Genomic DNA, 57,671 nt, shown 5'->3' with positions numbered 1-57,671 from the left:
GCATCTGCGGGGCGATGCGCGCGCCGACCTTCATGCACGCCAGCGCGAGGGGCAGCGTCTCCCTGCGGTTGGGGAGCTGGATGGCGACGAAGTCGCCCGGCCGCACGCCCAGCCGGACCAGGCCGTGCGCGATGCGGTCGGTCATCGCGGCCAGCTCGGCGTACGTGACGACGTCGGTGACACCGTCGGCGACGCGCCGGCTGATCAGTGCTGCCTTGTCGGGAGACGCAGTTGTGTTGCGGCGTAAGTCGTCCAGAAAGGTCTCGTCGCGCCACCAACCGTTGCGCCGGTATTCCTGGCTCGTGTCCGGCACGGTCACCGCCTTTCGTCGTTCTCGTTCTACTCGATTGCTAAGAAGTGGGAAATACTGTGTTTTCCCCGGCGGGGGTGACCAGGTAGAACAGCCCCGGCAGATGCACCGCGACGCCCTCGTACACCTCCGCGCAGACGGCCACGCCGGGCCGGGCGAACGTGCCGGGCGGCGGCTCGGCCACCCTGATCACCGAGCGGCGCGCGTCCAGCAGCCTGGCCGCCACGGAGATGTCGCCGACCAGGGCGTCCCCGGGGGCGACCCACCGGTTGCGGCTGACCTTCATGCCGTTGCCCTCGGCCAGCTCGGCCAGCAGCCCGCCCCGGCCGATCAGCCGGTGGTAGTAGTCGCGCGGGTTGACGATCATCGCGTGCGGGGTCGCGCCCGACTGCTCGACCTCGTCGCAGGCCGACAGCACGCCGTGGACGTAGTCGTCGTACGGCAGGCGGGCGATCTCCGGATGGCCGAGCAGGGCGGTGGTCAGGGCCAGGTTCTCGGCCGTGGCCAGCCGTACCAGCAGGCGGTAGTCGAGGAAGGTGGCCAGGGCGTCCGGGTCCGCGGCCAGGCCGTCGGGGATCTGCACCCACGCCTGGATCGGATGCACCTTGGCCTCCGACATGCCGAACCTGAAGGCCGCCTCGCGCCGCACGTCCGAGTCGCGAACCGTCCGCCGCTCCTCCTCGCCGGGCGGCGACTCCGTCCAGAACCGGGCCCGGTCGCCCTCGACGGGGACGACCCTGAGCAGGTTGCGCACGGTCAGGCGGGGCCGGTCCTTGGTCGGCTCGTGCGCCTCGGTGATGGTGTAGTCGAAGGTCACTTCCGCGTGGCCGGGGTCCTCGGCGTAGGCCCGCGCGAACAGCCGGCCCGGTGACTCTGACATGGATACTCCCTATTCGTCCTGGACGAGGCGCTGGTAGAAGGGGAGATGGTGGTCGTAGAAGGCCCGCAGGGCGGGATGGTTGTCCACGGTCGCGGCGTAGACGTTGCGGCGGTCCTCGAACCCGGCGCTGCCGCTCGCGTCCAGGTGCCAGCGGCGGGTCCGTCCCCACTCCGGGCGGTCACCGGCGGCCCAGGTGAGCGAGCCGGGCAGGAAGGGCAGGCCGGTGTAGGCGCAGAACTCCTCGACGACCGCCGCCGGCTCGCGGATCAGCCGTTCGGTGCGGATCACCAGCGGCCGCCGGCCGGTGGCCTCCCGGACCAGCTCGTGCAGCAGGAACAGCCGCTCGTAGCCGATCTCGTCGCAGGTCACCGCCGGCTTGATCGCGTAGTGCGAGGCGATGGTCGGCCGCGGGTCGCGCACGATGAACGTGTGGACGACCCCCGCCAGGTCCTCCGGATGCTTGAACAGGTGCGGGTACTCGTAGTCGAGCACCTCTTTGACGAACACCGGCCGCGCCCGCGCCAGCTCGGCCAGCCGCACCAGCAGGTCCTTCTCCGAGCGGGCCGTCACCTGGCCGCCGTCCGGCGACGGCAGCGTCAGCGAGCCCTCCTCGGTCAGCGCCAGGAACGGCTCGTGCAGCACGGCCACGTCGCCCCGCTCGATCATCATGCGCAGGAACGCGGTCGAGGCCGAGCGCGAGTGCGCCCACATGGCGACCAGCGGCCGGCTCACCCCGACCACCACGCCGGCACCCGGTCCCAGCGGTGCCGCCGCAGCTCGCTCAGCAGGCCGGGGTCGAGCGGCCGCCCGTCGGAGACGCCGAGGTTGGCCCGCACGTGCGCCGGCCTGCGCATCCCCGGGATCACCGTGCTGACCGCCGGGTGGTGCAGCACGAACCGCAGCGCGACCTCCGGCAGCGAGAGCCCCTCCGGGAGCGCCGCCTTGAGCCGTTCGGCCCGCTCGACACTCGGCCCCAGGTTCTCCGGCCCGAAGTACGTGCTGCGCCAGTCCTCCGGCGGCCACGTGCTGTCCGCGGTCAGTGTGCCGGTGAGGGTGCCCTCGTCGAACGGCACGCGGGCGATGATGCCCACGCCCTCGCGCAGCGCCCGGTCGAACAGCTCGTCCTCGGGCGCCTGGTCGAAGATGTTGTAGATCACCTGGATGACGTCGATCAGGCCGGTGTCGAGCGCGGCGAGGCAGTTGGCCGGCTCCCACCGGTTGACGCTGATGCCGACCGCGTCGATCAGGCCCTCGCTCTTGAGGTCCCTGATCGCCTCCTGCCACCGCTCGTCACGGGCCCAGCGGTCCTCCCAGGTGTGGAACTGCATGAGGTCGATGCGCGAGACGCCCAGGTTGTCCAGGCTGCGGTGGGTGTACTCGCGGATGTGCTCGCCTGGGTAGGCGTCGTCGAGGGTGTCGTCCGGTCCAGGGGGCCATTCGCGGTTCTTCGGCGGGATCTTCGTGGCCACGTACAGCCGGTGGCCGGAGTGGCGGCGCAACAGCGCGCCGAGCAGCTGCTCGCTGACGCCGCGGCCGTAGACCCAGGCGGTGTCGAAGAAGGTGCAGCCCAGTTCGACGGCCTCGTCGAGGCACCGGGGGGCGACGTCGTAGTCCCAGCCGGTGAAGCCGCCGGGGCCGCCGCCGATGCCCCACATGCCGTATCCGACCTCGCTGACCTCCCAGCCGAGGTTTCCCATCTTGCGGTAGCGCATTCCAGACCTTTCCTGATCAACCGGTGGGCACCCGCTGCCCGGCCGTGGCCGCCAGCCGGGCGTGGTAGGCGGCGATCGGGCCGTCGAGGGTGCCCTCGCCGAGCCGCCATCGCTGTTCGAGCCTGTGGCACTCGTCCTTGCGGAACAGCGCGGGGTTGTCGGTGAGCAGCCCGCCGAACGCCCGGCGCAGCTCCTCCTCGTCCCCGGCGACGGGCAGCAGCGAGGCGAGCGTGATCAGCTCGCGGTCCCCGCTCGCCCGGCCGGTCTCGCGGACGAGCCGCGCGAAGTCGCCGCACGGGATCGGCGTGACCGGCACGCCCGCCCGCGCCGGCACGTCGTCGATGCTGACGCTCTCGGCGCGGAAGACGTGCAGCGTACGGCCCCAGACCTCGGGGTCGGCCACGGCCGCCCCGACCCGCGCGGCGACGTAGTCGACCGGGGTGTAGTCGGTGCGCGTGGCGACGTCGGGACGCACGCCGAGCCGCAGGAACGCCGACAGCAGCAGGTGGGTGAAGGCGACCGGGTTCGGATAGCCGTTGTCGGCGCTCGGCATGATCTCGCCCAGCCGCAGCACGGTCACCAGCGCGCCCCGGCGCCGGGCCTCGGCCAGGTAGCGCTCGGCGATCCACTTGGACCGGCTGTAGCCGCCGCCCGGCGGCCTGGCCAGCGCCGGGTCGCAGTCCTCCGGGACGCGCTCGCCCCTGTGGAGCGCCTCCGTCTGCAGGGCGCCCAGCGTCGAGACGTAGTGCAGCGGCACCGGATGGTGGGCCATCGCCAGCCGCACCAGCTCGATCGTGCCGCGCACGTTGGCCTGACGGTGGGCGCGGTAGTCGAACAGGAAGTTCACCATCGCGCCGTTGTGCAGCACCAGGTCGCAGGCTCGGGCCAGATGCTCCCAGGTGGAGCCGTCCAGCCCGAGGCCGGGTAAGGCCAGGTCGCCCGCGTAGCCCTCCAGCCGGTCGGCGAAGCGCGGCTCCCACAACCCCCGCTCGGCGAGCGCCGCCACGACCCGGGCCGTGGCCGCCTCGTCGTCGGCGGCCCGCGCCAGGCAGCACACCCGCAGCCCGCCGCGGCCCAGCAACTCGTGCACCAGGCGGCTGCCGACGAACCCGGTGGCCCCGGTGACCAGCACCGTACGCAGCCGCTCCGGCCTGGACGCCCGCCGGACGGGCTCCCCGTCGGGCACCACGGAGTCGCGCGCCATCAGCACCGACTCCTCCTCGATGGCCTCGTGGTCCTGCCGCCGCCGCTCGATCAGCAGGGCCAGCGCGCCGGCCGTCGGGTGGTCGTACAGGTCCTTGACGTCCACGCGCACGCCGGTCTCGGCGGTGATCATGTGGACCACGGACAGGGCCTGGATGGAGTCGCCGCCCGACTCGGCGAAGTGCGTCTCGGCGGTCAGGCCCGGCCAGCCCAGCGCCGAGCGCATCGCCCGCAGCACCTGGTCGCCCAGGCACGCGGTCGGCGCGCTCTCGGCCAGCAGCGCGGTGTCCTCGGCCAGCCGGCCGTCGAGGATCTCCTGGAGCCGGCCGCGGTCCACCTTGCCGTTGTCGTGCAGCGGCATCTCGGCCAGCGGGAAGAAGTAGCGGGGGACGCTGGTCCGCGGCAGCGTGCGGCGCAGCTCGGCGGCCAGCGCGGCCTCGGTCAGGCCCCGGCCGGCGGCGAACAGCGCCAGCGCCTTGACGCCCGCCTGCTCGGCCACCAGGACCTCGGCCTGCAGCACGCCGGGGCAGCGCTGGGCCGCCGCGGCGATCTCGCCCAGCTCGATGCGCACGCCGTGGATCTTGACCTGGAAGTCCTTGCGGCCGGCGAAGAACAGGCGGCCGTCGTCGTCCAGGTGGCCGAGGTCGCCCGTGAGGTAGAGGCGCTCGCCCGGGATCTCCTCCGGGAACGGGTTGCCGACGAACGCCCTGGCCGTCCCGGCCGGGTCGCCCAGATAGCCCGCGCCCAGGCAGACGCCGCCGATCGCGATCTCGCCGGTCGTGCCGGGCGGGACCGGGCGCAGGTCGTCGTCCACCACGACCGCGTAGCAGTTGTCGATCGGGCGGCCCAGCGGGACCGCGTCGCCGTCGGCCGCCGACACCCGGTGGAAGACCATCCCGATCGACGCCTCGGTCGGGCCGTAGCCGTTGGTCAGGTCGAGGCCGGGCAGCAGGGCCATCAGGCGGTGCACCGCGCGCGGGCTGACCGCCTCGCTGCCGACGACGAGCCGGCGCAGGGACGACAGCGCGCGCAGGGCGGCGGCGTCGCCGTCCACGATGGCGACCAGGGCGTTGAAGACGCTGGAGACGAAGTCGGCGGTGGTGATGCCGTACCGGGCGATCAGGTCGATGGTGTGCCGGAGGTTGAGGAAGTCGCCCTGCACGGGCAGCACGGTGCGCCCGCCGGTGGTCAGCGGCCAGAACAGCTGCCACAGCGCGGAGTCGGAGGTGTGCCTGCTGTTCTGCAGCACGACGTCGTCGCCGGTCGCGGCGAAGTAGCGGGTCATGAAGCGCAGCCGGTTGGCCAGGCCGCCGTGCCGGTTCATCGCGCACTTGGGCGTGCCGGTGGTGCCGGAGGTGAAGTAGCCGTACGCCAGGTCGTCCGGGCCCAGGTCGACCGCCGGGCGTTCGGAGGTCGGGACGATCGTGTCGATCCCGACGGTGACCGCCCGATCGGCCGCGCCCGGCGGCAACGGCTCGCCGCCCGCGCACAGGATCGGCCCGTCCGGCAGCACGTCCAGCGTGTCGCGCACCCGCTCGACCGGCCACGACGGGTCGAGCGGCACGAACGCCGCGCCCAGCTTCATCAGCGCCAGGTACGCGACCGGTAGCTCCAGCGAGTTGACCAGCAGGGCCGCGACCACGTCGCCCTTGCCCACGCCGTGCCCGGCCAGCGTCGCCGCCAGGCCGTTGACCAGGTCGTCCAGTTGCCTGTAGGTGAGGGTCCTGCCGTCATAGGTGACCGCCGGCCGCTCGGGGCACCGGTCGGTCTGCTCCTCGATCAACGCCGGGACGGGACGGAACGGGCCGAAGTCGACCGCCCGGCCGGTGAAGCCGCGGGTGTTGCCGGTCATCTCCACCTCTCTGTCAGGAATGTACGAACGGCGACCGGCCCCCTTGCCCCACACGCCCCCGTCGCCTTCCTCATAGGCGTTCCAAGTCGTTCCAGAGCCGGCCCGGCGCGTACGCCGGGTCGGCGGCCCCGTCGATCGCCGCGGCGGCGGCGATCCGGCCCGCCTCGGGCGACGTCTGGACCCCGTAGCCGCCCAGGGCGGCCAGCCAGACGAATCCCGGCACGTCGGGTGCCGGCCCGATCACCGGCGTCCCGTCGGCCACCTCGCTGCGCAGCCCCGCCCAGGCGTGCCGGACGCTGCGGATCTCCAGCGTCGTGGCCTCCTGGACGCGCCGCACGCCGACGGCGACGTCCAGGTCGTCGGGGCGGGCGTCACAGGGCGGGACGGGCGTGGCGTCGGCGGGGGAGACCAGCAGCCGCCCGGACTCGGGCTTGAAGTAGAACGTGTCCGCCACGTCGGTGACCATCGGCCAGGGCCGGGCGTCCGTCCCCTCGGGCAGGTCCACCAGGAACGCGGTCCTGCGCAGCGGGCGCAGCCCCACCGGCCGCACCCCGGCCAGCCCGGCGACCTCGTCGGCCCACGCCCCGGCCGCGTTGACCACGGTCGGCGCGGCGTGCTCGCCCGCGTCGGTGACCGCCCGCCAGACGCCGCCGGTGCGCGACAGCGCCCGGACCCGGGCGGAGGTGACCACCTGGCCGCCCCGGGCCCTGATGCCGCGCAGGAAGCCCTGGTGGAGGGCGTCGACATCGATGTCCATCGCGCCGGGCTTGAGCATCGCCCTGCTGAACCGGCCAGGACGCAGGATCGGGCAGTGTGCCGGGGCCTCGGCGGGGTCGATCTCCACGGCCGGTGTCGGGGCCCGCCGCCCTTCGTGCAGCACCTCGTCGAACAGCTTCTCGCCGCCGTGCGGGCACAGCGCGAGCACGCCGCGCGGGCTCAGCAGCGGGACGTCGGCGAAACCCGGCGGTGGCGCGGCGAGGAAGTGCCTGCTCGCCGCCGTGAGAGCCCGGACGGCCCGGTTGCCGAAGTACTCCGAGAAGAGCGCCGCCGACCGTCCGGTCGAGTGGTGGCCGGTGACCTGCTCGGCTTCGAGCAGGGTCACGGTGCCTGACCCGGCGAGGAGGAACCCCGCGCAGGCGCCCGCGACGCCGCCCCCGACAATGAGAAAATCTCTCACGTCCGTAAACTGATCACATTTCACCGTGTTTCGGCAAACAGTTTGTACGTCCTGACAGAAATGACTTGTCCGAAATAGGTAGTAAGTCAGGTGGTAAATGCTGTAATTCAAGCATTTATATAAACGATCTTGCGATTACCCGCCTGTCACAGGCTCGGCGGCGGTGTCCGGGCGTCCCGGCGGCGTCAACCCCTATGTCAGAAACGGCGCAGGCGTGCGCTCCGAGTGTCAGATCCGGTCGCTGAGCGCGCGCAGCAGGCGTCCGAAACCCGGCGCCGCCAGGCGCGACGGGACGGCGGCCGGGTGTGAAGCGGCCCATCGGTGGTAGCCGAGGCTCGGGAAGCCGACGACTTTGGGGGCAACATGGCCGAGCGCCTGACCGACGAGGACATCGACACCGCCCTGGTGGCGCTGGAGGGCTGGCGGCGGGACGGCGACGCCCTGGTGAAGGATGTGCCGATCACGCCGGACAACTACGGCTGGCTGAGCGAGGCGGTGCACAACGAGGGCGCCACGCTGGGGCACCAGGCCGGGATCGAGCGCACGGCGGAGGGCATCCGCTTCCGGCTCTCGACCGGTGAGGCCGGTGGGGTCACCGAGCGCGACGTCGAGCTCGCCGCCCACATCGACCAGGTCCTCGACGGCGGCGCCCGCGACCGCGGCTGACCTTCCGGCGGCCCGCGTCGCGACGGAGTTCGCCGCGCGGCACCCCTCCGTGACCGGTCCGATGTGCAGGACGCACAGGTTGTGTAGGGGGCACATCCTGTGTAGGGTGCATTCGGACAATAGGGGGATAAATGGTGCATTCCGCGCCCAGCCCGCGCTCCGGCGGCGGGATCGTCAGCGTGCTCGCGGTGGCCGGCATCGTCGGCTCGCTCATGCAGACGCTGGTGGTGCCGCTCATCGGCGAGCTGCCGCGGCTGCTGCACGCCGGTGCCGCCGACACGTCATGGGTGATCACCGTGACGCTGCTGGTCGGCGCGGTCGCCACCCCCGTGATCGGTAAGCTCGGCGACCTCTACGGCAAGCGCACCATGATGCTCGTCTGCTCGTTGCCGCTCATCGCCGGGTCGGTGGTGTGCGCGCTGTCCGGCTCCCTGATCCCCATGATCGCCGGACGCGGCCTCCAGGGGCTGGGCGTCGGCATGATCCCGCTCGGCGTCAGCGCGTTGCGCGACCTGCTGCCGCCCCAGCGCGTCGGCCCGGCCATCGCGCTGATGAGCTCGTCCATGGGCATCGGTGGCGCGCTCGGGCTGCCGATCTCGGCCGCGGTCGCCGAGTACGCCGACTGGCGGGTGCTGTTCTGGGGCTCGGCCGCGCTGAGCGTGCTGGTCGCGGTGCTGATCTGGCTGCTGGTCCCGGCCACGCCCACCGCCGCCGTCCGGGGCCGGCTCGACCTGGTCGGCGCGCTCGGCCTGGGCGCGGCGCTGGTCTGCCTGCTGCTCGGCGTGTCGAAGGGCGGCGACTGGGGCTGGTCGAGCGGCACCACCCTCGGGCTGCTCGGCGGCGCGGTGGTGCTGGCCCTGCTGTGGGCGCTGTGGGAGCTGCGCGTCCGCGACCCCCTCGTGGACCTGCGCACCACCGCCCGCCCCCAGGTGCTGCTCACCAACGCGGCCTCGATCCTCGTCGGCTTCGCCATGTACGCCCAGTCGCTGGTCCTCATGCAGATCCTGCAGCTGCCCGCGGCGCTCGGCTACGGCCTGGGCCAGTCGATGCTGGCCGCCGGGCTCTGGATGGCGCCGTCCGGGCTGATGATGATGGCGGTCTCCTCGCTCGGCGCCCGGCTGTCGGCCGCCCGCGGGCCCAAGACCAGCCTGTTCGTCGGCGCGCTGGTCATCGCGGCCGGTTACGGCGCCGCGCTCGGCCTGATGGGCTGGAGCTGGGGCCTGATGATCGCCGGTTGCGTCGGCAGCGCCGGGGTCGGCCTGGCGTACGGCGCGATGCCCGCCCTCATCATGGGCGCGGTGCCGAGGAGCGAGACCGCCTCCGCCAACAGCTTCAACACCCTGATGCGCTCCATCGGCACCTCGGTCTGCGCCGCCGTGGTCGGCGTCGTCCTGGCCCAGCTCACCGTGACGGTCGGCGGCCACACGCTGCCCTCGGAGACCGGCTTCCGCACCGCCCTGCTGATCGGCTGCGGCGTGGCGCTGGCCGCCGCACTGGTCACCCTGACGCTGCCCAAGCCCACGCCCGCCGCCGCGCCGGCCCCGGCGCCCGCCGAGACCCCCGCGCCCGTCCCCGTTCCCGCCCCTGATCCGGTGGCCGGTCCGGTTCCGGCGGCCCTCGACGCCGCCCGGTCCGCCGCCCTCGGCCCCTGGGAGGACGCGTTCCGCTCGCCCGACCCCGCCCCGGAGGGCCGCCACCACCCGCGGCCGGCCCAGCCGGTGGAGACCGGCGTGCTCTCCCTGGAGGAGCGGGACGAGCTGCTCTGGTTGCGCCGCGAGAACGCCGAGCTCCGCCGTGAGCTGGACGTGCTCATGCGGGGCGCCGGCGTGTGGCTCAAGAACCTGGCCGACGACAAGGCGGGCTGACCTGCAGATCCACATGTCCGGCAAATAATGATTTGAACGAGCGAGTACTCACTCATTACGCTCGTCCGCATGACCAGAAGGCGACGGGTGCCCGCCATGGCGCCCGAAGACCGCCGTGCCGCCCTCATCGAGGCCACCATCCCCCTGCTGCGCGCGCACGGCACCGCCGTCAGCACCCGCCAGATCGCCGAGGCCGCGGGCGTGGCCGAGGGCACGATCTTCGGCGTCTTCCCCGACAAGGCCACGCTGCTGCGCGCGGCGCTGATGACCGTGTTCGACGCCCGCCCGGCCGAGGACGCGCTCACCGCCATCGGCACGACGTCCGAGCTGCGGGTCCGGCTGCGTGAGGCGGTGGCGCTGCTGCGGGCCGGCATGACCGCCAACGCCAACCTCTTCACCGCGCCCCGCGAGCTGATGGCCGAGGACACCGAGTTCCGCGAGCGCCTGATGGATCATCGTGCCCGCATCACCGCCGCCCTCGCCGCTCTCGTCGAGCCCGACCGCGACCACCTGCGCCGCTCGCCCATGGCCACGGCGCAACTGCTGATCATGCTCGTCACGGTCAGCGTCCACCGCGGGTTCGGCCTGTCGGCCGACTTCGGCGACATGGACGACGAGGAGACCGTCTCGGTCCTGCTCGACGGGCTGCTGTTGCCCTCCGCCCGCACCCCCACCACAGAAAGCGTCCGTTGATGCTGCTACGCCTGCTGCGGGTCCAGCTCAGGCCGTACGGGAAGGAGATCACCCTCGTGGTCCTCTTCCAGTTCGTGCAGACACTGGCCACGCTCTATCTCCCCACACTCAACGCCGACATCATCGACCACGGCGTCATCACCGGCGACACCGGCTACATCATGCGCGTCGGGCTGGTGATGCTCGGCGTGACGTTCGTCCAGATCGTCTGCTCGATCGTGGCCGTCTACTACGGCGCCAGGACGTCGATGGCCCTGGGCCGCGACCTGCGCGCCGCGATCTTCCACCGCGTGCAGGGCTTCTCCGCGCAGGAGGTGAACAGGTTCGGGGCGCCGTCGCTGATCACCCGGACCACCAACGACGTGCAGCAGGTGCAGCTGCTCGTGCTGATGACGTTCACGATGATGGTGGCCGCGCCGATCATGTGCGTCGGCGGCATCGTGCTGGCGCTGCGCCAGGACACCACGCTGTCGTCGCTGCTGCTCGTCGTGCTGCCGGTGATGATCGTCATCGTCGGCCTGGTCGTCTGGCGGATGCGCCCGCTGTTCCGCACCATGCAGGAGCGCATCGACCGGATCAACCAGGTGCTGCGCGAGCAGATCACCGGCATCCGGGTCATCCGGGCGTTCGTCCGCGACCGGCACGAGCGCGAGCGCTTCGGCGTGGCCAACGACCGGCTCACCGACGTCTCGCTGCGGGTCGGCCGGCTGATGGCGCTGATGTTCCCCTCGGTCATGCTGGTCGTGAACGTCTCCAGCGTCGCCGTCATCTGGTTCGGCGGCCACCGCATCGCCGACGGCACCATGCAGGTCGGCGCGCTGACCGCGGTCATCTCCTACCTGATGCAGATCCTGATGTCGGTGATGATGGCCATGTTCATGTTCATGATGATCCCGCGCGCCGAGGTGTGCGCCGAGCGCATCGAGGACGTGCTCGGCACCGACCCGTCCGTCCACCCGCCCGCGGACCCCGTCACCCCCGACGGCCACCGGGGCGAGCTGGAGCTGCGGTCCGTCGACTTCCGCTACCCGGGCGCCGAGGACCCGGTGGTGTGCGGGGTCAGCTTCGCCGCGCGGCCGGGCCGGACCACCGCGATCATCGGCAGCACCGGCAGCGGCAAGACCACGCTGCTCAACCTCGTCCCGCGGCTGTTCGACGCGACCGCCGGCGACGTGCTGGTGGACGGTGTCAACGTGCGCGACCTCGACCCGGCGGCGCTGTCCCGCGCGGTCGGCCTGGTCCCGCAGTCGCCCTACCTGTTCTCCGGCACCGTGGCCTCCAATCTGCGCTACGGCCGGCCCGGCGCCACCGACGAGGAGCTGTGGCGGGCCCTGGAGATCGCCCAGGCCCGCGAGTTCGTCGAGGCGATGCCCGGCGGCCTGGACGAGCCGATCTCCCAGGGCGGCACGAACGTCTCCGGCGGCCAGCGCCAGCGCCTGGCCATCGCCAGGACCCTCGTGCACCGGCCCGAGATCTACCTGTTCGACGACTCCTTCTCCGCCCTCGACTACGCCACCGACGCCCGCCTGCGGGCCGCCCTGGCCGAGGAGATCACCGACGCCACGATCGTCATCGTCGCCCAGCGGGTGAACACGATCCGCGACGCCGACCTCATCCTCGTGCTCGAGGAGGGGCGGGTGGTGGGCAGCGGCGACCACGCCGAGCTCATGGAGACCTGCCCGACCTACCGCGAGATCGTGCTGTCCCAGCTCACCGAACAGGAGGCCGCGGCATGACCGCCCAGGCTCCCGCGCGCCGCCCGCAGCCCGGCTTCGGACCGGCCAGGATGATGTCCGGGCCCGCCGAGAAGGCGCTCGACTTCCGCGGCACGCTTCGCAAGCTGCTGCGCCTGCTGCGGCCAGAACGCGCGATGCTCGGCGTCGTGCTGGCGCTCGGCACGGCCAGCGTCGCGCTCACCGTCACCGGGCCCAAGATCCTCGGCCACGCCACCGACCTGATCTTCTCCGGCATCATCGGCGCCCGGCTGCCCGCCGGGCTCACCAAGGAGCAGGCCGTGGCGGGCCTGCGCGCCAGGGGCGAGGACAACTTCGCCGGCATGGTGGCCTCGATGAACGTCGTGCCCGGCCAGGGCATCGACTTCACCGGCCTGGCCCACGTCCTGGGCTGGGTGCTGGCCATCTACGTGGTGGCGGCGCTGCTCGGCATCGCGCAGTTCCGGCTCACGACGACCATCGTCCAGCGGGCGGCGTCGCGGCTGCGCGAGCGGATCGAGGCCAAGCTGGCGCGGCTGCCGCTCAGCTACTTCGACGGCCAGCCGCGCGGCGAGATCCTCAGCCGCGCCACCAACGACACCGACAACATCGCCCAGACCCTCCAGCAGACCATGAGCCAGCTCATCTCCTCGGTGCTGACCGTCGTGGGCGTGCTGGTGGTGATGTTCTGGATCTCGCCGATCCTGGCGCTCATCGCCCTGGTCACGGTGCCCGTGTCGGTCTACGTCACCGCCGTCGTCGGCAAGCGGTCGCAGCCGCAGTTCGTCAAGCAGTGGTCGTCCACCGGCAAGCTCAACGGCCACATCGAGGAGATGTACGGCGGCCACACCCTGGTCAAGGTCTTCGGCCGCCAGCAGGAGGCCGCCGCCACCTTCGAGGAGCACAACCAGGCCCTGTACGCCTCCAGCTTCCGCGCCCAGTTCATCTCCGGCGTCATCCAGCCGGCGATGATGTTCATCGGCAACGTCAACTACGTGCTGGTCGCCGTCGTGGGCGGGTTCAAGGTGGCGTCGGGCTCGATCTCGCTGGGCGACGTGCAGGCGTTCATCCAGTACTCCCGGCAGTTCAGCCAGCCGCTGACCCAGGTGGCCGGCATGGCGAACCTCGTCCAGTCGGGCATCGCCTCGGCCGAGCGGGTCTTCGAGCTGCTGGAGGCGCCCGAGCAGTCGGCCGAGCCGGCCGAGCCCGCCCGTCCCGCCGAGCTGCGCGGGCGCGTGGCGTTCGAGAACGTCTCCTTCCGCTACGCCCCCGACCGGCCGCTGATCGAGGACCTGTCGCTGACCGTGGAGCCCGGCCAGACCGTGGCCATCGTCGGCCCCACGGGAGCGGGCAAGACGACCCTGGTCAACCTCATCATGCGCTTCTACGAGGTGACCGGCGGCCGCATCACCCTCGACGGCGTCGACACGGCCGAGATGTCCAGGGAGGAGCTGCGCGCCGACATCGGCATGGTGCTCCAGGACACCTGGCTGTTCGGCGGCACGATCGCCGAGAACATCGGCTACGGGGCCGAGGGCGCCACCCGTGAGCGCATCGAGGCCGCCGCCCGCGCCGCCCACGTCGACCGCATCGCCCACACGCTGCCCGACGGCTACGACACGGTGATCGACGAGGAGGGCGCCACGGTCAGCGCGGGTGAGAAGCAGCTCATCACGATCGCCCGCGCGTTCCTGTCCGAGCCGGCGATCCTCATCCTGGACGAGGCCACCAGCTCGGTCGACACCCGTACCGAGGTGCTCATCCAGCGGGCGATGAGCTCGCTGCGCGAGGGCCGGACCAGCTTCGTGATCGCCCACCGCCTGTCCACGATCCGCGACGCCAGCCTCATTCTGGTCATGGAGGAGGGCCGTATCGTCGAGCAGGGCACCCATGAAGCCCTCCTGGCGGCGGACGGCGCCTATGCCCGCCTCTACTCCGCCCAGTTCGCCCAGGCCGCCGTCGAGGTGGACTGACCGCCATTCTCCCGGGCCTTCGCTTTTGCCGTCATTGACGGCCGGACTATCTCCTGGTCAGCGGCGTTCTGACCAAAAAGCGGAGTGCCCGGGAGGCCATTCCCGGGCACGTGCTCTCGGTCGTTTTTCGCGGTACACGACCCGCCACGGTGAAGGGCGGACCTCTCAGGAACGTTCCGGCTCGTAGTGCAGGCCCACCACGCCGCAGTCGAACGCGCGCGCGCCGACCAGGCGCAGCCGGTGGTGACCCTCGCCCGCCGGGAACAGCGGCAGCCCGGCCCCGATCGCGACCGGGTTGACGAACAGGTGCAGCTCGTCGATCAGCCCCCGCGAGATCAGCTGCCGGCCGATCGAGGCGCCGCCGGCCACCATCACGTCGCCGCCGGGCTTCGCCTTCAGCTCCTCGACGGTCTCGGCCGGGTCGCCGCCCGCCACGACGGCGTTCTTCCAGGGCGACTCGGCCAGGCTGCGGGAGATGACGACCTTCGGCGTGTTGATCATCTTGTCGATGCCCTCCTCGGTCTCGCCCGCCGGCCGCGACTCCCAGGCCGGGATGAAGCCCTCGGCCAGCTTGCGGCCCAGCACGATGGTGTCGACCGGTTCCCACAGCGCCGCGACGTGGGCGTTGATGTCGTCGGTCCAGGGGAACGTGACCCAGTCCATCTCGCCGTCGGGGCCGCCCACGAAGCCGTCCGTGGTGATCTGGAGCTGCAGCTTGACCTTGCGCATTTGATGTGTCCTTCCGGTTCCGCTCGGTGTGGTTCCCAGCGTGCCGGAGCTTGCTTACGGTCTGCTTCCGCCGGGCTTAAGGTCGCCGGACGGCTCGCCGCCTGGCCGACCACCACGACGCCCCCCACAGGATCACGCCGATCACCAGCAGGATCCCGGCGATCTCGTACTGGCCCGCCGGGCGCCCGGAGGACCACGGCAGCACCAGGTAGAGGCAGGTGACCGTGCCCACCACGGGCAGCACGCGGCCCGCGTTGAAGTGCTCGGTGCCGGTGACGTCCCGGCGCAGCACGAGGACCGCCACGTTGACCGCCGCGAAGACGGCGAGCAGCAGCAGCGAGGTCGTGCCGCCCAGCAGCGCCACGACCGGGCTGTCGGGGACCAGCGAGACGAACGTGATGAGCCCGATGGCGATCACCGTGGTGAACAGGATCGCGGCGTGCGGCGTGCGCCGGGTGGCGTGCACCGCCGACAGGAACGGCGGCAGCACGCCCTGCTTGCTCATGCCGTACAGCAGCCGGCTGGCCATCAGCATGTTGATCAGTGCCGAGTTCGCGACCGCGAACATCGAGATGAACGGCAGCAGTGAGGCGATCGGCACGCCCGGAGCCGCCGTCTGCACCACCGTGACCAGCGGCGTCTCGCTGGCGGCGAGCTGCCCGACCGGGACCACGGCGACCGCGCAGATCGACACGAGCACGTAGATCACCCCGGTGATGCCGATGCCCGCGAACATCATGCGCGGGAAGATCCGGGTCGGGTCCTTGGTCTCCTCGGCCATGTTGACGGAGTCCTCGAAGCCGACCATGGCGAAGAAGGCCAGCGACGTCGCGGCGCTGACGGCCAGGAACACGCCCTTGTCGGCGGGCGTCTCGAAGGCGACGACGCGGGAGAAGTCGGCGTGGCCGCCGGAGATGAAGTACCCGCTGAGCACGATGACCATCAGCAGCCCCGACAGCTCGACCACGGTGAGCACGACATTGAGCTTGACGCTCTCGCCGACGCCGCGCAGGTTGACGGCCAGGATCAGCAGCATGAACCCCACGGCGATCAGCAGGATGACGCCGTTGCCCGCGTCGAGGCCGAACCCGGTGGCGAGGTTGGCGGCGAAGGCCCGCGAGGCCGCCGACGCCGACGTGATGCCCGAGCACATCACCGCGAAGCACACCAGGAACGTCAGCGCGTGCTTGCCGAACGCCTTGTGCACGTAGAGGGCGGCGCCCGCGGCCTCCGGATACTTGGTGACCAGCTCCAGGTAGGAGCAGGCGGTGATCAGCGCGACGACGAAGGCGATCGTGAAGGGCAGCCAGGCCGCGCCGCCCACCTCGCCGGCGACCTGGCCGGTCAGGGCGTAGATGCCGGTGCCGAGGATGTCGCCGACGATGAACAGCAGCAACAGGCCGGGGCCCATCACCCGCTTCAGGCTGGGTTGGCCGCTGCCGGCCTCGGGCGGGCTGGGGGGACTGATCTGAGCCATGGGGGTGGTCCTTCTCGTCCGTGAGGATGACGGCTACGTCATGTGCGCGACGGCGAGCCCCGGCCGGTCGCCGCGCGCCGCCGCGACCACGTGATCTCGACCGTCATCCTGACACTGTACGATCCCCGCTTGTCATCCGTGAACAGGTCGTCACGCTGAGCATCCGTCCCGGCACGCGAACGGCGCGACGGCCGTCCGGCCGCCGCGCCACCGGTGTGCGGGGGTGAGTGGTTGCAAGTCGGGAGCAATCCCCGCGCAAGGGGCGGGGCCTAGCGTCGGGGCGTGTCCAGACGACTGGTTCTCGGCGGTGCCGTCCTCGCGGCGACCGCCACGCTGACGCTCGGCCTTCCCGCCGCCCCCGCTCTCGCCGCCGCGCCCGCGCCCGGCAAGGTGGCGGGCAAGCTGTTCCGCGCGTGGCTGGCCGGCGACCGCGCCGCCGCGGCCGGGGTCGCCACCCCCGCCGCGGTGCGCACGATCTTCGGCTACGCCTACCGCGCGCCCGACCGATTCGACGGCTGCTCGCGCGGCGTGTGCCGGTACGTGCACACCAGCGTGCGCGTGCCCGGCGGCCTCAACGGCATCGCGATGGCCGTGACCGGCTCCAAGGTCACCAAGGTCTACCTGTCCCGGCACGTCGTGCGGCCGTCCGCCGCGGCCGGGCACCTGTTCACCGCCTGGGAGCGCGGCGACCGGTACGCCGCCCTGGAGGTCGGCGCGCAGGACGCGGTGCGGACGCTGTTCCGGGTCAGGTACGACCCGCACGGCGTCACCCACCACTTCCAGGGTTGCGCCAAGGAGCCGAAGGGCTACGCGTGCGCCTGGTCCTACGAGGGCGGCGCGATGTTCATGCACGTCCGCGGCTCCGAGGCGAAGGGCTACGACGTCCGGTCGATCAGTTACACGGCCGACTGACGGTCAGCCGCCGGCCAGGTCGTTCGCGGCCACGTAGCCGAAGGTCATGGCCGGTCCGATGGTCGAGCCCGAGCCCGCGTAGCTGTGGCCCATGACGGCGCCGCTGGCGTTGCCGGCGGCGTACAGGCCGGGGATCACCGAGCCGTCGGCGCGCAGGACGCGGGCGCGGGCGTCGGTGCGCAGGCCGCCCTTGGTGCCCAGGTCGCCGGGGACGATCCTGAAGGCGTAGAACGGCGGCAGCCAGAGCGGCGCCAGGCACGGGTTCGGCCGCACGTACGGGTCGGCGTAGTAGTGGTCGTAGGCGCTGTCGCCGCGGTGGAAGTCGGCGTCCCGCCCGGCCAGGGCGAACCCGTTGAAGCGGGTGACCGTGGCGCGCAGGGCGGCCTCCGGCAACCCGATCTTGCGGGCGAGCTGCTCGATCGTCGGGGCCTTGAACAGGGCGCCGCTGTCGTACCAGGAGTCGGGGAAGGGCAGCAGCGGGGCGATGTCCTTGAACAGGTACTTGTTGCGGTACTGCTGGTCGATGATCAGCCAGGCGGGGATGTGCGGGTCGGACGGGGTGTTGCGGTCGTACATGACGTGCACGACGTCGCTGTAGGGCGCGGCCTCGTTGACGAAGCGCCGGCCGGCGCCGTTGACGATGACGCAGCCCGGCAGGGTCCGCTCGGCCAGGCAGAAGTACGGCTCGCCGGGCAGCGGGATCACCGGCCCCCACCAGGCGTCGTCCATCAGGTCCAGCGCGCCGCCGGCCTGCTCACCGGCCTCGATGCCGTCGCCGGTGTTCTCCTTGGCGCCGACCGTCCAGCTCGTCCCGATGGGCTGGCGCTGGAACTCGGCCCGCATCGCCGCGCTGTGCTCGAACCCGCCCGATCCGACGATCACCCCGCGCCGGGCCCTGACCACCCCGGCCGGGGTGACGACGCCGGCGACCCGGCCGCCCTCGACGTGCAGGCCGAGCAGCGGGGTGTTCAGCCACACCGGCACCCCGGCGGCCAGCAGCCCGGCGCGCAGCCCGGCGGCCAGCGCCTGGCCCATCGTCAGCGGCTTCTCGCCGCGTAATGCCGCCTGCGTGCCGCGCAGCAGGCACGCCGCCGACACCTCCGTGCCCTTCGGGTTGACCAGGGCGAGCGTCAGCCACTTGTAGTCGGCGCTGAAGACGACCATGCCCGCCGGGGTCGCCATGTACGGCGGGTTGAGCCGGGCCAGCTCCGGGCCGAGGAGGTTGCCGTCGAACTGGTCGGGCTCGATGGAACGCCCGCCCGGCATCCCGCCGGGGAACTCCGGGTAGTAGTCGGAGTACCCCTCCATGAACCGGAAGCGCAGCGGGCTGTTGCGCGTCACGAACGAGATCATCTGCGGCCCCGCGTTCAGGAACGCCTGCTGCCGCGCGGCCGGGACGGTGTCGCCCACCACGCGGGCCAGGTACGCGGCGGCCTTGGCGGGCGTGTCCGGCACCCCGGCGGCCAGGATCACCTCGTTGCACGGGATCCAGATGCCCGCCCCCGACCGCGCCGCCGACCCGCCGAACGTCGGCGCCTTCTCCAGCACGACGGTGCTCAGGCCGCGCTTGGCGGCGGTGAGGGCGGCGGTCATCCCGGCGGCCCCCGAGCCGACCACCACCACGTCGTAGTCGGCCTCGGCGTAGGCCGGGTCCTGGCCGAGCGCCGCGCCGGTGACCAGGATCCCGCCCGCGATGAGCAGGGTACGGCGGCTGCGTCCGCGGGGGGTGAGGTCGTCGGAGGCCGGTGAGGCTGGTCGCATCGATGATCCCTTCGACAGGGGAGAGCCGGTCGCCCCCCTCGCCGAAACGAGCATGCGCTTGGTTGGTTACCCTGTCAACGGGCCCGCCGGACGGCCAGATCCTTGACGTGGCCCGCCGTGCCGGTCGCCGTCAGGGCGGTGGCGAACAGGATGAGCTGGTTGAGCACCTTCAGGAACAGCAGCATGCCCGCCGCGCCCGCGACCACCCGGTAGGCGGGGTTGGCGGCGGTGAGGTTGACGTAGACCTGGCCGATCGTCTTGAGGATCTCCAGCCCGGCGGTGATGACCAGCGCCGGGGCGGTCACGCGGCGCAGCGGCACCCGCAACCGGGGCGGCGCGGTCAGCAGCGCCATGGCCAGCAGCGTGTTCACGCCGAGGCCGAGCACGATCCCGGCCGCGGTGAGCACCCACTGGGCCGGCAGGGCCGCCACGCCCACGGTGAGCACGGCCAGCCACGTCAGCAGCCGTTCGGCGGCGAAGGCGACGGCGAGCGACAGGGCGAGCAGCAGCCCGAGCCCGGCCATCACGCCCAGGTCGATGAGCTGGCGCAGGAAGAAGCGCCCCGGATACTCCTCCAGCCCCCAGATCGCCCGGGTGGCCGAGCGCAGGGTGTCCATCCAGAACAGCCCGGTCACCGGCAGCGCGACGAACGCCACCGCGCCGGCCGTGCCCCCGGCCTCCCGTAACGCCTGGACGTCGAGGCGCGGGAAGTTCTCGCTCAGGTAGTGCTGGACCGTGGCGAGGACCGTCGGGTCGTCCATGACGTGGCCGAGGATGCCGAACGCCAGCAGGGCCAGGGCGAAGGTGGCGAAGAAGGAGTAGTAGGTGAGGGCCGCCGACAACCGGCCGCCGTCGGCCTTGTCGTAGCGCAGCACGGCGCGGGACAGGTGGTCGAGCCAGCCGTGCCGGTCGCGGGCCCGCCGCCAGGCCGCCGCCGGGCCCTTGTCCGGTCCGGTGGCGTTCATGGCGCGGGGTTCCCTTCGCTGACGTCCCGGTGGCCGTACGCCGCCGGGTGCTCACCGTACCGCCATGAGTGGATCAACAGGGGAGTGGCCCGCGGAGCCCGCCTGGCACCTGCCCGGCGGCGCGGTCGAGCCGGGCGGGACGGCGGCGGAGGCGGCCTGCCGGGAGGTCCGCGAGGAGACCGGGTTCGTGCTCGCCGCCGCGGACCTGGCCGGGCCGGTGGCCGTCAACGCGGGGGAGTGGTCGGTGCGTGGACACCGGTTCCACACCGTGCACACGTACTTCTTCGCCCGGGTCCCGGGCACGGAGCTGCCCGAGCCCGCTGACGACGGGCTCGGGCACCGCTGGTGGACGGCGGGCGGCCGCGGCCGACGCGGTCAGCGGAGGTTGAACGCGCGGAGGGTGGTCTGCCGGAGGCGGTTGCCCGCCGCGTCCCACGCCTCCACCTTCAGGCTCACCGCGCCCTTGGTGGCGCGGTAGGCCGGGTACTTCGCGCCGGCGGTGTAGACACCGTCCCGGCCCCGCCTGAGGTCGGCGGGCTGCCAGGTGGCGCCGTCGTCGGTGCTGGTCCACAGCCGCACGCCCGCGATCGCCGGCATCCTCGCCGCCGACGGCCCGTGGTAGGCCTCCAGCTCGAAGGTGTGCCTGCGCCCGGCCGCGACCGTGTTGCCGGCGGACAGGGTGTCACCGAGGTCGTAGCTGACGTAGACCGCGGGGGTGGTGCGGCACTGCTCGACCAGCCCGTCGACGAACCAGGCGTAGCAGTTGGCGCCCGGCCTGAGCTGCTCCTTGGCCGGCGGGGCGGTGAACGTCCACTCGATGTCGGACAGGGCGTTCCTGGCCGTCAGCCGGTAGCTGCCCGGCTCCTTGGGCAGCGGGTAACGCGGCAGCGTGTCGAAGCCCGGCAGGGGGGCGTTCGGCAGCTCCTTGCCGTCGCGGTACAGGTGCAGCTCGTACTGCGGCACCAGGTCGCCGAACGAGACGCCGTCGTCACGCCGGTCCCCGACCCCGTTGACCATGGACGGCGTCACCCACAGGTTGCCGTCGTGCACGCAGATCGCGCACGGCACGCCGATCACGAGCTGCTTGGGCGGGGGCGCGTCCGCGGGGCCGCCGAGCGCGTACAGCTTGTCGGAGGCCGTCGAGGCGCCCGGCGTGCTCGGGGTGGCGAACCACTTCTGGACGGTGGTGCCCGGCCGGTCGAACACCTCGTGCCGGTAGCGGGTCTCCTGGACCTCCTCGCCGGGCGCGGACGCGACGAGCGCGGACAGGCCCGCCTCGCTCACGACCTCGGGGTCGAGCGGCCAGATCCACTGCGTCCTGCGCTCGGGCAGCGGGACCGACCACTGCAGGATGTTGGTGTTGGTCGTTGTGTAGGAGATGTCGTCGGTCCGCCACGAGGCCCGCCAGTTCATGTACTTCGTGTACGGCCCGGCGTGCACGTCGAGGTCGACCCGGTGGAGCTGGCGCTCGGTCACCTTGTACCGCATCGAGTCAGGGACGCGCCCGTCGGCGGACGGCCGGAACACGTACGAGTACGGCGTGTTGGGCGTGCCCTCGACCCGGACGGTCACCCTGCCCCGGCCGGCCTCCTCGCGGATCTTCAGGCCCTCGGCGTTGGAGACGTAGGCGACGGGGATGTTGACCGGCTGGAACGGGCCGCTGAACGGCTTCTGCGAGATGGGCAGCGGGATCGGGCAGGCGGCGGCCTTCTCGTTGAAGGCCAGGACGCCGGCGGCGCCCGCGTCCCTGATCGGGCCCACCCGCTCGATCTGCAGGCCGCACGCCACCCCGAAGATGCCCTCGGCGGGCTCGGCGTCGATCAGCACGAGCGCGCCGCGCAGGTCCTTGCCCGCGAGGTCCTCGGGACGGCCCTTGCCTGCGTCGACCACCCGCAGGTCCTTGGTGCCCTCGAACGGGACGTACCCGGGGTGGATCTCGCCGGAGTCGATCGTGCGGACCCGGGTGACCGGGTGCAGGGTCGTGCGCTTCGGCGTGCGCATGGTCATGGTGACCTCGGGCACGCCCAGCTCCCACTGGCCGGCGAAGCGGAAGCCGCCCTTGGTGACCTTCTTCGTCGGCAGCGCCCACACCTTCTCCCAGCCGCCGAGCGGGCGGCCCGACAGCAGCGTGCCGCCGAAGACCTTGCCGTTGGGCAGGGAGCGCTGGAAGAAGACGTCGTAGGTGTTGTTCAGCGGCTGCGCGGTCTTCGGCGCGCTGAAGCTGACCTCGGTGGCCTTGCGGGCGTCGAGGGTGATCTCCATGTCGCCGGTGACGGTCAGCTCGGGCTCGAACAGCCACGCCCGGTTGGCGCGGTCGTCGGCGTCCACCCAGTCGAGCACCTGCAGCAGGCTGACGGTGCCGGCCGGGACGCGGCTCACGACCAGGCCCACGTCGTCGATGCGGTTGGGGCCGAGCTCGCCCTTGTTGCCGTCGACGTCCAGGACGCTCATGGCCGACGGGGTGCGCGGCTTGCCGTCCCGGTCGACGGTGTGGATGGTCAGGTCGTACTTGGGGACGTCCCGCACCGCGCCGAGCGGCGTGCTGAGCCGGACGCCGTCCGCCTCGGCCGTCACGGCCCCGCTGTAGGTGCCGACGGGCAGCTCGGCCGGGTCGAGGGTGACGGTGGTGGCGGCGGTGCCGCCGGCGGGGACGGTCAGCGCCGCGTCGGCGAGTACCGGCTTCGCGGCGCCCATCGTCGCCTTCAGCGTGAGCGTGACGGGCCGGTCGCCCAGGTTGCGGTAGGAGATCTCGCCGGTCTTCGGGGCGCTGCCGGTCTCCAGCAGGCCGAAGTCCACGCCGCCGCTCGTCGCGAACACCTGCTGCCTGGTCGCGCGGTCCAGGTCCACCCGGCCGGCGCCCTGCTCGTAGACGGTGAAGCCGTCGTCCTTGGAGGTGGACATCAGGGCGGCCTTGAGCTGCTGGGCCGTCCAGTCCGGGTGCTGCTGCGCCATGATCGCGACCGCGCCGGCCACGTGCGGCGTGGCCATGGAGGTGCCGGAGGCGCCGGTGTAGTGGTCGTCCACCGGGGAGCCCATGGCGGTGCCGGCCGCCCGCGCGGCCACGATGTCCACGCCGGGCGCGGCGATGTCGGGCTTGAGCCCGCCGCCGGGGCGCGGCCCGCGGCTGGAGAACGCGGCGAGCCGGTCGCTCTTGTCCACCGCGGCCACGGTCAGCGCCGCGTCGGCCGCGCCGGGCATGCTGATCGTCTCGGCCTCGTACAGGTTGCCCGCGGCGACCACGAACAGGGTGCCGGTCTCGGCGGTCAGGTCGTTCACGGCCTGGCTGAGCGGGTCGGTGCCGTCGCTGGGCGGGCCGCCGAGGCTCATGCTGACGGCCTTGGCGCCGCTGCGCGCGGCCCACTCCATGCCCTCGATGATCCACGACTCCTGGCCGGAGCCGGTGTTGTCGAGCACCTTGCCGACGACGAGCTGCGCGCCCGGGGCGACGCCCTTGAACCTGCCGCCCGAGGCCGCGCCGGTGCCGGCGATGGTCGAGGCGACGTGGGTGCCGTGCCCGTGCCCGTCCTGGACGGGCTGGTCGGGGACGAACGACTTGCTGTCGGCGATCCTCCCGGCCAGGTCGGGGTGGCCGGTGTCGGCGCCGGTGTCCAGGACGGCGATCTTCACGCCGGCCCCGTCCTGGCCGCGTTCCCACGCCTTCGGGGCGCCGATCTGCGGGACGCTCACGTCCAGGTCGGCCTTGACCTTGGCGTCCAGCCACAGCTTGGCGATGCCGCCGCGCAGCGTGCCGGGCGACTTGGCCAGGCCCTCGCCGGCGGGCCGCCCGCCGCGCACGGCGTCCCAGAACGCGCCCGCCTCGGCCTTGGTGACGTCGAGGGCGGAGGCGTGGATGCTCTCCAGCGTCCGGGTGGGCTCGCTGGCGGGGACGGCGGCGGCCGAGCGCCTGACCGCGGCCTCGGCCTGGTCGCCCGGGTACTGCACGATGACCGGCAGCCGCTTGGCCACGTCGTCGGAGTAGCCGTTCTCGGCCAGGTACTTGACGTCGAACAGCCGCCTGTCCACCAGCCCCGCCTGGACGGCGGAGACCGCGTCGTCCGGCAGCACGAAGACGCCGTCCGGGGTGAACTGGGTGAACAGGTTGATCCGGCGGCCGTCCTGGCGCGTGCCGGGGGCCGGCTCGACGCGGTACCGGCCGGCGGCGGACCTCGTGAGCTGGACCTTGTCACCCGTGATCAGCGTGACGACGACCTTCTGGGCGCGCACCCCGGACAGGGTGACGTCCTTGGCGGCCTGCGCGGGGGCGGCGGGTGCGGCGGGTGCGGCGGGTGCGGCGGGTGCGGCGGGGGTGCCGGAGGCGCCGGGGGCGGGGGTGTCCGGCGTCGCGGCGGTCGCCGGTCCGGCGGTCAGCACGCCGGCGAGCGCGGTGACCGCGGTCAGCAGGACGCCTGTCCGGCGCGCCAGCGGGGGGCGGGGCAGTGCCATGGTGGCCTTTCTGGCGGGGAGGGGTTCGGACGGCGGCGGTGGGCTCATGGCCCGGAAGGGAAGGAACCGTCCGTGAGGGTGCGGACGGGCTCGTGGCCGTCCTGAAGGGGTCAGACGGGTTCGAAGCCGTCCGGCGGGCGGGGAGGCTCCGGGGTCTCCTCGTGCGGAGAGGGGACGTCGGGGGCCGGGTCGTCCGGGTCCGGCCGGTCGGGGTCTTGGATGGTGTCGGACATGCCGAAAGTTTCGCGGCAGACGTATGGGGTGGGGTATGGGGTGCCCCATGGGGAAAAATCCCCATTTTGTGAGTCAGTCGCTGGGGAGGAGGTGACGGGCCAGCTCCGTCCGCGACCGCGCCCCCACCTTGCGCATGGCCGCGCTCACGTGCTTGTCCACCGTCTTCGGCGACAGGAACAGCTCCCTGGCGATCTCCTGGTTGGTCAGCCCCTCGGCCGCCAGCCGGGCCACCTGCTCCTGCCGGGCCGACAGGGCGTGGTCGTTCCCCGCCTGCGGGGGCGCGCTCTGCGCCACCGGGCGGACGCCCCACCTGCGGCCCAGCCCGGTCGCGCGGTCGAGGTCCCAGCGCGCCCCGAGGTCGGCGTACACCGTGACGGCCCGGCCGAGCCGGGCGGCGGCCTCGGGGTCGTCGAGGGCGAACAGGCAGGCGGCGGCCTGCTCGCTCGCCTGCGCGGCCTCGTACCGCGCCGGGACCGTCTCGAAGTCGTCGGCGGCGGCGGTGAACTCGGCCGCGGCCCGCGCCCACTGCTCACCGGCGGCCGCCAGCAGGCCACGGGCCTGCGCGAGGGCGGGCCCGGCCAGCGGCGCGTCGCGCCCGGCCAGCCGGGCGGCGTGCCGCGCGACGACGTCGGCGGCCTGCTCAGGACGGCCCGCCACGAGCAGCGCCTCGGTCAGCGCGGGCAGCGCGCGGACCGCCACGGGCCACAACTCGCTCGCCTCCCAGTGGCGGCCCGCCTCGACGGCCGCCTCGATCGCCGGCTCCGGCTCGCCCCGCGCGGCGCTCAACCGGAGCGACATCGCCAGCGGCAGCACCAGGTCGTCGTACTGCCCCCGGGTACGGGCCTCGGCGGCGGCGTCGAGCAGCGACGGCAGCGCGGCCTCCTGACGGCCCTGCACCGCGGCCAGGCAGGCGGTCACGATGTCGACGAGGATGCGCTCGTGCGGCTCGTCGCCGAAGTGGTCGCGCAGCTCCTGGAGCCTGGCCGGCAGCCCCTGCCAGGAGCCCTCGAAGTAGTCGGCCGCGGCCAGGTTCACCAGGCAGCGCAGTTCCAGCCGTTCGCGCAGGTCGGGCTCGGCGCCGTCCTCGACCGCCGCGGTCAGCAGCCGGCGGCCCCGCCGGTGGTGCCCGCTGAACAGGGCCGCGCCCCCGATGGAGCGGTAGGCGTTGACCTCGCGGCGCAGCAGCCGCCGCCCGCCGGTCTCCCGCAGCAGGTCGTCGGCGAGCACGGCCCAGCGCGGGTCGCCCATCACCACGAAGATCATTGCGATCTTGCCGAGCACCAGCATCCGCATGGCCGGGTCGGCGACCGCGGGCAGGGTCGCGAGCGCCCGCTCCAGCCACGACCTGCTCTCCTCCGGCGGCAGGCCGCTGGGCGGGCGGCCGACCCCGGCCATGGCCCACGCCGCCAGGCCCGGCTCGCCGGCCAGGTCGTCGGCGGCCCGCGCGAAGGCCTCGCCGATGCGGGCGCCGTCGGTGCGGGTGCGCTCCAGGTGCAGCGCGAGCAGCAGGCGCAGGTGGCCGCGGAACGGTGGCGGCACGTCCTGCTCCAGCGCGCCGGTGACCAGGTCGGCGACCGGCGGCGGGCGCAGCAGCTCCAGCGCGGCCCAGCCCAGCTTCACCGTCAGCTCGGCCCGCCGGGCGGCGGGCAGGTCGGTGCCGCGCAGGACGTCCTCCAGCAGGCGGGCGGCCTCGGCGTCGTCGCCCAGCCGGGACGCCTGCTCGGCCGCCTCGATCGCGGCCTGCACCCACTGCCCGGCCCGGCCGGCCTGGCGCAGGTGGTGGGCCAGGCGGCCCAGCGGCACCGGGCGCAGCTCGCGTACGGTGTCGGCGGCGGCGGCGTGCAGGGCCTGCCGGCGGCCGAGCGGGATCGCCTCGTAGACCGCCTGCGCCGCCAGCACGTGCCGGAACCCGACCAGGCCGCCGGTGTCGGCGAACAGCCCGGAGCCGAGCACCTCGTCGATCGCCCCGACGTCGGGGCCCGACAGCAGGGCGACGGGCACCGGGAGCTGCAGCACGGCGGCGCGCTCGGCCACCTCCTTGGCGCCGGGGGAGAGCCGGGCCACCCGTTCCTGCACCGAGGCGCGCACGCCGCTCGGCACGTCGAGCTCCTCCAGCGCCCGCCGCGCCCAGCCGCCCTCCCACCGGATCAGCGTGCCGCGGTCGCGCAGCAGCGCCAGCAGCTCCTGCACGGCCAGCGGCAGGCCGGAGGCCCGCCCGCACAGGTGCTCGGCGAACTCGGCCGTCACCTCCTCGGCGCCGAGGATCGCCGAGGCCATCACCCGGGTCTGGGCGGCGTCGAGCGGCGGCAGCACCAGGTGCTCGGCCGTGATCGTGTCGGGGGCGCGGGCCGTGATCGCCCGTACCGCCCCGGACGCCTCCTCGCTCCGGTACGTCAGCACCACCCGCAACGTGCCGGGCAACACCGACATCAGGTACGTCAGGAACTCCACCGTCTGCCCGTCGGCCCAGTGGAGGTCCTCCACCGCCAGGACGGCGGGGCCGAGCGCGGTCAGCACCTCGGCGAGCCCGCGGAAGACCCGGTGCCGCTCGGCCGCCCGGTCGTCGAGCGGCGGCGGCGTCTCCGGCAGCACCCCGGCCAGCTCGGGCAGCAGCTCGCGCAGCGCTCCCGCGACCGGCGACAGCGCCGCCCCGGCCAGCTCGGACGCCCGCCCGCGTAACGCCTCGACGACGGGCCCCAGCGGGAACGGCTCCCTGATCTGCACACAGGCCCCGCTCAGCACCCGCAGGCCCGCCACCGCGGGACCGCCGAGCAACTCGGCCGTCAGCCTGGACTTGCCGATGCCGGCCTCGCCCTCGACGACGGCCACGGCGGGCGCCTCGGCGACCAGCGCGACGAGCCGGGCGAGCTCCTTCTCCCGCCCAACCAGAACAGGAGACACCACCCGCCCAGCACGCACCCGCTCATTCAACTGCACACGAAGTCACAGATCAACGTCACAGCCCCGCGGCACGTTCGGACCGAGGGACGGGAGGAGGCGACGGCGGCCCCTGTGCTCCCGGTCCCAGGGTGTGGGGGAGAGGTGACGGCGGTCCTTGGCTCCCGTCTTGGAGGGGTCGCCGCGGGCGGGGTCAGGCGGGGGTGATGGCGTCGTAGTCGATCAGGAGGTGGCGGGGGCCGCGGAGCACCGGGCTGGGGCGGTACGGCGGCGGGTCGGCGACCAGCCGCGGATTGCGCACCCGGCGCACCAGCTCACTCAGCACGACCTGCGCCTCCAACCGGGCCAGCGGCGCGCCGAAGCAGTAGTGGACGCCGCCGCCGAACCCCAGGTGCTCGTTGGGCCGGCGGCACGGGTCGAACCGGTCGGGCTCGCGCACGTGGGCCGGGTCGCGGCTGCCCGCCGCCAGCGCCAGCACCACGGGCGAGCCGGCCGGGATGGTCACGTCGCCGACGACCACGTCGTCGAGGGTGACCCGGGAGGAGACGAGCTGCACGGGCGGCTCGAAGCGCAGCAGCTCCTCGACCGTGGTGATGACGAGGTCGGGGTCGGCGCGCAGGCGTTCCAGCAGGATGGGGTCGCGCAGCACGGTGAGCATGCCATTGGCGATGAGGTTGATCGTGGTCTCGTGCCCGGCGATGAGCAGCAGCAGGGACGTGGCGACGACCTCCTCCGGCGTCATGCGGCCGTCCGGGCCCTCGTAGGTGACGAACCCGGACAACATGTCGTCGCCCGGCTCCCGCCGCCGCGCCTCGGCCAGCCCGGCGAGGTAGCGTTCCAGGTTCTGCGACACCGCCTGGCGCTCGCGGGCCCGCTCGGCGCGGTCCTCCTCGCCCGGCCCGAGCGTCTCGACGATCTGGTCCGCCCAGGCGTGGAACTGCTGCTCGTCCTCGGCCGGCACGCCGAGCAGCCGGCAGATGACGGCGATCGGCAGCGGGTAGGCGACCTCGTCCACGACGTCGGCCCGGTTCTTGCCGGCCAGGGCGTCGATCAGCTCGGTGGTGGTGGCCAGCATCATCGGGCGCAGCCCGTCCACCACGTCCGGCGAGTGCGGCGGGCCGAAGTGGCGCATGGTCAGGCGGCGCAGCCGGTCGTGCTCCGGCGGGTCGAGCCTGATGAAGGCGGGCGCGTGCTCGGGCTCCTCCGGCGCGTTCGCCAGGTTGCGCCGGTCGGAGCTGAGCCGCGGGTCGTGCAGCAGCTCGACGATCTCCCGGTACGTGCTGACGACGTACGAGCCGTCCGCCAGCCGCGTCACCGGGTTGCGGCGCAGCTCCCCGAGGAACGGGTAGGGGTCGGCGCGGCCGGCCGGGTCGAGGATGCGCTGGAAGGCGGCGTCCGAGGTCATGTCCTGCACTCCTGTCTGGGTTCTTCCCGGGTCAGCTCTGCGGCGCGTGCAGCAGCGAGGCGCGCCGCTCGGCCGGGTCGTGGCCGGTCACCACGACCGTCGCCCCCTCGGCCGCGACCAGCCGCTCGGGCACCCGGGCCGGTACGGGCCGCGCCTCCCCCCGCATGTCCATGTGCCGGAAGGCGGGCGGGAAGGGCGTGGCCCGCTCGATCAGCCGCTGGTAGAACTCCAGCCACATGCCCTGGTCGAAGGTGACCGCGGCGGTGATCCGGCCCTTGTAGCCGTAGACGGCGACGAAGCGGCCCTCGTCCGTCGAGCCCTGGGTGACGACGAGCTCGTCGGCGAAGGTGGGCACGCCCACCGACTTGATGTTGACCCCGAACTGGCTGGACCAGAACACCGGCACCGACAGGTGCGGCCAGCGGTGGGTCTGGTCGCTGACCATGTTGTGGGCCGCGATCTCGGCCTGGGTGACGGCGTTCCCCCAGTGCTCCAGCGTCATGAACTGGTACTGGTACAGCGGGTGCGGGAAGCGGGCGATGTCGCCGGCGACGAAGACGTCGTCGGTCACCAGGCCGTTGGTGTCCACGGCGCGGCAGCCGGCGTCGCAGGCCACGCCCCACACGCCGGCGGCCAGCCCCGAGTCGAGCAGCCATTCGACGTTGCGCACCGAGCCGAGCGCTACGACGGCGACCTCGGCCTCGACGGTGCTGCCGTCCGACAGACGGGCGCCGCGCAGCCGCCCGTGCCCGTCGCCCTCCAGCGAGGTGACCGTGGTGCCGCACCGCAGGTCCACGCCGTGCTCGCGGTGGAGCCGGGCGGCGACGTCGCCGATCACGCCGCCGAGGGCGTTGACGAGCGGGGCCGGGCCGCGTTCGACGACCGTCACGGGCAGGTCCAGCTCGCGGCAGACCGAGGCGATCTCGCTGCCGGTGAACCCGGCGCCCAGGATGAGCACCCGGTTGGGGCGGGCGGCCAGCGCCTCCCGCAGCCCGGCGGCGTCCCGCATCGAGCGCAGCGTGTGGACGCCCTCCAACCGGGCCTCCTCCTCGTGCGGCCAGGGCCGGGCGCGGGTGCCGGTGGCCAGCAGCACCCGGTCGAAGCCGACCTCCCGGCCGTCGGCCAGCAGGACGCGCTTGCCGGCCACGTCCAGGCCGGTCGCCCGGGTGCCCCACAACCATTCGGCCTCGACCTCGCGCAGGTGGGGCAGCATGACGTGGTCGGGCGCCACCTGCCCCATGAGCACCTGCTTGGACAGCGGCGGCCGGTCGTACGGCTCGGCGGGCTCGTCGCCGATCACCGTCAGCGATCCGGTGAAGCCCTCCCGCCTGAGCACGCCGGCGGCCCGCGCCCCGGCCAGGGACGCGCCGACGATGACGATGCGCCCGTCGGTCATCCCGCGCGCCGGCGGGCCGGGCGGCTCGGGCGTGAGCCGGGTGGCCGTCCAGTCGAGGTGGATGGCCTGGACGGGGCAGGCCGCCGCCGCGCGCAGCACGTGCTCGCGCCGCTCGTCGCCGGGGTCGAGGTCGTACAGGAGGGACTCCTCGCGCATGGTGAAGACGTCGGGCGCGAGGAAGGCACACTGCCCGTACCCCTGGCAACGCGTCAGATCGACGACGACTTTCACCGGCCATCCCCCCGTCGAGCGAGCCGCGCGCCCGCTCCCCGGTCGGCGCGCCCGGCCCGGACTGGCCTACCCCCGCCGTCCGCGCCCGTAGCCTGCGCGCGGCGATCCTGCCCTGCTCTTTAGGCGGTACGGACGGTCTTTAGGCGGTACGGACGGAAATCACGCCCCTCCCGGACGGCCCCGCTCGCCGAGGAGACCCGGCGCCGTAACCGGGCCGTCGAGCAGTCGGTAGGCATTTGTCAGTGATCGCCGATAACGTTCCGCGCAACGTGGCGGCGGGAGATCCGCGCCGCGACACATTCCCATGGCTTGACGGCATGGCTTCATGCCATGGCTGCACGACGAGAGGCGGCGGCAATTGGGTTGGCTGGCGGCGGGCGACGCGTACGAGGTCGCCCTGATAGAAGGCCGGGTCACGGCCAGGGCCACGTCCGGCCGCTCGGCCGGGCGGCAGCTGAAGACGCTGCCGAAGGCGGTGCGCGAGCACCCCGAGGCGGACCGGCTGCGCCGCTTCGCCGAATGGCTCGACCGGCACGCCGCGTCCTGCGTGGCGCACGTGGACGCCTGGATGGTGTCCTCGCTGCCGGTGCCGACCGAGCTGATCGCCCGGGTGTGGCCGGACGAGGCGTGGCGGACGGCGCTGCGTGACGTGGCGGTCGTCGGCGACGAGCCCGACGAGGTGGGCTTCCTGCGCGACGCGACCACCTCCGGCGAGCTGCGCATGGTCAACCTCGACGGCGAGACCGTCAGGCTCGCCCCGCGCACGGTGACGCTGCCGCACCCGGTGCTCCTGCCCGACCTCGACGACCTGCGCGAGTTCGCCGCCGAGCTGGGCATCACGCAGAAGGTCGAGCAGATCCACCGGGCCATCTGGCGCAAGCCCGCCGACCAGGGCGAAGGGGTGCGCCAGGTGAAGGACTTCGCGGGCGGCACGTACGCCTCCAGGTTCGGCGTGGCGGCCCGCGCCACCCAGCTCGGCTACCGCGTCTCCGGCGGCTTCGCCACCTGCCAGGTGCGCGACGCCGGCCGGCTCACCGAGGCCGCCGTCTGGATCGGCGAGCCCTACTGGGACAGCGAGACGTCCACGGGCGATCTCACCTGGCGCGACCAGGACGGCCGGACGCTCACGCTGCGCGAGGTCGGCCCGGTCGCCTGGTCGGAAGGCATGAGGATGGCCGCCGCGCTGCACGCCGGTCGGCAGGTCGAAGAGGGGAAGAGCGCATGACCGGCAACATCTCGGAGAACGCCGAGGCGCGGGAGCTGCTCGACGCCGGCGCGGTGCTGCCGGCCGGCACCGAGGGCGCGGGGGAGCGGGCCGTGCCGCTGGTCGCCCGCGCCTACCGGCACCCCGGCCTCGACGACCGGGTGATCGTGCGCCTGGTCACCGAGGAGCTGAGCGCCGCCGAGGACGCGGTGGGCGGCTTCCTCGGCCTGGTGCCCGAGGGCGAGTCCGCGGTGGTCGGCCTGGGCCTGCGGCGCTCGCTCGGCTTCCCCGAATGGGTGCTGGTCCACCACCCGCGGGACGGGCACCACGCCCTGGCCGTCGTGCCGGAGCTGGAGCGCGTCGCCCGGCAGGCCAGGACCAAGCCCAAGATGGCGCTCGACGCCTACCAGCGCCTGGCCGGGCAGCTCGCCGCGTCCGTCCCGCACTTCCTGCCGACCTTCTACGAGCAGGCCGCCCGCGTGTTCGCCGCGGCCGACAACGCCCAGTACGCCGGGCAGCTCTTCTCCGCCGCCCGCCGGGCCGAGGCCCAGCACGGCCTCGCCGTGGACGACGACCGGCTCGACGCGGTGTTCCTGGAGTTCGCGCTGGCCGGGGCGCTGCCGGTCAAGGTGCTGTCCGGGTACGCCAAGGAGCTGACCGCCCGCCTGCCCGCCGGGGAGGCGCTGACCAGGTACGCGCGGCTGTGCGTACGCAGGACCGCCGGCGGCCTGGCCCCCTCGGCGCAGATGGCCGCCGACATCCGCAGGCTCGCCAGGGCCGCCGGCGTGGACGCCGAGGCGGCCGAGCAGGACTACCTGGCCGAGGTGCTGGCGCTGCCGGCCGCCATGCAGGCCCCGACCGGCTGGTGGAAGTCCCACGCCCCGGCCGTCGCGGCGCTGGCCAGGCAGCGGCCCGAGCTGCGGGGCACGCTGCTGAACGTCATCCCCGACAGCCACGACCGGGAGCTGCCGGGCATCTGGCTCGAGATCCTGGAGAGCGCGGGCGCGACCGCCGGCCTGCACACCGACGTGCCCGAGGCGGAGCGCTCGGCCGACGGCGCCGCCGGCTGGCTGCGCAGGTTCCTCGCCGCGCGGCAACGGGCCTGGGGCGTCGCGCCGCACCTGCCCGCGCTGCACGCCCTGATCGAGCGCATGGCCGACCGGCTGCGCGCCGAGCTGGCCGCGACCGGCGCGACGATCGCGGTCGACGACGACGCCGACCTGATCGACCTGCTGCTGGCCCGCGGCATCCCCGTGGCCGACCCCGGCGACGGCGCCCGGCTGCGGCTGGCGCACTGGGCGGGGCACGACGACCGGCGCGACCTGCTCGCCCTGGCCGCCGACGGCCGCTTCCACACCGCCTTCCGGCGCGGCGCCGACCACCTCGACGCCGACGACGAGGGCAGGGCGACCGTCCGGGCCCTGGCCGCCTCCCCGGGCGGGCGTCCGCTGCTGGCCGAGTGGGTACGCCTGGTCGCCCGCCGTTCGGCCGCCGCCGGCCTGCCCAACCTGCCCGACGCCCTGCGCCGCCTGTCCTGGTTGCCCGGCGAGGCCCTGGCCCTGGCCGAGGGCGAGGTGCGCCGGGCGGTGACCGACGCCGACGTGGCCGGGGTGCTGGCCCGCGCCCTGCGGTCCGGCATCATCGACGAGCTGGGCTGGCCCGCCTTCGAGCAGGCCGCCACCCAGCTCGTGCCGGAGAAGGACATCGACGACCTCGTCGTCTGCGACGCCTGGCCCAACCTGGTCGTCGCGGGCACCGCGCAGGCCCGGGTGCTCTCGGCCGACGGCGTCCTGCTCACCCACGACCTGCGCGTCCCCAGGGACGACACCTGGAGCGATCCCGGCTTCCACTACGTGGACGGCGAGCTGCTCGTCTACTGGGACTCCCGCGACCGCGCCAACGGCCTGCGCGGCTACTGGCACACCTCCGCCGACCGGGTGCGCGACCTGGACGGGAAGGACCGGAGCCGGGGCACGCGGCTGGACTACTACCAGGGCGACGACCCGGTCAGCCTGGCCGTGCCCGGCGGCGGCCGGACCACCGGGTACGGCGTGCTGCACGCCGGTGACACGGCCGTCCCCGACGAGCGGCACCTGCTCACCGACGGCACGTCGTTCTGGACGTGGAGCTGGTCGGAGCACGACAGCGGCTGGTACGAGTTCGACCCCGCCGGCGGCGGCGTCGGCAGGAAGTCGCTGCCCGGCTTCCTCGCCGACACCCCGTACGTCCGGCCCGCCGAGGGCTGGCTGCTGCCCGCACCCTCCGACGAGCCCACTCCGGTCGGCGCCCCCGTGAACGGCCTGTACGGCCTGCGCGTGGTCAGGCTGCCCGACGGCTCCCACCGCGCGGAGGACCTGTCCGGGATCTCGGTGACGCTGCCGCCGGACGCCGGCGTGCCGGTGCGGGTGCTGACGTTCCCGGGCACCGAGCGGGCCTGCGCCGTCGTGCGCACCAGCTACCGGATCAGCCTCGTGGACGGTGACGGCGTCGTCCTGGCCGAGTACCGGACCGACTTCAAGCCGGGCGCCTTCGGCGCGGGCACGCCCATCCTGCCGCCCGAGCGCTACTGGTACTGCCTGCGCCCGCGCGACCTCGATGGCTCGGCGGCGCTGCGCCGCGCGGACCGCGAGACCGCCGCGGCCCTGCTCGAAGCGGCCGCGCCAAACGGCGCCGACCTGGCGGCGGCCGTCCGCGCGCTGCTGCCGGGCATCACCCACGAGGCACTGGTGCAGGGCGTGGCCGGGATCGTCGGCTTCGCCGCCACCCAGCAGGACGCGGTGCGCGCCGTCGTGGCCAACCTCAACCGCGCGCTGGCCGGCGACCCGGCCGCGGAGCGGGGCCCGTCCGGTCCCACCGACCTGCTGCTGGACGAGGCCATCAACGGCATCGGCGACGGCCGCGGCTACCACCGTCACAACGCCGACGCCGCCTTCCAGCAGATCCGCGCGGTGGGCCGGGCCGTGACCGCCGGGCAGGACCGTCCGCAGGTGGCCAACCACCTCCGCCTGCCCGGACTGCCGGCCTCCGGCCTGCGCTGGGAGCGCCTGCTCGACCACTGCGCCGCGGTGGCGTACCGGTGCGCGGCGCCCACCACCCCGGCCGAGCACCGGGACGCGCTGGGCGTGCTGCTGGGCGAGCTGCGCGACGGCGGCCTGCCGGTCGCGGCCGGCTCGTCCCGCTGGCGCCGCATGACGGTGACGCTCAGGCGCGAGCACCTGACAGGCGCGGACGGCGCCCCGGCGGAGGGCTCGCTCTCGGGCGTGCTGCCGCTGGGCGGCGGCGCGTTCGTCGCCTTCCTCGACCTGCTGGAGACGGACGTCGACGGGCTCGAATGGACGGCGCTGTGCCACGACCCCGCCGGGGCGTTCGAGGTGCCCGCGCCCTACACGGCCCGCGACTCCTCGCCCGTCGGCGGGGACCGGGAGGCGGGCTGGCTCACGGCGTTCCTCACCGAACTGGCCGCGCGCGGCCCGGCCCCCTGGCACGACGCCGCCGCCGAGGAGTTCGCCCGGCTCACCGGGGTCTCCCGGACCGCCGCGCGGCTGGTCGTGGCCGGGTTCCCGCAGGTGGACACCTACGAGCGGACCTTCCTCGACAAGGAGGCCCGCGCGACGATCGGCGTCAAGGTGGCCGAGGCCGCCGTCGCGAAGGACGAGCTGCGCGCCCTCGGCCCCGGCGTGCGGCAGGCCGTCACCGCGGCGCTGCTGCCCGCCGACCCGGCCCGCCTGTGGACCGACGGCCCCGACGCGGCCGCCGCCGCGCGGGTCTGGAACGAGCACGTCGGGCAGCGGCTCGCGCTGCCCGAATGGCTGCTCGGCGAGGCCGCCCGCACGCTGCGCACCGTCGAGGGGGACCCGGCGCACGCCCTGCGCACGATGCTCGACCCCGCCGCCGCTCCCGAGCTGAGCGTGGACCTGGAGTGGGAGGTGCGCGGCGACCGCGTCCACCCCGTCGGCCAGGGCACCGGGTTCGGCGGGCGGTCCCTGGTCACGGCCGTCACCACGGCCGCCTGGCTGGCCCACCGGCTGCCGGCCGGGCATCCGCTGCGCGCCGGCCTGCCCGCCGCGCTGTCGGCGGTCCGCGACCGGCTCGCCCACCCCGGGTTGCTGATCGACCTCGACGAGTACGTCGGCCTGCCCGCGTTCAAGAAGGTCGCGGGCACGCCGACCGAAATCGGCGACGGCTACGAGCGGTACGGCGCCGTCGTCATGGCCACCTACGACAGCCAGCCCTCGCCCGCCATCCGCCCCCACCTGCTCGACGCGGCCGGCGAGGACCCCTACCTGCGGGCCCTGATCGGGCTCAACGGCTCGTTCCCCGCCGTGTCCGCGCTGCGCACCGCCCTCGACCCGCGCTTCGCGGCGCTGCTGGCCGACCCCGGCGACCCCGCCCAGGGCGGCCGGGACGCCGACGGCACCTGGTGGCCGCAGGACCCCACCCGCTCGGTGCCCGACCTGGTGGTGGACGTCGCCAAGGCGCACGGGCTCGGCGAGGACGCCGCCGCCGTCTACCTGATGTTGCTGGCCATGCCCGACCCCACCGACCGCAACACCGCCCGGTGGACCGGCTGGAAGCCGGCCCGGCTCAAGGCGGCGCGGGCCGAGCTTGCCCGCACCGACCTGGTCGTCCAGGCCGTGCGCGCCCGCGCGGGACGCTCGTTGTTCCTGACCGGCGGCTGGTCGGAGGAGCGCACGCCGCGGCTCCCGCTGGAGCAGTGGAAGCTCCCCCTGTTCCAGCCGAACGCGGGCCTCGGCGGCCTCCTCGTGCCCGGCGAGCCCGCGGCCGACCTGTACGCCAGGGCCTGGCGGCGCGTCCAGGACGGCGACGTGCCCCGGTTCGAGCAGCTCGACGTCAAACGCGGCCGCCGCCGCTGACCCTGTCATCACCACACGAAGGACACGAAACCCCATGACCCTCACCGACGAGGCGACCCCCGCCACGCAGGTGGTCTCCGCCGAGCAGCGGTACGCCACCGAACTGGCCTTCCTCGCCGCCCACGACGACGGCCCCCGCCCGCCCGGCTGGCTGCTGACGCCGCGCGCCGTCGTGACCTTCATCTGCGGCAGCGGCGAGGAGACGCTCTCCCTGCCCGCCCGCGACGGCCTGCCGTCCAGGCTCAAGGTGGCGGCCAAGTTCGTCGGCGAACGCGCGCTGGTCGAGCGCTGCGTCGTGACGCTCGCCGGCGAGCGCGGCCTGCTGCTGGTCGGCGAGCCCGGCACGGCCAAGTCGATGTTGTCGGAACTGCTGGCCGCGGCGGTCTGCGGCACCAGCGCGCTCACCGTCCAGGGCACCGCCGGTACCACCGAGGACGCCTTCCGCTACGGCTGGAACTACGCGCTGCTGCTGGCCCAGGGGCCGAGCCGGGGCGCGCTGGTGGACTCCCCGGTGCTGACCGCCATGCGATCGGGGCGGGTGGCCAGGGTCGAGGAGATCACCCGCTGCCTGCCCGAGGTGCAGGACGCGCTGGTGTCCATCCTGTCCGACCGGCGGGTCAGCGTCCCCGAGCTGGCCGGCACCGGCGACGCGCAGGTGGCCGCCGTCCCCGGGTTCACGGTGATCGCCACGGCCAACCTCCGCGACCGCGGCGTGTCGGAGATGTCGGCCGCGCTCAAGCGGCGCTTCAACTTCGAGACCGTCGATCCCATCTCCGACGCCGCGGCCGAGACGTCCCTGGTGCGGCGGCAGGCCACGGCGGTCGTCCAGCGCGCCGGCGCCGGGTTCGCCGTGGACGACGCGGTGCTGGAGGCGCTGGTCACGGTCTTCCGCGACCTGCGTACCGGACGGTCCGGCGAGGGCTGGGACGTGGAGCGGCCGGGCACCGTGATGTCCACCGCCGAGGCGGTGCAGGTGGCGGCCTCGCTCGGCGTCGCGGCCGCGTACCTGCCGGGCGGCGACGTCCTCGACCTGGTGCCGGGCCACCTGCTGGGCGTCGTGCGCAAGGACGACCCCGCCGACCACGGACGGCTGCTCGGCTACTGGGACGGGCCGGTGCGGCGGCGCGCCGAGGACGGCTCGGCCATGTGGCGCCGCCTCTGGGACCTGCGGGAGAACCTCCGTTGATCCTCCACACGCCGGGCCCGATCGACCCGGCCGACCCGGCCGATCCGCGGGTGGCGGTGGCCGGGCTGGCCGCCGCGACCCGGCCGTATCTGGTGGGGGTGCGGCACCACAGCCCGGCCCTGGCCGTGGTGCTGCCCGAGCTGCTGGAGGCGGCCGGCCCGGAGACGGTGTGCGTCGAGCTGCCCGCCGACTTCCAGCAGTGGCTGCCCCACCTGGCCGACCCGGCCACCGTCGCCCCGGTCGCCCTGGCCGGGAACGGCGCGGACGGGCTCGGCTTCTACCCGTTCGCCGACTTCTCCCCCGAGCTGGTGGCGATCCGGTGGGCGGTCAAGCGCGGCGTGGAGGTGCTGTGCTGCGACCTCCCGCTGTCGGACCAGGGCCGGCTGGCCGCCGGGCCCGAGGCCGAGGCAGACGGCGCGCCCCGCTTCGCCGACGCGCTGGCCGCCTCGGGCACCGGGCGGGCGGGCGACGACATGTGGGACCGGGCCGTCGAGGTCCTGGCACCGGGCTGCGAGCCGGAGTCCGTCCGCCGGGCCGCGCTCGGCGTCGGCTGGGCGCTGCGGCGCGACGCGGCGGCGGGTGGCGGCGTCCAGGCCAGGGACCTGGCACGGGAGGCGCACATGCGGCGCGTCGTGTCCGCCGCCGCGGCCGGTGGACGCCGGGTCGCCGCGGTCGTGGGCGCCTTCCACGCCCCCGCCCTGCTCGTCGCCGGCGAGCCCCCCGGGCCCGCCGCCGCCCCCAGCGCCTCCGCGACCCCCTCCGCCCCCGCCGGGTCGCAGGCCGTCACCTCGCTGGTGCCCTACGCCTTCGACCTGCTCGACTCCCGGTCCGGCTACCCGGCCGGGATCCGCGACCCACGCTGGCAGCAGGCGGTGTTCGAGGCGGACGGCGTACCGGACCGGGTCAGGGACGGCGCCGCCCGCGCGATCACCGACCTGTGCAGGGAACTGCGGGCCGCCGGGCACACGGCGGGCACCGGCGAGGCCGTCGAGACGCTGCGCCTGGCGTGCGACCTCGCCCGCCTGCGCGGCCTGCCCGCCCCCGGCCGTGGCGAGCTGCTGGAGGCGGTGACGACCGTCCTCGGCCAGGGCGAACCCCTGGGCCGCGGCCGCGCGCTGGCCAAGGCGCTCGACACGGTGTTCGTCGGGACGGCCAGGGGCCGCACCGCCCCCGGCACGCCCCGGTCGGGGCTCGGCCCCGCCGTCGAGGAGGAGCTGGCCGCGCTCAGGCTGCCCTGCCCGGACGACCCCGAGCCGCGCGAGGTACGCCTCGACCCGCTCCGCTCCGACCTGGACGCGCGCCGGGAGGTGCTGCTGCGGCGGCTGCACGTCTGCGGCGTCGGCTACGGCGAGCCGATCCAGGTCGCGGGCACCGGCGACGCCACCGCGCTCAGCACCAAATGGCGCCTGTCCTGGACGCCCGCCGTCCCCGCGCTGCTGGACCTGGCCGGCGTCCGCGGCGTGACCGCGGCCCAGGCGGCGGCGGGCACGCTGCGGGAGACCTACCGGCGCGAGTCCGCGGACGGCGGGCCCACCTGCCGCACCATCCTCGACGGGCTGCGCGCCGCCGCCCGCTGCGACCTGCCGGAGCTGGTCGGGCAGCGGCTGGCCGACGCCGCCGGCACGCTGCCCGCCACGGCCACCCTCCCCGAGCTGCTCGACGCCCTCGACCTGCTGGAGGCGCTGCGCCGCGAGCACCTTCCCGGCACCACGCCGCAGGGCCGCGAGCAGGCGGGCGAGCTGGCCGCCACGCTGCTGGAGGCCGCGGTCCGGTCGTTGCCCGGACTCGCGGGCAGTGACCGGCCCGAGGACGCGGTCGCGCTGGTCGCGCTCGCCACGCGGGCCGGGGAGGACCGGCTGGGCCTGCGGCTGGACGACGCGCTGGGCGCGCTCGCGAGCACCGGGGCGCCGCTCGTCCAGGGGGCCGCGCTGGCCGCCCGCCTGCTGCTCGACCTGGACGGTCCCGAGCTCCTGGGCGCGCGGGCGGCCGGCTGGATCGACACCGCCACCACCCCGGACGGCCGCCGCCGGCTGAGCCTGCTGCTGACCGGCGTGCTCACGGCCGCCGGACCGCTGCTCCAGGCGGCGCCCGCCGCGCTCGGCCCGCTGATGGACCGGGTGGACGAGCTGGCGGACAAGGAGTTCCTCGACCGGCTGCCCGCCCTGCGCGGAGGGTTCGACACGCTCGCCCCGGCGGCGCGCGGCCGGCTGCTGGCGGCGGTGTCCGAGCGGCTCGGGGACCGTCCGGACCTGACGCTGGACGCGCCGCCCGACCTGCTGGCCGCCTGGACCGCCGCCGACCTGGCCGGCCTGACCGCCCTGCGCACCCTCGGCCTCCTCACCCCGCACGACGCCCCGGCCCCGCACGACGCCCCGGCCTCTGGTCCGGCCTCGTATGACGGACCGGTCCCGCCGGTGTCCGCGCGGCGGGCGGAGGGCGGGCCGCGGATCGGCCCCGCCGACCGGTGGCGGCTGCTGCTCGGACGGGAGCGCGAACGGCTGCCCGCCGGCGCCCGCCCGTACGCCCGCGCCCTGGACGAGCTCTACGGCGCCGGCCGCGGCGAGGGCGCCGACGACTTCGAGCAGCAGGGCGACACCGGAGGCCAGGGCGACCCGTTCCCCACGGCCCGCGAATGGGCCGACGAGCTGGAGTCCCTGTTCGGCGGCGACGTACGCGAGGAAGTGCTGGCCAGGGCCGCCGACGCCGGACGGCACGACGTGCTCGCCGAGCTGGACCCCGCCGCCGTGCGGCCGTCCGTCGAGCTGCTGACGTCCGTGCTGTCCCTGGCCGGCGGGCTGCCCGAGCAGCAGGTCGCCAAGCTCAGGCCGCTCGTCCGCCGCCTGGTCGCCGAGCTGACCCGCGAGCTGGCGACCCGGCTGAGACCCGCGCTGACCGGCCTGGCCAACCCGCGCCCGACCAGAAGGCCCGGCGGCCGGCTCGACCTGCCGCGCACGCTGCGCGCCAACCTGGCCCACACCCGCCGCCTCGACGACGGGCGGCTCGTGGTGGTGCCGGAACGGCCGGTGTTCAGCACGCGGGCCAGGAAGGAGGCCGACTGGCGGCTGATCCTCGTGGTCGACGTGTCGGGGTCGATGGAGGCCTCGGTCGTGTGGTCCGCGCTGACCGCCGCCGTCCTCGCGGGCGTGCCGACGCTCTCGACGCACTTCCTGACCTTCTCCACCCAGGTGATCGACCTGACCGACCGGGTGGAGGACCCGCTGTCGCTGCTGCTCGAAGTGCGGGTCGGCGGCGGCACGCACATCGCCGCCGGGCTCGCGCACGCCCGGACGCTGGTCACCGTGCCGAGCCGTACGCTCGTGGTCGTCGTCAGCGACTTCGAGGAGGGCTACCCGGTGGGCGGCCTGCTCGCGGAGGTGCGCTCGCTGGCCGGGTCCGGAGTCCACCTGATGGGCTGCGCGGCGCTCGACGACCAGGGCGTGCCCCGTTACTCGCTGCCCATCGCCCAGCAGCTCGTCGCGGCCGGCATGCCGGTCGCCGCGCTCAGCCCGCTCGCCCTCGCCCGCTGGGTGGGGGACCGCCTCCGGGGAGAAGTCCGGTGAACACCTCTGCAACGCTCCCGCCCGCCGCGCCGCACGTGGTGGCCGCCGCCGTCGACGGCCTGACCAGCAGGTTGCGCAAGAAGCTGGACGCGGCCGTCGGCCAGTACGCCGCCCTCGACCGGGTGGCCGACGGCACCGACGTGGTGGTCACCTGCGGCGCGGACGCGGTGGTCACGCTGTCGCCGGGGCCGTCGGGGGTGATCGCGGAGGAGGGGCAGGCCCGCTGCTCCTGCCTCCTCGCGCCCCGCTGCCTCCACCGCGCCGCCCTCCTCACCGCCTGCCCTCTGGCCGACCCGGCCGACACCCTGCCCCCGGACGACGAGACAGAGACGCCCTCGTCACCCCCCGGCCAACCGGACACGCCCTCCGCCGACGGACATCCAGCCCCGGCAACCGCAGAACCCGACCGGAGATCGGACGCCGACCAGGCGGGTGCCGGGTCCGGGCCGGGCTCAGGGGCCGGGCAGGTGGATGCCGGATCTGGTCGGGGCTCGGGGGAGGCGGTCGTTCCGGCCGCGGTGGTGCCGGGGGCGGCGCAGGTGGCGGCGGCCGCGGGGTTGTGGCGGGCGGCGGCCGCCGTGCTGTCGGCGGGTGTGCCGGGCGCCGGCGCGGTGCCGCAGGCTGAGCTGCTCAGAGCCGCCCACACCGCCCGCCTGGCCGGGCTGTCCAAGGCCGAGGCCGCCACGCTGCGGGTGGTGCGCGGGCTGCGCGCCGCCCGTGCCCGGTACGACGGCCACCGCCTCGCCGACCTGGTCTCCGCCCTGCGGGAGCTGCTGCTCACCGTGGGCCGGCTGGCCGCGGCCGATCCCGACCCGGCGCTGGTCGGCACCGTACGGCGCGGCTACCGTCCGAACGGCGGCCTGAAGGTGTACGGCGTCTTCCGCGAGCCCGTGATCAGCAGCACCGGCTACGGCGGGGTGGTCACCCACCTCGTCACCGACGACGGACGCTGGTTCTCGGTGGCCGACGTCAAGCCCGGCGGCCCCGCCCGTGCCCGTGGCGCGGCCACCGCGACCGTCGCCATCGGGGCGGCCATGATGAGCCACGCGCAACTGGCCCGCGGCGGACTGCTGATCGCCGGGGCCACCGTCTCCCCGGACGGCCGCCTCGGCGCCGGCAAGGGCGTCCGGGCCACCCCGGTCACCGGCCTGGCCTGGACGGACGGGCCGCTCGGCGCATTGTTCACCCAGCCGCTGTCCGAAGCGGTGGGGGCCCGGCTGTCGGCGGGGGCGTGGAGCGAGGAGGAGTCGGCCGAGCAGGTACGGGAGCCGGTCGGCTGCGACCTGGTGATCGTCGGCGCGGCGGGCGACCACGTCCTGGCCCGCCACCTCCCGCCCACCGGCCCGCCGCAACCGGCGCAAGCCGGGGATGCGGCCGAGACAGCGGGCGCGGGGGAGGCGGCCGGCGGTGAGGGGCCGGTGGTTCGGCTGGTTCCGGCGAACCGTCATCCCGATCTCGGGTACGTCGAGAACCTGCGACGGCTCGCCTCGCGGCCCGGCCTGCGGGTGCGCGTGGTGGCCAGGGTCGAGCCAGGCCGGGCGGCGACGCTCGTCCCGCTCGCCGCGGGGCCGGTCGCGGGGGAGGAGGCGACGCTGAGGCTGCCCGCCGAGTGGCAGGGACGGGCCGACCTCGGCTACGACCGCCTCCAGGGCTCGCACCTGCCGCCCGCCGACGCCTGCCCCCCGCCCGGCCAGGACGCGTACGCCGAGGTGGACCCGCTGGACGGCGCGCCGCTCTGGCGGGTGCGCCGGCTGGTCGAGCTGGCCGTCTCCGGCGGACGCAGGGCGGTCGCCGAGTCCGCGCGCGGCGGCGACGCCCGCGGGCAGGCCGCGTCCCTGCGCCGCGCCGGGTTCCGCACGGCCGCCGACCTGGCCGTCGCGCTCGCCGACGAGGCCGACCGGCGTGAACGTGACGTGTTCGGCAGGCCGGCCGAAGCCGAACCGGACGGGTACGCACGGGCCTGGCTCGCGGCGGCGACCCACCTGGCCGCCACCGAACGCGCCCTCGTCCGCACCTCCTGGCAGGCCACCTCCTGAAGAACCGGCGACCGGCCCGCTCCCTCAGGGCGCGGGCCGGTCGGTCAGCCGGGGTGGCGGGTCACCGGGAGGGGGATGCCGGTCGCCGCCTCCCGGGCCGTGACGGTGAAGGTCAGGCGGGCGTCCACGCCGAACGTCACCTCGATCCGCGGCTCCCCGCGCCGGCCGGCGGGGATGCCGCCCACCATGTACGTCCCCAGCACCGCGTTGAGCGCGGCCGTGGCCTGCTCGCCCTCGTAGACCTCGACCCGCAGGGACGACTGGTCGTCGGCGGTCGTGGTGAAGGTGACCGTCCGCTCGACCGGGACCGGGCTGTCGCGCTCGATGACCTTCCGCAGCACGCCGCCCTTGCCCCGCAGGCCGAGCGTCACCGGGGTCAGGTCGGCCTTGAGCACGCTCGCCTGCCGCGCCGCGCCGATGGAGGCGACCTCCTCGGGGCTCAGCCCCATGAGCGGGGTCATGCCGCCGGACAGCTCGGTGACCAGCGCCGTCACGGCGGGCATCCGGCTCGCGCCGCCGGCCAGCACCACGTGCGCGAGGTCGGTCACCTTGAGCCCGGAGTCCTGGAGCGCCCCCCGGAACGGCCCCCGCAGCCGGACGAGCAGGTCGGCGGTCAGGCTCTGGAACTCCCGCCGGGTCACCGTCGCGTCCAGGTGCAGCGGGCCCTGCCGGCCCGCGGTGAGGTAGGGCAGGTTGACGTGCGCCTTCTGCGTGGCGCTCAGCTCGATCTTCACCCGCTCCGCGGCCTCGCGCAGCCGCTGGAGCGCCATCCTGTCGCCGGTCAGGTCGACGCCGTGGGTCTCCCTGAACCGTCTGGCCAGCTCGTCCACGATCCGCTGGTCCCAGTCGTCGCCGCCGAGCCGGTTGTCGCCGTGGGTGGCCAGCACCTCGACGTAGCCGTCCCCGATGTGCAGCACGGACACGTCGTAGGTGCGCCCGCCGAGGTCGAAGACCAGGACCGAGCGGTTCTCCTCTGCGTCGAGCCCGTACGCCAGCACCGCCGCGGTCGGCTCGTTGATCAGGCGCAGCACGTTGAGCCCGGCCAGCGTGCCGGCCTCGGTGACGGCCTGGCGCCCGGCGTCGTCGAAGTAGGCCGGGACGGTGATCACCGCGTCGGTGACCCGCTCGCCCAGGTACGCCTCGGCGTCCTGCTTCAGCCGGCCCAGCACGAGCGCGCCGACCCGGGGCGCGGAGTACCTTGAGCCGTCGATGGCCACCGACCAGTCGGTGCCCAGCTCCAGGACGATCGAGCGCACGGTCCGTTCCGGGTCGGTGACGGTCTGCCGCTTGGCCACCTGCCCGATGACGACCTCGCCGTCCTTGGCGAAGGTCACCACGGACGGCGTGGCCCGCGCGCCCTCGGGGCCGGGGATGACGACGGGCTCGCCGTCCTCGACGACGGTGATGACGGAGTTGGCCGCGCCGAAGCAGATGCCGACCGCCCGGCCCGTCCGGCGGGCGGCCCCGGCCAGGCGGATCCCCGGCGGCGGGGCGGGGGCGGCCCGGGGCGGCGTCCGGGGCGGCGTCCGGGGCGGCTCCGGCCTGTTCCGCACGAGCGGCAGCTCGTCCGCCGCGCCGGCCTGGCTGTACTCGGGCAGCGGCAGCCGCCGGTCGAGCAGCCGGTAGCGCAGCGCGCGGGTGACGTCCCCGATGGACAGCTCGGCGGGCCCGGCGGGGACGCCGTCCTGGAGGATCTTGAGCAGCTCGCCGGTGAAGGCGGTGTGGCGCTCGCCGGGCGGCGCGAGCGACAGGGTGTCCCTGGCCGAGGAGGTCAGGACGTACGCGCTGGTCGTGTCGATCAGCCCGCGCAGGGCCGGCCCGCTCATCCCGTGCGCCATGCCGCTGTAGCAGCAGTCGAGCACGACCACGGCGCGGGGCGCGCGGCGCTCGCGGATGATCTCCCGGATGACCGAGAACCGCACGCCGCCGATCCGCAGCCGGTCGGGCCGGGTGGTGGCGATCGGCAGCAGCAGGTCGTTCTCGGTCTTCTCGCCGTGCCCGGAGTAGTAGACGAAGACGGTGTCGGCGGCCTCGGTCGCCGCGTCGTGGATGAGGTCGAGGACGTGGTCGGAGCTGGCCGGGTCGATGAGCTGCGCGCAGTGGTCGCTGCGCAGGCCCCACGAGCGCGGGCCGGTGAGCACCTCGGCCAGGTCCGTGACGTTGGCCCGCACCGCCGGCAGGGCCGGCCACATGACCTGGTCGGTGTACGTCGTCGTGCCGACGAGGACGGCCCGGCAGCCGGCCGGGTCGGGCCAGGAGCTCATGGGGCGGGAGGCTCCAGCATCTCGGCCAGCTGCCGGGCCACCTCCATCACCTTCGCCGGGTCCCTGGCCGCCTCCACGCTCAGCTCCAGCGTGCGCTCGCCATGGCTGACCTTGACCGTGAAGCTGTGGCGCCGCGTCCTGAGCCACCCGGCCAGGGCCTGGACGATCGAGACGCCCAGCCCGCCGGACGCGGCCGAGACCGCCAGCATGAGGGCGTCGGCGGTGCCGTTCATCGCCCCGGGCTCGGGCGGGCCGGGCAGGGGCCTGATCTCCATGCCTCGGAAGGCGCTGTCGCCGCGGAGCTGGCGCTCCAGGGCGGAGAGGGCGGGGGCGGTCGGCGTCTCGCTGTCGAGGCGCACGATTACCTGCATGCCAGCAGTGTGGCCCGCCCCCCGGTCCGGCACAACCGTCCGGCCGCTGATCCGCCGGAGGGCGCCCTACCCGGGGGCGTGGGCGGTGAAGCGGGGGCGCAGGCGGTTCTCGTACAGGGTGAGGGCGGCGGCGATGGCCATGTGCATGTCGAGGTACTGGTAGGTGCCCAGGCGCCCGCCGAACCACACGTCCCGCTCGCCCTTGGTCAGGTCGCGGTACCGGCGCAGCCGGGCACGGTCCTGCGGCGTGTTGATCGGGTAGTACGGCTCGTCGGCCCGGCCGGCGAACCGCGAGTACTCGCGCATGATCACCGTGGCGTCGGACGGGTACCAGGTGCGTTCGGGATGCAGGTGGCGGAACTCGTGGACGCGCGTCCACGGCAGGTCCTCGTCGGCGTAGTTGATCACCGACGTGCCCTGGAAGTCGCCGGTCGGCAGCACGGACGTCTCGAAGTCGAGCGTCCGCCAGCCCAGCTCGCCCTCGGCGTAGCCGAAGTAGCGGTCCAGCGGCCCGGTGTAGACGACGGGCACCGCACCGGCCAGGCTCTCCCGCAGGTCGAAGAAGTCGGCGCCGAGCCGGATCTCGATGTTGGGATGGTCGGCCATGCGTTCCAGCCAGGCGGCGTACCCGTCGGTGGGCAGGCCCTGGTAGAGGTCGTCGAAGTAGCGCCCGTCGAAGGTGTACCGCACCGGCAGCCGGCCGATGATCTCGGCGGGCAGCTCGGCCGGGGCCGTCTGCCACTGCTTGGCGGTGTAGCCCCGGATGAACGCCTCGTACAGCGGCCGGCCGATCAGCGAGATCGCCTTCTCCTCCAGGTTGCCGGCGCTGGTCACCTCGGCGGCCTGCCGGGCGACCAGGTCGCGGGCCTCGTCGGGGCTGAGGTGGCGGCCGAAGAAGGCGCAGATCGTGCCCAGGTTGATGGGCATGGGGTAGACCTGCCCCTTGTGTACCGAGTAGACCCGGTGCTCGTACGGCGTGAACGACGTGAACCTCTGGGCGTACTCCCACACGCGCGCGTTGGACGTGTGGAACAGGTGCGACCCGTACCGGTGGACCTCGATGCCGGTCTGCGGCTCGCGCTCGCTGTAGGAGTTGCCGCCGACGTGGTCCCTGCGCTCCAGCACCAGCACGCGCAGCCCCAGCTCGGTCGCGCACCGCTCGGCCACGGTCAGCCCGAACAGGCCGGAGCCGACGACGACCAAGTCGGCGTTCATGCGGCCGCGGGGACGAGCCGGTCGAGCCACCGCCGCACGGGCAGCGCCAGCACGACCCCGGCCAGGGCGAGGTGGACGAGGAAGAAGATCACCGCCACGGCGACGCTGGGCGGCCCGCCGACGAACACCGCGATGTGGGAGGCCCACGTCAGCGTGCCGGGCCGGCCCTGCGGCCAGTCACCGAGCAGCCACATCGACAGGTCGTTCAGCCCGGAGATCACGATCAGGACGCCGGCGATGCCGACCTTCAGCACGCGGTCGGAGCGCGCCCCGCCCAGCCGGTAGGCGAACAGCACGGCCAGCACGGTGAAGGAGTTCATGAAGAGCATGAACTGGTAGAGCTCCGGGAAGGCGGCCTTCTGGTCGGCGGACTCGGCGTAGGAGAAGATGTGCAGCACGTTGACCGTGTCGAGCACGCCCATGTACCCGACGACCAGCGCGCACATCAGCGCCATGCCCAGCCCCGGACGCCGGGGGAACCCGGCCACGGCCAGCACCGCGAACACCAGCGGGCTGACCTTCCACAGGGCTTCGAGCGGGTTGTCCAGAGTACGGTCGGGCGGCAGGATCACCATGATCAGGCTGGCCGCCCCGGCGCCCAGAACGGCGGGCGCCAGCCACAACCAACGCCTCAACGAACGACCTTCTCCGTGAAGAACGGTCCCAGGGCCAGGGCGTCCATGTCGGTCTTGAGGTAGCAGCGCACGGCGTCCTCAGGGGTGCACACGATGGGCTCCTCGTTGTCGTTGAACGAGGTGTTGACCACCATGGGCACGCCGGTCAGCTCGGCGAAGCGGGAGATCATCGCGTGGTAGCGCGGGTTGTCGGCCGCCGAGACCGTCTGGACGCGGGCGGTGCCGTCCTCGTGCGTGATCGCCGGCACCTTGTCCCGCTGGTGCTCCAGCACGTCGAACACGAGCAGCATGACGGGCGAGGGGTAGCCGCTGGCGAAGTACTCGCCGGCGTGCTCGGCCAGGCAGGAGGGCGCGAAGGGGCGGAACGGCTCGCGGTGCTTGACCTTCTCGTTGAGCCGGTCCTTGGCGTCGGCGCGGCGCGGGTCGGCCAGGATCGAGCGGTTGCCGAGCGCGCGCGGCCCGCACTCCATGCGGCCCTGGAACCAGCCGACGATCTTGCCGTCGGCCAGCGCCTGCGCCGTCGTGTCGTTGATGTCGTCGGTGCGCCGGTAGTCGAGGCCGGCGTCCTGGAGCGCCTGCTCCATCTCCGCCTCGCCGAACTGCGGGCCGAGGAAGATGTACTCCTCGTCGCGCGGGCGGCGCATGCCGTACTTCTCCACGCCCAGCAGCAGTGCCGCACCCAGCGCCGAGCCGTCGTCGGCGGCGGCGGGCTGGGCGAAGAAGTCCTCGAACGGCGTCTCCAGCAGGATGCGGCCGTTCATGACGCTGTTCAGCGCGACGCCGCCGGCGGTGACCAGGCGGGTCTGCCCGGTCTTGGCCTGCAGCCAGCGCGCCACGTGCAGGCCGGTGCGCTCCAGCGTGGCCTGCAGCGCGTACGCGACGTCGGCGTAGTGCTGGTTGGGGATGGCGCGCTCGCGCGGCCTGGCCGGACCGAAGCGCGCCAGGAACTTGGACGACATCTGGTGCTTGCCGGTGGCGTGGTGCCGGAACCAGCTCAGGTCCAGCTCGAAGTGGCCGTCGGGGCCCAGGCGGACCAGGTCGGCGAAGTCGTCCACGTAGCGGTCGGTGCCGTACGCGGCCAGGCCCATGACCTTGCCCTCGTCCCGGGTGGGGTTGAAGCCGAGGTAGCCGGTGACGCCGGCGTACATGGCGCCCAGCGAGTGCGGGAACTTGATCCGGCGGATGTCGTGGATCCGGCCGCCCTTGCCCAGCCCGAGGTAGGTGGAGGTGCCGTCGCTGCCGATGCCGTCCCAGGTGATGATCGCCGACTCCTGGTACGGCGAGATGAAGAAGGCGCTGGCGGCGTGGGCGCGGTGGTGGTCCATCAGGTGGACCTTGAACTTCGTCCGGCCCCGGAAGTTCTGCGACTCGCGCAGGATCTTCTCCAGCGTGAACCCGCGGCGCAGGTGCAGCAGCAGCGCGCCGCCCACGTTGTAGTCGTCCGGGTGGGCCTGGCCCTTCTGGTCGGACAGCGTCTCCAGCAGGCCGCTGGCCTTGTCGCCGTAGTCGCCGGCGTCGTTGCGGAAGACGGCCAGGGTGTGGGGCAGGTGCCGGGCGAAGTGGCTGAGCGCGTGCAACGTCTCACGGGGCGCCTGCCAGTAGTAGGCGACGTGGTCGACGTCGGCCAGCGTGATGCCGGCCTCCTCCAGGCAGTAGCGCACGGCCTGCGCGGGAAACCGGCCGTCGTGCTTGACCCTGGTGAACCGCTCCTCCTCGGCGAAGGCCACGATCTTCCCGTCGGCCACCAGGGCCGCCGCCGAGTCGTGGACCTGGCTGATGCCGAGCACAAACATGAATGCCCCCTGACAATGCGCATGACCCAGCGGCCCCGCGTCGGAGAACTTCCTAACAAACCGGCCGGAAAGAAATCAATACCTATCTTTTTTCTGACACGTGCCGATATATTCCGCAACCGGGGTCGTAGCCGGGTGGGAATGCCCGGGCCCTGTCACGGGGTGAACCGGGGTTGATACACGTGGTGAAGACCGTTCCATGAATGAACATCCGCTTCCGGTTCCGCCGGACGGCCTGGCACTCACCGTGGTCGTTCCGTGCCTGAACGAGGCCGACAACATCCCTGACACCTATCGCGAAATCGCAGACGCGCTGGGTGACCAGGGCGAGCTCGAAATACTCTTCGTCGACGACGGCAGTACGGACGACACGCTCGCACGCATTCGCGTGATCGCCGAGAGTGACAATCGGGTGTCGTTCATATCGTTGTCCAGGAATTTCGGCGTCGAGGCCGCCTTCTCGGCCGGTTATCGGTACGCCCGCAACCCCTGGGTGCTGCACCTGGACGCCGACCTGCAGTTCCCGCCCACCGAGGCCAAGCGGCTGATCGAGCGGGCGGCCGACGGGTACGACGCGGTGTTCGGCATCCGGGTGGACCGCAAGGACCCCTGGCCGCGGCGGACCGCGTCGATCGTGCACGACTGGCTGGCGCGGCGGCTGCTGGGCATCGAGATCCCGCCGCGCGCCACGACGTTCCGCCTGGTCCGCACGGAGATCGCGCGCCGGATCGTGGACCTGCGGCTCGGCACGCCGTACTTCCTGGCCACGCTGCCGCGCCTGACGCGCGCCTGGACGACCGTGCCGACCGCGCACCGGCCGCGGGTGCACGGCTCGTCCAAGGTGACCGTGCGCGGGCTGGCCAGGCACTCGCTGGACCTGTTCTTCGGCTTCTCGTCGCGGCCCATCTCGGCCGCGGTGTGGGCGGGCCTGTTCGGCCTGCCCGTGGCGCTGCTGGCCGGGATCACCGGCAGCGCGCTGCTGTTCGGGCTGGCGCTGGCCGCCGCCCTGTTCGGGCTGACCATGATGGCCCGCACGCTTCTGCACATCTCTCGCGGTCAGGCCCGTCCGCCGCTGTTCCTCGTACGGGAGGCCAACGTGCCGGTCGATTCCGCTGACCTGCTCGCCGGGAGGCTCACGTGACCGGCGCCCGCCGCACCATCGCGGTCCTCGGCGGCGCGGACGGCGCCATCAGCACCATCCGCGCCGCGGCCCGCCTCGGCGTGCGCACGATCTGCGTCGACATGCGGGCCGACGCCCCCGGCGTCGCGCACGCCGACGAGTTCCTCGACCTCAGCACCCGCGACGTGCCGCGGGTCGCGCGGGCCCTGGCCGAGCGCGACGGCCTGGCCGGCGTGGTCTCCCCGGCCAGCGACGTCAACCTGCCCTCGCAGCTCGCCCTGGCCGCCCGGCTGGGCCTGCCGTGCGGGCTGTCGGAGGGCGCGGTGCGCGGCTCGGTCGACAAGGGCTGGTTCCGCGCGATGTGCGCCCGGCTCGGCCTGCCCGGCCCCCGCCACGTGAGCGGCACCGCGGAGGAGGTGCTGCGCGACGCCCCTGACCTGGGCTTCCCGCTCATGGTCAAGCCGGTGGACTCCTCCGGCAGCCGCGGCGTGTCGCTGTGCCGCGCGCCGGACGAGTTGCCCGAGGCCGTGGGGCTGGCCAGGGAGTGGTCGCTGTCCGGCCGCGTCGTGGCCGAGGAGTTCCTGGAGGGCGCCCACTACACGGCCGAGGCGTTCGTGATCGGCGGCAAGGTGGCGCTGATCGGCCTGGCCGAACGGGAGCTGACCCCGCCGCCGCTGTTCATCACCGTCCAGCACACCATGCCGGGCCCGGACCACGTCACCGACGCCGTGCGCCCGATGCTCGACGCGGTCTGCGCCGAGACCGGGCTGCGTGAAGGGCCGCTCAGCGCCGACGTGCTGGTCACCGGGACGGGCGAGGTCGTGCTCGTCGAGATGGGCGCCCGCCTGGGCGGCAACGGCCTGGCCGAGCTGCTGGGCCTGGTCCACGGCGTGGACGTGGTCGAGCAGTACGTGTTGTCGGCCATGGGCGAGACGCCGTCCCTGACCCCGGCGGCGACCCGGTACGGCGCGGTCCGCGTGCTCGGCGCGGAACGCGACGGGAAGCTGGTCCGGGTGCACGGCGAGGAGCAGGTCAGGGCGCTGCCCGGCGTCGTCGACCTGGTGCTGGCCGCCGCCCCCGGCGACCACGTGGAGCGCTATACGCGGGCGGGCGCCAAGCTCGGCTACCTGACCGCCGCCGCCTCCGGCCGGGACGCCCTGGCCGGCGTGCTGGCCGAGGCCACCGGGCTGCTCCGCTTCGAGATCGGGGACGGCCTGTGAGCCATGGACTGGGCGTCGCCGTGCGGGAGGTGCGGCACGTCGTGGACGCCTTCCGCGCCATCCGCCGCCCGCGCGCCGAGACCGACCGGCTCACCCTCGACGGCCTGCGCGACCTGCTGGCCTTCGCCCGCGCGCACGTGCCGCACTACGCCGACCCGCGCTACGACGTGCCCCTGCGCAGCCTGGCCGACCTGGCCGAGCTGCCGATCCTGGACAAGGCCACCGTGCTGGACGGCGACCTGTCCCGCTTCCACGCGCCCGGCCTGGGCACCAAGGACTACCGGCTGGACCGTACGAGCGGGACCACGGGCCGCGTCCTGGAGGTCCGGCACGACGTGGCCGCCTACGGCTACCACGGCGCGACCATCTTCCGCCGCTTCCTGCTGTCGGGCTACCGGCCGTGGTGGCGGATCGCGCACATCAAGCCGTTCCCCCGGCCGCTGCGCTGGTTCCAGCGGCTCGGCCTGTTCCCGCGCACGGTCATCGGCGCCGGGCAGGGCGACGCGAAGATCCTGGCCGACGTGCTGAAGGTGCGCCCGCACCTGATCATGGGCTATCCGGTGGTGCTGCGCGGGCTGTTGCGCGCCGCCTCCCCCGCCGACGTGGCCCGGCTGCGGCGCACGCTGCGCATGGTCATGACCGACTCCGAGCTGCTCACCGACGAGGTGCGCGAGCTGCTGACGAACGGCTTCGGCGTCCCGGTGTACGACGAGTACTCGGCCTACGAGGTGCTGACCGTCTCCACCCAGTGCGACCGGGGCGCGATGCACGTGGACGAGGACCGCGTCCGCCTGGAGATCGTGGACGACGACGGCGCGCCCGTGCCCGACGGCCAGGACGGCGCGGTCGTGGTGACCCACTTCAGGGAACGGGCGATGCCGCTGATCCGCTACCGCCTGGGCGACCGCGGCATGATCGTGCCGGGGGAGTGCGGCTGCGGCAACCGGTTCGTGCGCATGCGGGTGACCGGCGGCCGGTCCGACGACTACATCACCTTCCCCGGCGGCCACCGCGTCTACACGGCCACGTTCCTGTCGCTGGCCATGTGGACGCCCGGCGTGGCCGAGAGCATGGTCCGCCAGGACGCCGACGGCAACGTCACCGTCCACCTGGTCCCCGAGGCGGGCCGGGACTTCGACGAGGTGGCCGCGGCCTACCGGAACGGGCTGGCCAAGCAGGTGGGGGGCCCGGTCGAGGTGCGCTTCGAGCAGGCCGAACGGGTCACGCTCACCCCCGGCGGCAAGGGCAGGTTCGTCGAGTCGGCACAGGCCGGCCCGTGACCGTGAGCCTGCGCCGCAGGCCGCCGCCACGCCTCGTGGCGGTGACGGCGGCCCTGTTCGCCGGGCGCGGCGCGTTCCGCGCCGCCCTGTGGACCGCCAACCTGGTGCTGCTCGGCCTCTGGGGCGCCGACGAGTTCGCCCTGTACGCCACCGCCAACGGCGTGTCGGGCTGGCTGCTGGCGCTGACGTCCAGCGGCATCGAGAAGGCGGCGCTCGCGCTGGTGCCGCGGCGCGGCGGGCAGACGCTGCGGCCGCTGTTCATGCTGCTGGCGGCCACGCCGTTCGCGCTGGCCGTGCCCGTGTGGCTGGCCCTGGCGGCGGCCGACCCCGGCGGCGCGCCCGCCCGGTACGCGGCCGCCGCCGCCTACGCCTGCGGGCTGGGCTGCTGCGCGGTCATGGCGGCGCTGAACCGGCTGCGCGGGCGGGCGCGGGCCGACGTGTTCGCCTACCTGACGCTCGCCGTCGCGCAGGCGTCCGGAGTGGGGCTGGTGGCCCTGACCGGGATGCGGGCCAACGCGCTGCTGGCCCTGCACGTCGGCGTGCTGGTCGTGCTGAACGCCGTGCTGGCGGCCGGGCTGATCCGCGGACGCTCCGGCAAGGCGGACAAGGGCGCCTACCGGCCGGCCGTACGCGCGGCGGCGCTGCTCAGCGTCGGCGAGGTGACCGCCGTCGCGGCCACCTCGGTGACGTTCGCGTACTTCGCGCACCTGGACGACGCGCAGCAGACCAGCGTCTTCTACGTGTGGTCGGTGGCGCTGTCCGTGGTCGTGATGGGCGTGTCCTACCTGCTGCGCATCCTCCAGCCGCGGGTGGCGGTCTGGATCGAGGGCACCGGCGAGGCCGGCGCCCGCCGGATGGCGCGGCGCATCCTCGCGCCCGCCGTGCCGGCCGGCGCCCTGGCGGTGGTCGTGCTCGGGGTGGTGCTGGCGGGCGGTCAGCGGGGCATGGCGGCGACCGGCGCGGTGCTGCTGGCCGAGGCGGCGCTGACGGTGGCCGTGCTGCCCGCGTTCCTGCTGGTGGAGAACACCGACGACCGGGGACGGCGGCTGGCCGCGGTGGCCGCGTGCCTGCAGTTCGCGGTGGTCGCCGTCGCCGGTTGGTTCCTGGTGCCCGCCGCGGCGGCGTTCGGGGCGCTGCTGGCGTACTGCGCGGGCGAGGTGGTCAAGGGCGGCGTCATGCTGGCCACGCTGAAGAAGGAGACCTCATGAAGGGCTTGCCCAGCACGATCCCGGTGGTGCCGGTGGTGCGGAACCTGTACCTGGCGCGCTCGCGGGACCGGATGGACCCGGCCCGGCTCCAGGTCGTGCAGGACCGGCTGCTGACGGGGCTCGTCCGCCACGCGCACGCCAACGTGCCGTACTACCGCCGCGTGCTCCCGGCCGACGCCGTGGCGGCGCTGTCCACCGCCGCCGACCTGGCCACCCTGCCGATGCTGGACCGGACGACGCTCCGGGACCTGCCGCCCGCCGAGCTGATGGCCGCCGGGTTCACCCCCGACAACACCCGCGAGGCGCCCACCAGCGGGTCCTCCGGCGTGCCCATCCGCCCCTTCTACTCCGAGGGCGACCTCGGCTACCTGCGCGCCACCTACCTCCAGGACCTGCTGGCCTCGGGCCTGCGCCCCTGGGACCGGATCGGCTACTTCCGGGTGGGCGAGTTCCGGCCGCACCGGCTGCAGCGGCTCGGCCTGGCCCGTACGGTCCACGTCAACACCAGCCGGAGCCTGGACGAGCAGGTCGAGGCGTTCCTGCGCGGACGGCCGACGTTCCTGTGGGGCTTCCCCGGCTGCATCGTCACCCTGGTCGACGAGCTGCGCCGCAGGAAGATCGCCTACCGTGGCGTGCACACCGTCATCTTCGCCGGTGAGACGCTCACCCCCGAGGCCCGCGAGCACGTGCTGAACTACTTCGGGGCGCGCGGCCACGAGGTGTACGCCTCGGTGGAGGCGTACACGATCGGCCGCACCTGCCCCGAGGGCGCCATGCACCTGCGCTCGGCCGACGTGGTGGTGGAGGTGCTGCACGACGACGGCAGCGTGTCCCTGGCCGACGGCGAGGGCGAGGTCCTGGTGACCCGGCTGCACGCCGAGGCGATGCCGCTGATCCGCTACCGGCTCGGCGACCGCGTGCTCATCGAGCCGGACGACTGCCCGTGCCGCGCCTTCCACACCCCGATCATCCGCCGGATCCAGGGACGGACCGAGGACCGCGTCGTGGCCGCCGACGGGCGCACGGTGCACGCCAACTTCCTCACCAACCCGGCCGTGATGCCGACGGCGGGCGTGCGCGGCGTGCAGGTGCTCCAGTACCGGCCGGGCGCGGTGGAGATCCTGCTGGTGCCCTCGCCGTCGGCCCCCGCCGACCTGGCCGGGCGGATCCGTGACGCCGTGGCCGCGGTCGCCACGGACTTCGAGGTGACCGCGCGCACGGTGGACAGCATCACCCCGGAGCCCAACGGCAAGGTGCGGATGGTCAAGATCATGCACAACACCCCCGCCTCCTGACCAGCCGTTCGTCGCGGGTCTTCCGCCGTCAGCTCGGTCCGAGCCATTCGCACAGGTCGGCGAGGTGGCCGAGGTCGGACTCGACGCGCCGCCTGTCGTCGGGGGTGAGCTCGGTGCCGCGCAGCTCGGCCAGCCACGGCTCGGCGGGCTCGCCGAGCGCCGCGGCGAGGTCGGCCAGGTGGCACAGCGCGATGGCCCGCTCGGCCGCCGGAGCCTGCGGGCCGTGCCTGCGCACGGCCGACTTGAGCGCCCGGTAGGCCTGCAGGTCGTCGTTCTTGAACTCGCGCAGGATCCGGGCGTTGTCGAGCGCCTTGGCCAGCCCTGTCAGCTTCGTGGAGCCGCCGTACTCCAGCTCGGCCGGCTCGTCCCGCTGGATGAACATGATCGAGTTCCCGGACGGGTCCATCAGCGTGAACCTGGACGCGCCGGGCCGGTAGCGGGTGATCCGCGGCAGGCCCGAGCTCAGCACCTTGCCGTAGGCCCGGCGCATGGCCGCGACCAGCGCGGCGTGGTACGGCGCCACGGCGTCGACCAGGACCAGGCACGCCCCGGTCGCCTCCCGGGCGGGGTCGAGCCCCTTCGGCGCGGGGCCGAAATGCAGGTCGAATCCGCTCCAGCGCATCGCCAGGTAGACGTAGGGCCGGGTCTGCCGGTGGGTGACGGTGAACCCGAGCGCCTCGAAGAACTCCAGGGTCTGCTCGGGGGCGGGGCAGGGCAGCACCGGAACCGTCGTCTCGTTGGGACGGATCGCGGGCTCGGTCATGGATTCCACCTTTCGGGTCATCCGACGATGCTGGCATCAATGGCGGCGTCTCGCATGTGGATCGTTCCATGGCGGTTCCGCGGCCCCACCCGCCTGAATACCGGTGCGGAATTGACCGGACAATGCGCTTTTCCCGGCTTATTCGAATAGCGGCCGGGCGGAGGTGAATTTCCGGCGGTCCGCCCGCCCCGAATTGGCCGAGGAATTGTTTCCATCGGTTCATGCGCGGGACAAAGAATGAGCGGGTCCGCTCCGGGAAAAAGAGCGCCGATCACGTTTCGGTGACTCCGGCGGATGGAAGCGCGCATCGAGGCTGGTGGGGTCCCGTTCGCGGGTGTCCCGGCGAATCGCCGCCGGAGCGCGGGGTGCGGATCTTCCTTGACACCGCCTCCGACGGCCTTCTCCGCATGGAGGCGGCTTTATCGGCCGGCCGAAATTCCGGCCGGCCGCATCCCTGAAGATCAAAAAGGCCGCCCCCCGCGACCGGCCGGTCAGGCGGGCAGGGCCGGGTAGTCGGTGTAGCCCGCGGCGTCGCCGCCGTAGAAGGTGGCCGCGTCCGGGTCGTTGAGCGGCGCGCCGGTCGCCAGACGGCGGGGCAGGTCGGGGTTGGCGAGGAAGAGCCGGCCGAAGGCGATCAGGTCGGCGGTGCCGTCCTCGATCAGCGCGAGGTCCTCCGGGCCGGTCGGGCGGTCGCCGGTGTGCGGGTTGAGGACGAGCGGGCCGGGGAAGAGCCGCCGCAGGGCGCGTGTCAGCTCCCGGTCGGCGGCCTCCATGACGTGCAGGTACGCCAGCCCCAGCCCGGACGTCCGGCCCAGCAGCTCCTCGTAGACCGGTCGCGGGTCGGGCTCGTGCATGTCGTTGTTCGGCATCCCGGGGGAGATCCGCAACGCGGTGCGGTCGCCACCGATCGCGCCGGCCACGGCGGAGACGACCGCCACGGCGAACCGGGCGTGCCCGGCCGCCGAGCCGCCCCAGCCGTCGGTGCGCCGGTTGGTGCCGGGGGCGAGGAACTGGTGGATCAGGTAGCCGTTGGCGCCGTGCAGCTCCACGCCGTCGAAGCCGGCCTCGACGGCGTTGCGGGCGGCGTTCGCGAAGTCGGCGACGGTCCGCTCGATCTCGGGCTCCGTCAGCTCGCGCGGGGTGACGAACTCCT

Annotated in this window: 39 protein-coding genes (2 of these 39 running past the window's edge); 17 read left to right on the top strand and 22 right to left on the bottom strand. The window is 73.9% G+C overall.

Annotation, left to right across the window (positions count from 1 at the left end; translation table 11 throughout):
- The 6 genes from ABZ444_RS11985 to ABZ444_RS11960 all read right to left on the bottom strand — a co-directional run.
- Window positions 1-313, bottom strand: the 5' portion of a protein-coding gene (locus ABZ444_RS11985; protein ID WP_357994949.1) for an AMP-binding protein. The gene continues 1,313 nt to the left of window position 1, outside the view; the window shows 313 of its 1,626 coding nt (coding positions 1-313); its start codon is at window positions 311-313; its stop codon lies beyond the left edge, outside the window.
- A gap of 37 nt (window positions 314-350) precedes the next feature.
- A complete protein-coding gene (locus ABZ444_RS11980; protein WP_357994948.1) occupies window positions 351-1,190 on the bottom strand; it encodes a family 3 encapsulin nanocompartment shell protein in 840 nt (279 codons plus the stop codon).
- Between the two features lie 9 nt (window positions 1,191-1,199).
- Window positions 1,200-1,922, bottom strand: a complete 723-nt coding sequence (locus ABZ444_RS11975) for a sulfotransferase family protein (RefSeq protein ID WP_357994947.1) — start codon at window positions 1,920-1,922, stop codon at window positions 1,200-1,202.
- Complete coding sequence (locus ABZ444_RS11970) at window positions 1,919-2,902, bottom strand: aldo/keto reductase (protein ID WP_357994946.1); 984 nt, start codon at window positions 2,900-2,902, stop codon at window positions 1,919-1,921. The genes ABZ444_RS11975 and ABZ444_RS11970 overlap by 4 nt, the downstream gene beginning before the upstream one ends.
- A gap of 16 nt (window positions 2,903-2,918) precedes the next feature.
- Complete coding sequence (locus tag ABZ444_RS11965) at window positions 2,919-5,957, bottom strand: amino acid adenylation domain-containing protein (protein ID WP_357994945.1); 3,039 nt, start codon at window positions 5,955-5,957, stop codon at window positions 2,919-2,921.
- 70 nt (window positions 5,958-6,027) lie between these two features.
- The gene (locus ABZ444_RS11960) at window positions 6,028-7,134 is read right to left on the bottom strand and encodes an FAD-binding oxidoreductase (RefSeq protein ID WP_357994944.1); all 1,107 of its coding nucleotides are present in this window, start codon (window positions 7,132-7,134) and stop codon (window positions 6,028-6,030) included.
- Window positions 7,135-7,497: 363 nt separating this feature from the next.
- Here ABZ444_RS11960 and ABZ444_RS11955 point away from each other — a divergent pair, with 363 nt between their 5' ends.
- The 5 genes from ABZ444_RS11955 (at window position 7,498) to ABZ444_RS11935 (ending at window position 14,043) form a co-directional block, all read left to right on the top strand.
- Window positions 7,498-7,800 (top strand): 4a-hydroxytetrahydrobiopterin dehydratase, encoded by a 303-nt coding sequence (locus tag ABZ444_RS11955; protein WP_357994943.1) that lies wholly within the window; start codon window positions 7,498-7,500, stop codon window positions 7,798-7,800.
- Between the two features lie 131 nt (window positions 7,801-7,931).
- The gene (locus tag ABZ444_RS11950) at window positions 7,932-9,665 is read left to right on the top strand and encodes an MFS transporter (RefSeq protein WP_357994942.1); all 1,734 of its coding nucleotides are present in this window, start codon (window positions 7,932-7,934) and stop codon (window positions 9,663-9,665) included.
- 69 nt (window positions 9,666-9,734) lie between these two features.
- A complete protein-coding gene (locus ABZ444_RS11945) occupies window positions 9,735-10,358 on the top strand; it encodes a helix-turn-helix domain-containing protein (protein ID WP_357994941.1) in 624 nt (207 codons plus the stop codon).
- On the top strand, window positions 10,358-12,094 hold the full coding sequence (locus tag ABZ444_RS11940) for an ABC transporter ATP-binding protein (RefSeq protein WP_357994940.1): 1,737 nt from the start codon (window positions 10,358-10,360) through the stop codon (window positions 12,092-12,094). The genes ABZ444_RS11945 and ABZ444_RS11940 overlap by 1 nt, the downstream gene beginning before the upstream one ends.
- The gene (locus tag ABZ444_RS11935; protein ID WP_357994939.1) at window positions 12,091-14,043 is read left to right on the top strand and encodes an ABC transporter ATP-binding protein; all 1,953 of its coding nucleotides are present in this window, start codon (window positions 12,091-12,093) and stop codon (window positions 14,041-14,043) included. The genes ABZ444_RS11940 and ABZ444_RS11935 overlap by 4 nt, the downstream gene beginning before the upstream one ends.
- 165 nt (window positions 14,044-14,208) lie before the next feature.
- Here ABZ444_RS11935 and ABZ444_RS11930 read toward each other — a convergent pair whose 3' ends face one another.
- Both ABZ444_RS11930 and ABZ444_RS11925 read right to left on the bottom strand, forming a co-directional pair.
- The gene (locus tag ABZ444_RS11930; protein WP_357994938.1) at window positions 14,209-14,772 is read right to left on the bottom strand and encodes a dihydrofolate reductase family protein; all 564 of its coding nucleotides are present in this window, start codon (window positions 14,770-14,772) and stop codon (window positions 14,209-14,211) included.
- Between the two features lie 76 nt (window positions 14,773-14,848).
- Window positions 14,849-16,249: an APC family permease gene (locus ABZ444_RS11925; protein WP_357994937.1), complete on the bottom strand. Its 1,401-nt coding sequence runs from the start codon at window positions 16,247-16,249 to the stop codon at window positions 14,849-14,851.
- 282 nt (window positions 16,250-16,531) lie between these two features.
- Here ABZ444_RS11925 and ABZ444_RS11920 point away from each other — a divergent pair, with 282 nt between their 5' ends.
- Window positions 16,532-17,161 (top strand): hypothetical protein, encoded by a 630-nt coding sequence (locus tag ABZ444_RS11920; protein ID WP_357994936.1) that lies wholly within the window; start codon window positions 16,532-16,534, stop codon window positions 17,159-17,161.
- Window positions 17,162-17,164: 3 nt separating this feature from the next.
- On the opposite strand, the gene kstD is transcribed toward ABZ444_RS11920, so the two are convergent.
- The gene (gene kstD / locus ABZ444_RS11915) at window positions 17,165-18,922 is read right to left on the bottom strand and encodes a 3-oxosteroid 1-dehydrogenase (RefSeq protein WP_357994935.1); all 1,758 of its coding nucleotides are present in this window, start codon (window positions 18,920-18,922) and stop codon (window positions 17,165-17,167) included.
- Between the two features lie 74 nt (window positions 18,923-18,996).
- Window positions 18,997-19,887, bottom strand: coding sequence for a YihY/virulence factor BrkB family protein (locus ABZ444_RS11910; RefSeq protein ID WP_357994934.1), 891 nt, complete (start codon window positions 19,885-19,887; stop codon window positions 18,997-18,999).
- 64 nt (window positions 19,888-19,951) lie between these two features.
- On the opposite strand from ABZ444_RS11910, the gene ABZ444_RS11905 reads away from it, so the two are divergent.
- Window positions 19,952-20,365 carry an NUDIX hydrolase gene (locus tag ABZ444_RS11905; RefSeq protein ID WP_357994933.1) on the top strand — a complete coding sequence of 138 codons (414 nt, stop codon included), beginning with the start codon at window positions 19,952-19,954 and terminating at the stop codon, window positions 20,363-20,365.
- Here ABZ444_RS11905 and ABZ444_RS11900 read toward each other — a convergent pair.
- From ABZ444_RS11900 to ABZ444_RS11880, 5 genes are all read right to left on the bottom strand, one after another.
- Window positions 20,263-24,330: a S8 family serine peptidase gene (locus ABZ444_RS11900; protein WP_357994932.1), complete on the bottom strand. Its 4,068-nt coding sequence runs from the start codon at window positions 24,328-24,330 to the stop codon at window positions 20,263-20,265. The two genes, ABZ444_RS11905 and ABZ444_RS11900, sit on opposite strands and share 103 nt — an antisense overlap.
- Window positions 24,331-24,440: 110 nt before the next feature.
- Window positions 24,441-24,563, bottom strand: a complete 123-nt coding sequence (locus tag ABZ444_RS11895) for a hypothetical protein (RefSeq protein ID WP_357978876.1) — start codon at window positions 24,561-24,563, stop codon at window positions 24,441-24,443.
- Window positions 24,564-24,636: 73 nt separating this feature from the next.
- Complete coding sequence (locus ABZ444_RS11890; protein ID WP_357994931.1) at window positions 24,637-27,465, bottom strand: AAA family ATPase; 2,829 nt, start codon at window positions 27,463-27,465, stop codon at window positions 24,637-24,639.
- 190 nt (window positions 27,466-27,655) lie between these two features.
- Window positions 27,656-28,867 carry a cytochrome P450 gene (locus tag ABZ444_RS11885; protein ID WP_357994930.1) on the bottom strand — a complete coding sequence of 404 codons (1,212 nt, stop codon included), beginning with the start codon at window positions 28,865-28,867 and terminating at the stop codon, window positions 27,656-27,658.
- A gap of 31 nt (window positions 28,868-28,898) precedes the next feature.
- Window positions 28,899-30,494: an FAD-dependent oxidoreductase gene (locus tag ABZ444_RS11880; protein ID WP_357994929.1), complete on the bottom strand. Its 1,596-nt coding sequence runs from the start codon at window positions 30,492-30,494 to the stop codon at window positions 28,899-28,901.
- Between the two features lie 325 nt (window positions 30,495-30,819).
- Here ABZ444_RS11880 and ABZ444_RS11875 point away from each other — a divergent pair, with 325 nt between their 5' ends.
- Genes ABZ444_RS11875 through ABZ444_RS11855 form a run of 5 tightly spaced genes read left to right on the top strand, consistent with a single transcriptional unit; the run spans window position 30,820 to window position 43,354 of the window.
- On the top strand, window positions 30,820-31,719 hold the full coding sequence (locus tag ABZ444_RS11875; protein ID WP_357994928.1) for a DUF4132 domain-containing protein: 900 nt from the start codon (window positions 30,820-30,822) through the stop codon (window positions 31,717-31,719).
- Entirely contained in the window at window positions 31,716-36,572 is a 4,857-nt protein-coding gene (locus tag ABZ444_RS11870; RefSeq protein WP_357994927.1) for a DNA-binding protein, read from the top strand. The genes ABZ444_RS11875 and ABZ444_RS11870 overlap by 4 nt, the downstream gene beginning before the upstream one ends.
- 34 nt (window positions 36,573-36,606) lie before the next feature.
- Window positions 36,607-37,758 (top strand): AAA family ATPase, encoded by a 1,152-nt coding sequence (locus ABZ444_RS11865; RefSeq protein ID WP_357994926.1) that lies wholly within the window; start codon window positions 36,607-36,609, stop codon window positions 37,756-37,758.
- Window positions 37,755-41,318 carry a DUF5682 family protein gene (locus ABZ444_RS11860; protein WP_357994925.1) on the top strand — a complete coding sequence of 1,188 codons (3,564 nt, stop codon included), beginning with the start codon at window positions 37,755-37,757 and terminating at the stop codon, window positions 41,316-41,318. Before ABZ444_RS11865 ends, ABZ444_RS11860 begins: the two co-directional genes overlap by 4 nt.
- Complete coding sequence (locus ABZ444_RS11855) at window positions 41,315-43,354, top strand: hypothetical protein (protein ID WP_357994924.1); 2,040 nt, start codon at window positions 41,315-41,317, stop codon at window positions 43,352-43,354. The genes ABZ444_RS11860 and ABZ444_RS11855 overlap by 4 nt, the downstream gene beginning before the upstream one ends.
- A 44-nt stretch (window positions 43,355-43,398) precedes the next feature.
- On the opposite strand, the gene ABZ444_RS11850 is transcribed toward ABZ444_RS11855, so the two are convergent.
- The 5 genes from ABZ444_RS11850 to ABZ444_RS11830 all read right to left on the bottom strand — a co-directional run bounded on the left by ABZ444_RS11850 (window position 43,399) and on the right by ABZ444_RS11830 (window position 49,632).
- Complete coding sequence (locus tag ABZ444_RS11850; RefSeq protein ID WP_357994923.1) at window positions 43,399-45,618, bottom strand: Hsp70 family protein; 2,220 nt, start codon at window positions 45,616-45,618, stop codon at window positions 43,399-43,401.
- A complete protein-coding gene (locus tag ABZ444_RS11845) occupies window positions 45,615-45,989 on the bottom strand; it encodes a hypothetical protein (protein ID WP_357994922.1) in 375 nt (124 codons plus the stop codon). Before ABZ444_RS11845 ends, ABZ444_RS11850 begins: the two co-directional genes overlap by 4 nt.
- Before the next feature lie 66 nt (window positions 45,990-46,055).
- Window positions 46,056-47,204 (bottom strand): UDP-galactopyranose mutase, encoded by a 1,149-nt coding sequence (gene glf, locus ABZ444_RS11840; protein WP_357994921.1) that lies wholly within the window; start codon window positions 47,202-47,204, stop codon window positions 46,056-46,058.
- Complete coding sequence (locus tag ABZ444_RS11835; protein ID WP_357994920.1) at window positions 47,201-47,839, bottom strand: hypothetical protein; 639 nt, start codon at window positions 47,837-47,839, stop codon at window positions 47,201-47,203. Before ABZ444_RS11835 ends, glf begins: the two co-directional genes overlap by 4 nt.
- Window positions 47,836-49,632, bottom strand: coding sequence for a carbamoyltransferase C-terminal domain-containing protein (locus ABZ444_RS11830; protein ID WP_357994919.1), 1,797 nt, complete (start codon window positions 49,630-49,632; stop codon window positions 47,836-47,838). Before ABZ444_RS11830 ends, ABZ444_RS11835 begins: the two co-directional genes overlap by 4 nt.
- A 199-nt stretch (window positions 49,633-49,831) precedes the next feature.
- Here ABZ444_RS11830 and ABZ444_RS11825 point away from each other — a divergent pair, with 199 nt between their 5' ends.
- The 5 genes from ABZ444_RS11825 to ABZ444_RS11805 are packed head-to-tail and all read left to right on the top strand — an operon-like array spanning window position 49,832 to window position 55,755.
- Window positions 49,832-50,773 (top strand): glycosyltransferase family 2 protein, encoded by a 942-nt coding sequence (locus ABZ444_RS11825; protein ID WP_357994918.1) that lies wholly within the window; start codon window positions 49,832-49,834, stop codon window positions 50,771-50,773.
- The gene (locus ABZ444_RS11820; RefSeq protein WP_357994917.1) at window positions 50,770-51,972 is read left to right on the top strand and encodes an ATP-grasp domain-containing protein; all 1,203 of its coding nucleotides are present in this window, start codon (window positions 50,770-50,772) and stop codon (window positions 51,970-51,972) included. The genes ABZ444_RS11825 and ABZ444_RS11820 overlap by 4 nt, the downstream gene beginning before the upstream one ends.
- On the top strand, window positions 51,969-53,252 hold the full coding sequence (locus ABZ444_RS11815) for a hypothetical protein (RefSeq protein WP_357994916.1): 1,284 nt from the start codon (window positions 51,969-51,971) through the stop codon (window positions 53,250-53,252). The genes ABZ444_RS11820 and ABZ444_RS11815 overlap by 4 nt, the downstream gene beginning before the upstream one ends.
- Complete coding sequence (locus ABZ444_RS11810) at window positions 53,249-54,460, top strand: hypothetical protein (RefSeq protein ID WP_357994915.1); 1,212 nt, start codon at window positions 53,249-53,251, stop codon at window positions 54,458-54,460. Before ABZ444_RS11815 ends, ABZ444_RS11810 begins: the two co-directional genes overlap by 4 nt.
- Window positions 54,457-55,755, top strand: a complete 1,299-nt coding sequence (locus ABZ444_RS11805) for a hypothetical protein (protein WP_357994914.1) — start codon at window positions 54,457-54,459, stop codon at window positions 55,753-55,755. The genes ABZ444_RS11810 and ABZ444_RS11805 overlap by 4 nt, the downstream gene beginning before the upstream one ends.
- Window positions 55,756-55,783: 28 nt before the next feature.
- Here ABZ444_RS11805 and ABZ444_RS11800 read toward each other — a convergent pair whose 3' ends face one another.
- Together ABZ444_RS11800 and ABZ444_RS11795 are read right to left on the bottom strand one after the other, a co-directional pair.
- A complete protein-coding gene (locus ABZ444_RS11800) occupies window positions 55,784-56,518 on the bottom strand; it encodes a glyoxalase (protein WP_357994913.1) in 735 nt (244 codons plus the stop codon).
- Between the two features lie 491 nt (window positions 56,519-57,009).
- Window positions 57,010-57,671, bottom strand: the 3' portion of a protein-coding gene (locus ABZ444_RS11795; RefSeq protein WP_357994912.1) for an alkene reductase. 403 nt of this gene lie beyond the right edge of the window; 662 of the gene's 1,065 nt are visible here — the last part of the coding sequence; its start codon lies beyond the right edge, outside the window — the gene reads right to left on this strand; its stop codon occupies window positions 57,010-57,012.

This window comes from Nonomuraea sp. NPDC005730 (genome assembly GCF_040630865.1).
Lineage (GTDB): Bacteria > Actinomycetota > Actinomycetes > Streptosporangiales > Streptosporangiaceae > Nonomuraea.
Note: the sequence above shows the minus strand (reverse complement) of the source record. Positions and strands in the feature narration are given on the sequence as shown.

Excerpts from the sequence above, each read along its gene's own strand:
- ABZ444_RS11980 (WP_357994948.1), bottom strand. The coding sequence starts at position 1,190 with ATGTCAGAGTCACCGGGCCGGCTGTTCGCGCGGGCCTACGCCGAGGAC.
- ABZ444_RS11970 (WP_357994946.1), bottom strand. The coding sequence starts at position 2,902 with ATGCGCTACCGCAAGATGGGAAACCTCGGCTGGGAGGTCAGCGAGGTC.
- ABZ444_RS11965 (WP_357994945.1), bottom strand. The coding sequence starts at position 5,957 with ATGACCGGCAACACCCGCGGCTTCACCGGCCGGGCGGTCGACTTCGGC.
- ABZ444_RS11955 (WP_357994943.1), top strand. The coding sequence starts at position 7,498 with ATGGCCGAGCGCCTGACCGACGAGGACATCGACACCGCCCTGGTGGCG.
- ABZ444_RS11950 (WP_357994942.1), top strand. The coding sequence starts at position 7,932 with ATGGTGCATTCCGCGCCCAGCCCGCGCTCCGGCGGCGGGATCGTCAGC.
- ABZ444_RS11945 (WP_357994941.1), top strand. The coding sequence starts at position 9,735 with ATGACCAGAAGGCGACGGGTGCCCGCCATGGCGCCCGAAGACCGCCGT.
- ABZ444_RS11940 (WP_357994940.1), top strand. The coding sequence starts at position 10,358 with ATGCTGCTACGCCTGCTGCGGGTCCAGCTCAGGCCGTACGGGAAGGAG.
- ABZ444_RS11935 (WP_357994939.1), top strand. The coding sequence starts at position 12,091 with ATGACCGCCCAGGCTCCCGCGCGCCGCCCGCAGCCCGGCTTCGGACCG.
- ABZ444_RS11930 (WP_357994938.1), bottom strand. The coding sequence starts at position 14,772 with ATGCGCAAGGTCAAGCTGCAGCTCCAGATCACCACGGACGGCTTCGTG.
- ABZ444_RS11925 (WP_357994937.1), bottom strand. The coding sequence starts at position 16,249 with ATGGCTCAGATCAGTCCCCCCAGCCCGCCCGAGGCCGGCAGCGGCCAA.
- kstD (WP_357994935.1), bottom strand. The coding sequence starts at position 18,922 with ATGCGACCAGCCTCACCGGCCTCCGACGACCTCACCCCCCGCGGACGC.
- ABZ444_RS11910 (WP_357994934.1), bottom strand. The coding sequence starts at position 19,887 with ATGAACGCCACCGGACCGGACAAGGGCCCGGCGGCGGCCTGGCGGCGG.
- ABZ444_RS11905 (WP_357994933.1), top strand. The coding sequence starts at position 19,952 with ATGAGTGGATCAACAGGGGAGTGGCCCGCGGAGCCCGCCTGGCACCTG.
- ABZ444_RS11900 (WP_357994932.1), bottom strand. The coding sequence starts at position 24,330 with ATGGCACTGCCCCGCCCCCCGCTGGCGCGCCGGACAGGCGTCCTGCTG.
- ABZ444_RS11895 (WP_357978876.1), bottom strand. The coding sequence starts at position 24,563 with ATGTCCGACACCATCCAAGACCCCGACCGGCCGGACCCGGACGACCCG.
- ABZ444_RS11885 (WP_357994930.1), bottom strand. The coding sequence starts at position 28,867 with ATGACCTCGGACGCCGCCTTCCAGCGCATCCTCGACCCGGCCGGCCGC.
- ABZ444_RS11875 (WP_357994928.1), top strand. The coding sequence starts at position 30,820 with ATGCCATGGCTGCACGACGAGAGGCGGCGGCAATTGGGTTGGCTGGCG.
- ABZ444_RS11870 (WP_357994927.1), top strand. The coding sequence starts at position 31,716 with ATGACCGGCAACATCTCGGAGAACGCCGAGGCGCGGGAGCTGCTCGAC.
- ABZ444_RS11865 (WP_357994926.1), top strand. The coding sequence starts at position 36,607 with ATGACCCTCACCGACGAGGCGACCCCCGCCACGCAGGTGGTCTCCGCC.
- ABZ444_RS11850 (WP_357994923.1), bottom strand. The coding sequence starts at position 45,618 with ATGAGCTCCTGGCCCGACCCGGCCGGCTGCCGGGCCGTCCTCGTCGGC.
- ABZ444_RS11845 (WP_357994922.1), bottom strand. The coding sequence starts at position 45,989 with ATGCAGGTAATCGTGCGCCTCGACAGCGAGACGCCGACCGCCCCCGCC.
- glf (WP_357994921.1), bottom strand. The coding sequence starts at position 47,204 with ATGAACGCCGACTTGGTCGTCGTCGGCTCCGGCCTGTTCGGGCTGACC.
- ABZ444_RS11830 (WP_357994919.1), bottom strand. The coding sequence starts at position 49,632 with ATGTTTGTGCTCGGCATCAGCCAGGTCCACGACTCGGCGGCGGCCCTG.
- ABZ444_RS11825 (WP_357994918.1), top strand. The coding sequence starts at position 49,832 with ATGAATGAACATCCGCTTCCGGTTCCGCCGGACGGCCTGGCACTCACC.
- ABZ444_RS11805 (WP_357994914.1), top strand. The coding sequence starts at position 54,457 with ATGAAGGGCTTGCCCAGCACGATCCCGGTGGTGCCGGTGGTGCGGAAC.
- ABZ444_RS11800 (WP_357994913.1), bottom strand. The coding sequence starts at position 56,518 with ATGACCGAGCCCGCGATCCGTCCCAACGAGACGACGGTTCCGGTGCTG.